Consider the following 53,011-nt stretch of genomic DNA (forward strand, 5'->3'; position numbering starts at 1 on the left):
CTCCCTCAGCCTTGCCGGGCGCTGACCACGCCGCGCCCCGGCTGCACGATAGCGCCAGGCTGTAGCCGGGGTAAATCGCGGCGAAGGCGAAGTCAACAGAAACTACACGCATGTTCATTTATTTTAATGCGCGCGAAGCCTTATGTGTAACGCATTTCGATGAAAATTTTACCGTCAGGCGAGGGCGGGGCGTCGAAAATCAACGCGCAAGCGGCTTGACTCAAAATTCCTGTGGCGCAATAGAATATATACGCATGTTCACTTACACATGCGCATTCGTAAAGGAGGAGACGAAATGCCAACGCGTAAGCTTATCGGGATTCTCGCCGTATCGGCCGCAGCCTCGGCGCTGGCGGCAGGCGCCGCGCCCGCCACGGAAATCACCGTCGCCACGGTCAACAATGGCGACATGATCATCATGCAGAAGCTATCGCCGGAGTGGGAGAAGGCGACCGGCAACAAGGTCAACTGGGTCACGCTCGAAGAGAACGTGCTGCGCGAGCGCGTCACCACCGACATCGCCACCAAGGGCGGCCAGTTCGACGTGCTCACCATCGGCGGCTACGAGACGCCGATCTGGGGCAAGGCCGGCTGGCTGACGTCGCTCAACGATCTCGGCGACGACTATGACTATGACGACCTGATCGCGCCGGTTCGCAACGGCCTGACCGTCGACGGCAAGCTCTATGCGGTGCCGTTCTATGCCGAAAGCTCGTTCACGCTCTACCGCAAGGACCTGTTCGACGCCGCCGGCCTGAAGATGCCGGAGCAGCCGACCTACGATCAGATCACGGAATTTGCCGACAAGCTCACCGACAAGTCGAAGGAGCAGTACGGGCTCTGCCTACGCGGCAAGCCGGGCTGGGGCGAGAACATGGCCTTCGTCGGCACGCTGGTGAACACCTTCGGCGGCCAGTGGTTCGACATGGACTGGAAGCCGCAGATCAATTCCGACGCGTGGAAGAAGGCGATCGGCTGGTATGTCGACACCATGAAGAAGGATGGACCTCCCGGCATCAGCTCCAACGGCTTCAACGAGAACCAGACGCTGTTCGCCTCCGGTCATTGCGCCATGTGGATCGACGCCACGTCCGCGGCGGGCCGCGTCTATGACCCGAAGCAGAGCAAGGTCGCCGACAAGGTCGCCTTCGCCAAGGCGCCGGTCGCGGTCACCCCCAACGGTTCGGCCTGGGGCTGGGCCTGGAGCCTCGCCATCCCGGCCTCGACCAAGAAGGCGGACGCGGCGAAGTCCTTTGTCAAATGGGCGACCTCGAAGGCCTATGTCCAGCGCGTCGGCGAGACCGAAGGCTGGGTGGCGGCGCCGCCGGGAACGCGCAAGTCCACCTATGCCAGCGCCGATTACCAGAAGGCGGCGCCCTTCGCCGCGACGGTGCTTTCGGCGATCGAATCCGCCGATCCGACCAAGCAGACCAAGGATCCGGTGCCCTATACCGGCATCCAGTTCGTCGCCATCCCTGAATTCCAGGGCATTGGCACGCAGGTCGGCCAGGCGGTTGCCGCCGCGGTCACAGGCGAGCAGTCGGTCGATGACGCGCTGAATGGCGTACAGGCCGAGGTGGAGCGCACGATGACGGAAGCGGGCTACATCAAATAGCGCCCTAAACTAGCCAGGGGCGCAAAGCGTGCCGCCCCTGGCGATCCGGCCCGCCCAGACCTCCCGTTGCAAGCGGGCCCGGAGGATGCACGGATCCCGCAAGAGCAAAGCGGGTCCGTGCGTTCCGCGCCGGCTGACAGGCAACTTTCTGGGCCGCCCGGATATCGTTTTCGAAATTTTGGAAAGTTGGACATGAAGCTGAACAACAAGACTGCCCTCATCACCGGCGGCGCGCGCGGCATCGGCCTTGGCTTTGCGCAAGCCTACGCCCGCGAGGGTGCCAGGGTGGTGATCGCCGATATCGATATCGGACGTGCGACCGCTGCCGCCGCCGCGATCGGTCCGGCGGCCAGCGCGAAGAAGCTCGACGTAACCGATCTCGCCGCGATCGAGAGCGTTGCCGCCGAGGTCGACCGCGAGTTCGGCGGCATCGACATCCTCGTCAACAACGCCGCCATCTTTGACATGGCGCCGATCACCGACATTACCGAGGCGAGCTACGAGAAGGTCTTCGGCATCAACCTCAAGGGGCCGCTGTTCATGATGAAGGCCGTCGCCAATCTGATGATAGCGCGCGGCCGTGGCGGCAAGATCATCAACATGGCGAGCCAGGCCGGTCGCCGCGGCGAGGCGCTGGTGACGCTCTACTGCGCCTCCAAGGCGGCGATCATCTCGGCCACGCAGTCGGCGGCACTGGCGCTGGTCAAGCACGGCATCAACGTCAACGCGATCGCGCCCGGTGTCGTCGACGGCGAGCATTGGGACGTCGTCGACGCCCACTTCGCCCGCTGGGAGGGCCTGAAGCCGGGCGAGAAGAAAGCGGCAGTGGCGAAGTCCGTGCCGATCGGGCGCTTCGCGCGGCCGGAGGACATTGCCGGGCTCGCCGTCTTCCTCGCCTCGTCCGACAGTGATTACATCCTCGCCCAGACCTACAATGTGGACGGCGGCAACTGGATGAGCTGAGGCGTTGCCATCTGGGAGAATGACATGAAAGCCATCCGATTTGCCGCCGCAGGCGTCGCCGGCATGGCGGAGCTGGACATGCCGGAGATCGCGCCGGGACATGCTCTGGTCAGGGTCCGCGCCGCCGGGCTTTGCCACACCGACATCGAGGTCCTGCACGGCCGCTACGGCGAAGGCGCGTTCCCGCTGGTTCCCGGCCATGAATATGCCGGAACCGTCGAGGCGGTCGCCGCCGACGTCACCTCCGTGAAGCCTGGCGACCGCGTCGCCGTCGATCCCAACATTCCCTGTGGCCACTGCGCTGCCTGCCGGAAGGGACTCACCAATCTGTGCACCTCGCTGAAAGCCTACGGCGTGACCGCCAACGGCGGCTTCGCCGAATTCAGCCTCGTCGCCGTCGGTCACCTGCATGACATCGGCGATCTCGGCTTCGCCACCGCCGCGCTCGCCGAGCCGCTCGCCTGCGTACTGAACGGTCTCGGCGCCGCCGCCATCGAGCCAGGCGCGCGCGTGCCCGGCACTGCGCTGGTCTTCGGCGCCGGCCCGATCGGCCTGCTGCTGGCTCTGTCGCTGAAGGCGAGGGGGGTGGTGAGCGTCGCGGTCGCCGACATCAGCGAGCCTCGGCTTGCCTTCGCCGAGGCGCTCGGGCTGGAACCGCTGGTGTCCGGATCGCAGGCGCTGGCGGCAAGAGCGAAAGGCTTCGACTTCGTCGCCGACGCCACCGGCGTCGCCGGCGTCGTCGAAGGCATGATCGGCTTCACCGCCGATGGCGGCACGGCGCTCGTCTTCGGCGTCTGCGCGCCCGATGCCAGGATCTCGGTCGCGCCGTTCGAGATCTTCCGCCGCCAGATCAGGCTGGCCGGCTCGCATTCGCTGAACCGCAACATCCCGCAGGCGCTCGACATCCTCAAGCGCGACGACGGAACCATGGCGCGGCTGGTCAGCCACCGATTGCCGCTTGCCGAGCTTTTGCCCTTCTTCGCCAAGAGCGGCGGCGATCCGGCGACGATGAAAGTGCAGTTTTCGGCGGACATGTGAGTGAAAACGCGCGGCCACTCCCATCGACTCGTAAACTGGCCTGGCGCGGTCGAAGCGTTGCAGCTTTGCGCGAGATGGTGACTCACGTAGAGAGTGACGGGAAGGGTCGAACAGGGGGCCTGTGAATGGCAAAGACGATCAGGACGATGGAGGATTTCTCGGACTTCGTCGGCTTGTCTCGCACGACCGTCTCCAAATATTTCAACGATCCCAACTCGGTCAGGAAGAACACGCGCAGCGCCATCGAGGCGGCGCTGAAGAAATCCGATTTCCGGCCGAGCATGTTCGCGGTCAACCTCAATCGCCGCCGCAGCAACATCCTCGGCGTCATCATCCCGAATTCGACCGACCCGTTCTACATGGCGCTGACGCGCCGCATCGAGCTGATCGCCAACGAGGCCGGCTTCCTGGCCTTCGTGCTGTCCTCCGACGGGCGCGCCGAGATGGAAGACCAGGCGATCCAGACGTTCCGCTCGATGAACATCGCCGGCGCCATCATCGCGCCGCTCGGCGTGCAGTCGCACCACCGCATCCTGGCCGAGCTCGGCGCCTCGATCCCGCTGATCTATGTCGACTCGCCGCTCGACCAGACCTCCTCCTTCGTCGGCACCGACAACCGGCAGAGTTTCAGGCTGATCGTCGACTACCTCTGCCGGTCCGGCGAGCCGCCCTGCTACTTCGCCATGCCGCTGGTCAACAACAACGCCTCCGCCAGGCAGGAGGCCTATGTCGAGGCCATGCACCAGTTCAAGATGACGCCGCGCATCGTGCCGGTCGCGGACGCCCGCTCGTGGGATTTCGAGAAGTTCGGCTATGACGAGGCGACGCGCATCCTGAAGGCCGGCGGTTTCCCGACCAAAACGGTGCTGTGCGCCAACGACCGCGTCGCCTTCGGCGTACTCGGCGCCGCCTTTCAGCTCGGCCTCAAGGTGGGACATGGCGCTGATTGCGACCTGCGGGTCGCCGGGCACGACGACCACCCGCTGTCGCGCTACGCCTGCCCGCCGATCACGACGGTGGCGCAGAACTACAACGAGATTGGCCGTCTCGCCATCGAACTGCTGCTCGAGCGGCTGGACGAAAAATCCTCGGCCAAGCGCGGCGACGCCCGCATCCTGCTCAACGCCGAGCTGATGCTGCGCAGTTCGGCGTGAAGGTGGGCTACCGATCCACCATCGACATCGTTCGCTCGTTGTAGCGCGGTCCGGAAATCCTGTCGGGAGTCAGCGCCATATCGAGCAGCAGCATCTCGGTGGCGTCGAGCCCGATGTCGGCGGCGGCGACATTCTCCTCCAGGTATGTCCGGCGCTTGGTGCCGGGGATCGGCACGAGGTCGATGCCGAACTCCGGGCCCTTGGCGAGCAGCCAGGCAATCGCGATTTGGCCAGGCTTCACGCCCCTGGCGGCGGCCACGTCGCGCACCGCGCTGGCGGCCGCGACATTGGCGTCGAAATTCTCGCCCTGGTAGCGCGGGTCGCCGCGCCGGAAATCGCCCTCCGGATAGTCTTCGGCGCGCTTGACGTCGCCGGCGAGGAAGCCGCGTCCGAGCGGCGCGAACGGCACCAGGCCGATACCGAGGTCCTTCAGCAGCGGAATGATCTCGGGCTCGAGATTGCGCTCCCACAGCGAATATTCGCTCTGCAGCGCCGAAACCGGATGCGCCGCATTGGCGCGGCGGATGTTGGCGATGCCAGCCTCCGACAGGCCGAAGAAGCGCACCTTGCCCTCGGCCACCAGCTCGCCGACCGTGCCCGCAACATCCTCCATCGGCACGCCGGGGTCGACGCGGTGCTGGTAGAGGAGGTCGATATGGTCGGTGTCGAGCCGCTTCAGCGACGCCTCCACCACCTCGCGAATGTGCTCGGGCCGGCTGTCGCGACCGGTGCCGTCCTGCTTGCCGTCCACGATGCGAAACCCGAACTTGGTGGCGATGATGACCTTATCGCGCCGGCCCTTCAGCGCGCGGCCGAGCAGCTCCTCGTTGATGAACGGCCCGTAGACCTCGGCCGTGTCGAGGAAGGTGCAGCCGAGCTCGATCGCCCTGTGCAGCGTCGCGATCGATTCCGCCTCGTCGGCCGGTCCGTAGGACTGGCTCATGCCCATGCAGCCGAGGCCGACCGCCGAGACGACGAGCCCCTGGTTGCCGAGTTTCTGCTTGCCCAGGCTCATCGTCTTGCTCCGGTCGAATTTGCAACCTGGCTAAACTATAGGGTCCGAAGGCGAGGCGTCCAGCGGCAGGGCCTCAGGCCCGTGGCAGCAGCCGGCGCATGATCAGCGAGGCGTGACCGCCGACGCCGTGGGCCGCCGGCCTGCGCTCGACCGCCTCGAAGCCGTGCTTTTGGTAGAAGGCAATCGCCCGGTCGTTACCCTCGATCACTTCCAGCGCGATGCTGGGAATTCCCGCATGGGCGGCCAGCACGGCGTGCAGCAGATCGGTCGCCAGACCGGTGCCGAACTCGTTCGGTTCGATGTGCAGCCGGTCGAGCATGACGTCGCCGCCATCGTCCATCGCCGCCATCGCATAACCGGCGATCGAGCCGTTGGGCCGCTCGGCGACGAAGGACATCTTGTCGTTATCCTCGAGTTCTACCGCCAACTTCTGCGGCGCGTGCTTGTCGTCGGAGAGCCGCGCCGTGGTGTCGGGGCCCATGATCGGCGAATAGGTCCGCCGCCAGGACTGGCCGAGCAGCCGCGACACCTCGGCGAGGTCGTTTTTCGTCATCGCCCGGATGTGGGTCATGTTCCTCTCCTCGTTCAGCCCAAGAAGATATAGCGGCGGGCCGGCCAGAGCCAGTCTCCCCCCTTGAGGGGGAGATGTCGCCGAAGGCGACAGAGGGGGTCGCCGCGCGTGAAGCGCCGACGCCTCTGTGCGACGAAGACAGGGGGGAGATCTATGTTAGACGACCCCCTCTGGCCTGCCGGCCATCTCCCCCTCGAGGGGGGAGATCAGCGCCTCATCGCACCCGCCAAATTGACTCCCCCGCCGCTCTCCGCCATCCTTATAGCCAGCCGCCGCTCCTAGGCTGCATAGATGTGTGAGCCCATGGCCAGTTCCGTCGCCAGAGAAAACTCCCGCCGCGCCGCGGTGAAGAAGGCGCTCGACCGCCACAAGGTCTATGTCACCGCGCAAAGCTTCTCCGGTGGCACATACAGCGCGCGCGTGCTGGTCGACGGCGAGGCCTATTGGGTCGATGAGTTCCGGCTGAGCCAGCTCAGGCAAGGGCTGACCCCGGCTGAGCTCGAGCTCACGCCGGCCGCCGACGATTGAGTTTTCACGGATGATCATGGCAAGGCTGGCGGGACAGCACCCCCCTCTGGCCTGCCGGCCATCTCCCCCTCAAGGGGGGAGATCGGATGTCGCCGCCGCTTTCGCCAATCGCCGACGTTGGAAGGGGAGCACCGGCGCTCGAACTGCCAATCTCCCCCCAAGTGGGGGAGATGGCCGGCAGGCCAGAGGGGGGCGCGAAGGAACGCGGCTTTTGTCTTTGGCGGCTTCTACCTAACTCATGCCCTCCAACCTCAAACCCTACCGCGCCAAGCGCGAATTCAGCCGCACGCCGGAGCCGGTGGGCGGGGCTGTCTTCGATGCGGGCAACCGCTTCGTCGTCCACAAGCACCATGCCACCGCCGACCATTACGATCTGCGCCTCGAGGTCGGCGGCGTGCTGAAGAGCTGGGCGGTGCCGCGCGGGCCCTCGCTCAACCCGGCCGACAAGCGCCTCGCCGTCGAGACCGAGGACCATCCGCTCGAATACATCGACTTCGAGGGCGTCATCCCCGAGGGCGAATATGGCGGCGGGCCGATGATCATCTGGGACACCGGCACCTGGGCGCCGATGGAGGATGTCGAGAAGTCGCTTCGCACCGGCGCCTTCAAGTTCCGCCTGGCCGGCGAGAAGCTGAACGGCGGCTGGATGCTGACCAGGCTGAAGCCAAAACCCGGCGAGGACGAAGCGAAGAAGAACTGGCTCTTGTTCAAGGAGCGCGACCTCGCCTCCGATACCAAGCTTGACATCCTCGAAGCGCGGCCGGAAAGCGTGAAGTCCGGCCGCCGCATCGAGGAACTGACGGCGCCGCCGAGGAAGGCCGAGCGTTTGCCGCCGAAAGCCGGCTCGCTGAAGCCCGGCGCGCTGCCCGGCGCCGTCAAGGCCGCACCGCCTTCCCGCATCGAGCCGCAGCTCGCCACCCAGGTGCCGAAGCCGCCTGGCGGCGAGGGGCCGGCGGAAAACACCAGCGACCTCTGGCTGCACGAAATCAAGTTCGACGGTTACCGCACCATGGCCCATGTCGTGGATGGCGAGGTCAGGCTGATCACCCGCGGCGGCATCGACTGGACGAAGCGCTATGGCGACCTGCCGCAAGCCTTCGCCAGGCTGCCGGTCAGGCAGGCAATCATCGACGGCGAGATCATGGTTCTCGATGAGAAGGGCATTTCCCGTTTCGCGCTGCTGCAGGACGCGCTCTCGGCCGGCGCCGGCAGCAAATTGCATTTCTACGCCTTCGACCTCCTCCACCTCGACGGCTGGGACCTGCGCAAGGCGCCGCTGCGGAAGCGTAAGGCGCTGCTTGTCGAACTGCTCGCCGGCCAGGCCGCCAACGCCGCCATCCAGTTCAGCGACCATGTCGAGGGCGACGGGCAGGGTCTCTACGAACAGGCCTCGGATCTTGGGCTGGAAGGCGTCGTCTCCAAGCGCGCCGACGCCATCTACCAGAGTGGCCGCACCAAGAGCTGGACCAAGGTGAAGGCGCAAAAGACGGATGATTTCGTCATCGCCGGCTATACCGTGTCCGACCGGGCGGAAGGTCTGGCGGCGCTGGGCATGGCCGAGTTCGAAAACGGCGAATTGCACTATCGCGGCAAGGTCGGCACCGGCTTCGACCGCGACATGGCGACCGACCTGCTGGCCCGGCTGGAGCGGCTGACCGCCGGCGCCACGCCGCCCGAGGGCGCGCCGCGCGAGATCATGCGCGAGATGCATTGGGTGAAGCCGCTGCTGTCGGCCCGCATCCGCTATTCCAACCGCACCGCCGACAATGCGATCCGCCACGGCGTCTTTCGCGGATTGCGCGATGTCGGCGGGCTGACGACGCCGGCGCCGGTCAAGCGCAAGCGGCTGATCGCCGAATCCGACCTCGCCACCATCTGGGTCACCAATCCGGAGCGCCGGCTGTTCGGCAAGACCGGGCCGACCAAGCTCGACATTGCCGTCTACTACGCGCTGGTCGGCGATTTCATGCTGCCGCACATCATCGGCCGCCCGGTGTCGCTGGTGCGCTGCCCGACCGGAAAGCCGCAGGACTGCTTCTTCCAGCGTCATGCCTTCACCGGCATGCCGCCCTCGGTCGTGACCTTCGGGGCCACCAACTCCGAAGGCGAGACCAAGTCCTATCTCTCGGTCGAAGGGGCAAAGGGCTATCTGGCGCTGGCCCAGTTCGGCGTGGTGGAGTTCCACACCTGGGGCACGCATCGCACCAGCCTCGACAGGCCTGACCAGATCGTTTTCGACCTCGATCCGGGCGAGGGGATCACCTGGCGCGAGGTGGTCGAGGCCGCCGTCCACATCAAGGGCGGCCTGGAGGCGCTGGGGCTGGTGCCGTTCGCGAAAACCTCCGGCGGCAAGGGCATCCACATCACAGTGCCGGTGACCAGAAAGCAGAACTGGAAGAAGCTGCACCAGGCCTCGAGCGCCATCTCGACCTATCTGGCGGCAAGCGCGCCCGACACCTTCACCACCACCATGGGCAAGGACAACCGCAAGCGCCGCATCTTCATCGACTTCCACCGCAACGCCCGCGGCCACACTTCCGCTGCGCCTTATTCGCTGCGCGCCCGCACCAACCTGCCGGCCTCGACCCCGGTAAGCTGGGCGGATCTCGAGACGATCGATGCGCCGGAGGATTTGAACTACGCCTCGCTGCCGGGGCTCTTGGAGACGTCGGGCGATCCCTGGGCGGAGATCGACGAGGCGGCAAGGGACTTGCCGGTGATGGACAAGGCGGGATAGACGACGAGCGTCGCGTTCCTTCGCGCCCCCTCTCAGTTCCATCTCCATCGACGCTTCCTACAATTTGAATTATCCTCCCCGCCCAGCCCCGAAAACACTTCGCTAGGGATTTGCCGTTATCGTGAGGGGTCGGTGTAGGATTTCCACGGCGCCAACCGTCCTTGAGCGGGAGCGCTGCAGCGAGCATGGTCCCAAAAAGTGGGAACCGGTTTTTGGACAAGACCATGCTCCAAGATAAAGTCAGTGCATGGCCGCGTAGGAGTTCATCATGGCGCCCAGGGCAAGTTGGAAAGGTTACCTCAAGCTCAGCCTCGTCAGCTGTCCGGTCCGGCTCTATCCGGCCACCAGCGCGAGCGAACGCATTGCGTTCAACCAACTGCATAAGAAGACCCACAACCGCATCAACATGAAGCCGGTCGATCCCGAGCTCGGGCTGGTCGAGCGCTCGGATCTGGTCAAGGGTTACGAATACGAGGACAAGCAATACATCATCATCGATGATGCCGACCTCGATGCGGTCAGGATCGAGTCCAACCACACGATGAACATCGAGGCCTTCGTCGACGAAGGCGAGGTCGACGTCATCTATCAGGACTCGCCCTATTACCTGGCCCCCGACGGCGCCATGGCCGAGGAGACCTTTGCCGTGCTTCGCGAAGCGATGCGCCAATCCGGCAAGCTGGCGATCGCGCGCCTGGTGCTGTCCAGCCGCGAGCGCGTGGTTACGATCGGCGCGCGCGAGAACGGCATGTTCGTCTGCACCTTGAGGAATCCAAACGAAGTGCGCGGCACGGCTGAATATTTCGGCAACATCCCGGCCGGCAAGCCGGACCCCGAAATGCTGCAACTGGCCGAGGCACTGATCAAGCAGAAGGAAACCACCTTCGATCCCAAGAACTACGAGGATCGCTATGAGGTGGCGCTGATGGCGATGATCCGCGAGAAGCTGAAGGGCCACAAGCCTATCATCGCGGCCGCGCCCGAGCGCGGCAACGTCATCAACCTGATGGATGCGCTGAAGGCGAGCCTGTCGCAGTCCGCCAAGCCGCCGGCCAAGTCGAAGAGCAAGGCCGAGGAGGCGCCGGCAAAACCCGCTGCCAAGAAGGCCGCCGCCGGCGGTGCGCCTGAAAACCCGCTGAAGGCGAACCTGTTGAAGGCCGTCGGCAAGAGCAAGAAGTGACGGCAGGGCTGGTCATCGTTCCCGGCGCCGTCTTCGGCGCCGTCGGCGCGCTGGCCGCCTTTCCGCTCCGGCTCGCCGCGCGTGAGGTCGAGCGCCGCCATGCCGAGCTGAGGCGCGGCGTCACGCGGCGCACGACGCATGTCGTCTTTGGCCGCACGCTGCTGGCAAAAGCCGCCACCAGCAGGACAGGCGATGCCGAGATCGTGCGCCGAACGAATGCGGAGCGCGAAGCCGGCCGCGCGCTGATCAGCGAGAACGGGTTCCTGCGCCTGCTCGGCCTGATGAAGGCGCCGGAAGCCTCGTCGCTGTCCAGGCAGTCGCTCATCGACCAGTCGCGGCTTGCCGGCGACGATCTCGACATGCTGTCGCTGTTCGACGCCTTCGAGCACGACGGCGAGCCCTATTCCTTCCGCGATCTGATCCTGGCCCGCAAATATGCCGGGCTGATCGCCAGCGGCGCCACCTGGGGCGCCATCGCGCGCTCCGTCCACCGCTCCGGCCCGGTCGCCTCGCTCACCGCCAAGTCGCTCAATGTCGGGTCGCAGCATGGTCGTCCCGATGCGATCTATCTCGACGAGGGTATGAGCGAACTCGACGGCCAGCTGCTGTTCGATCTGGGCAGTCCTGAAGACGATACGCTGGAGGAACTCTTCGCCGAGGCGGAGACCGCGGAGGAGGAGGAGCGCCATGATGACGCGGCCACACTCTATCAGCGCTGCCTGGCGATCGACCCCAGCGATGCCATCGCCGCCTTCAACCGCGCCAACTGCCTGCGCGGCGCCAGCCGCGTGGCGGAAGCCGCGCACGACTATGCGCGGGCGATCAAGCTAGATCCCGGCTTCGTCGAGGCCTGGTTTAACCTCGCCGGCCTGATGAGCGACGAGGGCAAGGTGGCCTCGGCCCGCCGCCATCTTCAGAAGGCGATCACGCTCGACAAGGCTTATGCCGACCCGGTGTTCAATTTGGCGCGGTTGGAGTTCGACGCGAGGAATTTTCCCGAAGCCCGCCGGCTTTGGGCGCGCTATCTGGAATTGGATACCGACTCCGAATGGGCGAGGCTGGCGCGGAAGGGCATACAGTTCGTGGATCTGCACATGGCGCGGACAGCGGGGTGAGATGTTTGCACTTGAGCACCCCCCTCTGGCCTGCCGGCCATCTCCCCCGCAAGGGGGGAGATTAGGCGCTCGGCCGCTTTCGCCAATCCCCGACGCTGCAAGAAGGGGCCAGGCGCCCGAGCTGCTGATCTCCCCCCTTGCGGGGGAGATGCCCGGCAGGGCAGAGGGGGGTGGGACGGAGTACGACCTTTCCAGAAGGGCCGCCCCATGACCCACTTCCTCTTCGACGGCTTCGACACCGCTTCCGTCACCATCCTGCTCGCCCACGGCGCCGGCGCCGCGATGGATTCGCCCTCGATGACCGCCACCGCCAAGGCTCTGGCCACAGCCGGTTTTCAGGTCGCGCGCTTCGAGTTCCACTACATGGCCGCCCGCCGCTACGGCCATCGCAAGCCGCCGCCGCGCGCCGAGACGGTGAATCCTGAATACATCAAGGCGATCGCCGACCTGCGCGCCAAGGGTGTTACGGGCAAGCTTATCATCGGCGGCAAGTCGATGGGCGGGCGCGTCGCCTCCATGGTCGCCGACGAGATGTTTGCGAAAGGCGAGATCGCCGGGCTGGTCTGCCTCGGCTATCCGTTCCATCCGCCGGCCAAGCCCGGGCAGCTGAGGACAAAACATCTCCTCGGCCTCAAGACCCCGACGCTGATCTTCCAGGGCACGCGCGACGAGTTCGGCACAAAGGACGAGGTGGCGACCTACGGTCTCTCCGACGCAATCGAGATGATCTGGCTGGAGGATGGCGACCACGATCTGAAGCCGCGCAAGGCGATCTCGGGTTTTTCGACCGCGGATCATTTGAGGACGAGGGCGGAGAGGGTGAAGGCTTGGGCAGAGGGGCTTTAGGGCGGTCGCTTCGACCCTGACTGGACATTCTTTGGTGTCTGCGCTGCCCCTCATCTGGCTGCCGCCATCTTCTCCCCGTGAACGGGGAGAAGGGCGCTGTCGCCTCCGGTTTCGCCAATCGCCAGCGTTGCAGGAAACGCGCCGGCGTCACGGCCAGCCACCCTCTCCCCGTTCACGGGGAGAAGGTGCCGGCAGGCGGATGAGGGGCAGCGCCAACGCTGAAGGGCTAGCTCCAATGCTCCTCGTAAGGCGGCCACTTGCCGCGCATGCCGGCTTCTTGTTCTGATGACCCAAATGAAACTCGCCACCTTCAACATCAACAACATCAACAGCCGGCTGGAAAACCTGCTGGCATGGCTCGCCAAAGCAAAGCCCGATGTAGTCTGCCTGCAGGAACTCAAGGCGCGCGACATACAGTTTCCGCAGACCAGGCTCGCCAAGGCCGGCTACGGCGCAGTGTGGAAGGGCGAGCCGACCTGGAACGGCGTCGCCATTCTGGCAAAGGGCGCAGAACCCGTGCTGACGCGCGACGCGCTGCCCGGCGACGAGGACGATCGCCAGGCGCGCTACATCGAGGCGGCGGTCGACGGCGTCGTTGTTGGCTGCCTCTACGCGCCGAACGGCAACCCGCAACCGGGGCCGAAATTCGACTACAAGCTCGCCTGGCACGAGCGCTTCGCCGCGCATGCGGGTCAGTTGCTCGATACCGGTCTGCCGGTCGCGCTCGCCGGCGACTACAACATCGTGCCAGAGCCGCGCGACATCTACCCGACCCGCTCCTATGACGACAACGCGCTGGTGCAGCCTCAAAGCCGCGCCGCTTTCGCCGCGCTGATCGAGCAGGGCTGGACCGACGGGCTGCGCAAGGCCTTCCCGAAGCAGACGCTCTACACATTCTGGGATTACCGCCGCAACCGCTGGCCCCGCGACGCCGGCTTGCGGCTCGACCACATCCTGCTGTCGAAGAAGCTCGCCCGCAAGCTGAAGGCGGCCGGCATAGACCGGGATGTGCGCGGGCAGGACGACGCCAGCGATCATGCGCCGGTGTGGGTGGAGGTGGAGAACTGACCTCGCGGCCGCCGCGATCCTTCGCGCCCCCCTGTGCAGCCACCACATCGCAAGCTAGGGTGCCGCAATCATCCCCGCCGAGGCTCCTACTTGCCCAGCCTGACCGTCGTCATCTCCTGTATCCTTCTCGCTGCCGCAGCGTTGCTTGCCTTTCTCGTCTGGCAGGCGCGTGAGCGCCGGCGGATGCGGCGCCGGGCCGATCCCAGTCGTGACTACGCGGTGCGCTCGACCTGGCAAGCCACCGGCGGCAAGCTCAACTTCTCCTCTTATGTCTACATGGATGTCGATGGCGACGGGGTCTATGGCCTCGCCGACCGGCCGATGGCCGGCATCATGGTGCGGCTTTACGACGAGCGCGGCGGCTTCATCGCCGCGGCGCGAACAAACCCCGCCGGCTTCGCCAATTTCCCGATGTCGTCCAGGCGCCGCCGGGCCAGGATCCGCACGCCTGGCACCTACCGCTTCTCGGTCTCGGTGCCGCCCGGCTGGCGTGCCAGCAGCGCCAACGAGAACCAGTCGATACGCCTGCGGGAGGCGCCCGGCTCCGTGGCTGGCCTCGTCGGAGAGGACTTGCCGAAACCGGTCGGCCTTGCGCCCGGGCGGTTCCTGAACGGCAGGGTCCCGGCCGCCATAGAGGCGACGCTATCGGTGATGGCCAAAGGCCAGGTCCTTGGAAGCCGAACGCTTGTTCCCGGCGCAGGCTTCCGCTTCGCGCTTGCCGGCGAGGCTGATGCGATTGTGGTGACGGGCGGCGGTCTCGACCGGCAGCTAGCGCTGTCAGCCTATCCGACCGATCTTGGCCTGCTCACGCCCACCGCCATCGCGCCTGGTGCGGCACTCAGCACCATCGGCTTCGACGACATCACCACGCGCGGCCTGCGCAAGGTTCCCATGGGCCATGCCGGGCTTTCCTGGCGCAATATCAACGCCATGGCGAGCGACAACACCAAGAACAGCGAGGGCTACGTCAACGGCAATGTCTCGGGCGATTACATCGCCTATACGAGCAGCGGCCATCAGGCGGAATTCGGCCGGCAACAGCCCTTCGGCCTGCATTCGATGATGCTGACCGCAGCCTGGCTGGCGTCGGAGGGGGAGACGGCGCTGGTCGAAAGCTGGCTGGGCGACGCGTTGATCGCCAGCGACGAGATCACGCTGTCGGCGCTGACACCGTGCCACTACGCGCCGATGCTCAAGGCCGTAACGCGTGTTCGTCTGTCGACGAAACACCATTGGCAGCTTGTGGTGGATGACCTGGTGCTGGTTCTCTAGGGAGCAATTCCAGGAAAAGTGCGTAGCGGTTTTCCGTCCGGGATTGCGTCAAACAATCTTTAGAGGCCGGCGAGGGATCAGATCAGGTTGTTCGAACCCGCGCCATTGGCGGTGATCGCCGAAAGCCTGTCCTTCTTGACGAGCACGGGCTTCACATAGGTTTTCTTCATGCTCTAATCCTCGAAATGTGCTTGGGCGGATAGTGTCAGCGTATGATTTGGCGCACTCATGCCGGGATCAGCCTGCCGGCCCTATCGGGCCGGAGCCGCCATTGCCCGCCGTCACCGCCGACAGCCTGTCCTTCTTGACCAGCATCGGCTTCTCATAGGTCTTCTTCATGCCCACACTCTCCAATATCCGGAGCCACCTCTCGAAAGGCCGACAGTGCTCGCCTTCCGGCGAACACTATCGCAAGCGTGTGTTCTGGCTGCTTGGATCAGCCCGGAAGCACGACGGAGCCGCCGTTGCCCGCCGTCACTGCCGAAAGCCGGTCCTTCTTGACCAGCATCGGCTTCTCATAGGTCTTCTTCATTTCATGGCCTCCGACATTCCAACTGCATAATGTCAAATTGGGCCACGCCACGATGCTCGAGGCGCTAGCCGGCTGAAATCATTGGGGGATGGGGGTGGAACCGCCGTTGCCCGCCGTCACCGCCGAAAGCCTGTCCTTTTTGAGCAGGACCGGCTTCTCATAGGTTTTCTTCATGTCAACTCTCCACAATATCCCGAGTGGATAATGTCAGTCTTTGGCCCTCTGTCAACCTTACGGGCCGGAGTTGCTGTCTATTATTGGGGAATTTGACAGTTCTGCTGTCGTTGGCGACGTTGTGTTGCAGGAAAGTCGCTCCGCGCATCCAGATAGTCGCTTCGTTGGCGCGAAGGTCTCCCTCAGCGCTCATGCATTGCTTTCCCGCAAGCAGAGGCGCGGGTCGACGAATCGGGATTTATTCCTTCTCGTGTGATTTCCGACACTTAGCCTGCGCGGAAAGCTGGGCTAGGATGTCGACATGGTCTTCTCCATGCGCTGGAGAGGGTGGCCGGGGGGCATCATATGAACAGATCGACGGACAGGTTGCTCTCGCTTCCCTTGCTGGCGGCGGCCATCGCCTGCGTCATGCATGCCTGGCCGTTTCTGGCCACCGGAGCCGAGAGCCTCGCGCATCCGCTGGCCGATTCCGCCTCGATGCGGCTCACCGGCTTCCTGGTGGCGGCGCTCGCTCTGGTGGTCGGCGCGTTGCTGTTCCTCGCCGGCCTTCTGCCGGGACGGCCGGCGCATCAGGCCGGAGCACCACTGTTCGGCCGTGCGGCGGAGGTGCAGGAACTCGGCCGGCCGCATCTCAGGCGCTTCTTCCAGGTCCTGCCGGCGGTCACTGTGCTGGCGCTGCTCGCCGACCAGCCTTGGCGGGGCGGCGAGGCGGCGAACGAACCGAAGGGCGGACAGGATGTCGTCAGCGCGCCGCCGGCCCTCGCAACGCCGCCGGCGGAACTGGTTCTAGCGCCGGCGCCACCGGACCTGGCGGCAAAGACGCCGCCTGCGGCTGAGCCAGCGCCGGCAAGTCCGGCCGTGCCGGCTTCGCCGCCTGCCGCGCCTGCCGAGGCGCCGAAGACCGTGCTGGCGCCTCCCGCCGCGCCACCCGAGGCTCCTTCGCCACCGCAACTGGCACCGCCACCCGCGACGGCCTCACCGCCCGAGACCGTCGCTCCGCTGCCGCCCGCGCCGCCGCCGCTGCCGACCCAGGCTGAGGGCCACCGCGACGCCGTCGTCTGGCTGGCGGTCTCGCAAGACGGGCGCGAGGTGATGAGCGCCAGCACCGACCGCATGATCAAGCTCTGGGACATCGACGGCAAGCGACTGATCCGCAATCTGGGTGAGCACAAGGACATGGCGCGCACGGCGCTGTTCATGCCTGACGGCAAGACGGCGCTGACCGCCGGCGACGACGGCGAGATCGTGCTGCGGAACCTCGCCGACGGCGCCGTGCTGCACGTCTTTTCCGCCGGCCAGAACGGCGGCGTCAGGAACCTGGCGATCAGCCCCGACGGCAAGCTGGCCGTCAGCGGCCACGACACTGGCGCCGTCATCGTCTGGGATCTCGAAAAGGGCGCCGTGCTGCACGTGCTGCCCGGCCATGACTGGTCGGTGAGCTCGGTCGCCGTCTCGCCCGACGGCACGAAAGCCCTGTCGGGCAGCATCGATGGCGAGCTGAAACTCTGGGACATCGTTTCGGGCACGCAGCTGCGCAGCTGGCACGGGCACGAGCAGGGCGCCTATGGCGCCGTCTTCACCGCTGACGGGCACCATGCGATCACCGGCAGCGGCGACTACACGATCAAGCTCTGGGACCTCGACAGCTTCAGGGAAGTGCGCCGCTTCGAAGGCCATTCCGGCACCGTCTATGAGATCGCACTGTCCGCCGACGGCAAGCGGCTGGCATCGGTCTCGCTCGACGGCACGGCGCGGATCTGGGACATGGACACCGGCAATCAGATCGCCGAGTTCGACCCCGGCACCGGCCCGATCTATGCGGTCTCCTTCGCCGCCGACGGCACACTGCTGACCGGCGGCTACGACCGCACCATCCGCGACTGGCCGGCAGCCGGCGGGGAGGGGGTGGTGCTGTTTGCGGGGGCGCCGCAGGAGTGAGGGGGTGCTTGAGCCGGAGATTGGCGAAAGCCCGCGGGACGGCCGATCTCCCCCCTCGTGGGGGAGATGCCCGGCAGGGCAGAGGGGGGCGTCAAGGAATGCCGGCCTTTGGGTTAAGCCTGATATCTGAAGGTCGCGAGCACTAATTATCCGGTAGGCTGGCGGGACAGCGCCCCCCTCTGGCCTGCCGGCCATTTCCCCCTCTCGGGGGGAGATCAGCAGCTCCGCCGTCGTGCCCCTCGTTTGGGCCGTGACACACGCAGCGCCTGATGCGAAGACTTCTCTCAGCTTGCTGCATCCACGGGACAATCATGCTCCACCTCGTCGAAGCCTCGATCGCCGACCTGCGCCGCGCGCTGGAGGAAGGGACCGTCACCAGTGTCGAACTGGTCGGCGCCTACTTGCGGCGCATCGCGCATTACGATCGCCATGGCATCGCGCTCAACGCCGTGCCGGTGCTCAATCCCGACATGTTCGCGGAGGCGGAGGCTTCCGACCGGCGGCGGCGTGAGGGCAAGACACTCGGGCCGCTCGACGGCATCCCCTACACTGCCAAGGACAGCTACAAGGTAGCGGGTCTGACGGTCGCCGCCGGCTCGCCTGCCTTCGAGCATCTCGTCGCCAATGAGGACGCCTTCACCATAGCGCGCCTGCGCGCCGGTGGCGCCGTGCTGGTCGGGCTCACCAACATGCCGCCGATGGCCAATGGCGGCATGCAGCGCGGCGTCTATGGCCGCGCTGAAAGCCCCTACAACAAGAACTATCTCACCGCCGCATTCGGCTCAGGCTCCTCTAACGGCTCCGGCACCGCCACGGCTGCCAGCTTCGCCGCCTTCGGGCTCGGCGAGGAAACCTGGTCGTCCGGCCGCGCGCCGGCCTCCAACAACGCGCTGGTCGCCTACACGCCGTCGCGCGGCGTCATCTCCGTCAGGGGCAACTGGCCGCTGGTGCCGACCATGGACGTGGTGGTGCCGCACACGCGCTCCGTCGCCGACATGCTGGAACTGCTCGACGTGATCGTCGCCGACGATGCCGAGGCGAGGGGAGATTTCTGGCGGGTGCAGCCCTGGGTGCCGATTCCGAAAGCCTCGGCGCTGAGGCCGGCGAGCTACGCCGGGCTTCCCCTGGCGGGAGCGCTCAAGGGCAAGCGGCTCGGCGTGCCCAAAATGTATATCGGCCGCGACGCGCAAGCGGCGAAGCCGATCGAGACGCGCGCCTCGGTGCTCGACCTCTGGCGGCAGGCGGCGGCGGATCTCGAAGCACTCGGCGCCGAGGTGGTCGAGGTCGACTTCCCCGTCGTCTCCAACTACGAGCGCGACCGCCCCGGCGCGAAGACTATGGTCGAGCACGGGCTGGTCCCGCAGGATTTCGCCGAGCGCGAGATCTGGGACCTATGCATCTGGTCCTGGGACGATTTCCTGCGCGCCAACGCCGATCCGGCGATTCCCGATCTCGCTTCGGTCGATGGCGCAAAAATCTTCCCGCAGCCGCCGGGCGCGCTGCCCGACCGCTACGGCGACGACGGCTTCGACCTCGCCGACTATGTCGAGCGGGCGAAGCAGGGCGTGACGCCGTTCGAGCGCATCCCGACAATGCAGGCCGGCCTCGAGGGGCTGGAGCAAACGCGTCGCCTCGATTTCGAGGACTGGCTGGACGCCAACAGCCTCGACGCCGTGGTGCTGCCTGCCGCCGCCGATGTCGGCCCGGCCGATGCCGACGTCAACGAAGCCTCCGCCGCGCTGGCCTGGCGCAACGGCACCTGGGTCGCCAACGGCAATCTGGTGTGGCGGCATCTCGGCATCCCGACGGTTACCGTGCCGATGGGCACGATGGCCGATATCGGCATGCCGGTCGGGCTGACCTTCGCCGGCAAGGCCTATAAGGATGTGGCGCTGCTCTCGATGGCCGGCGACTACGAGCGCGCCACGAGGCGCCGCACCACCCCGCCGCGTACGCCGGCGTTGGCGGAGGATGTGTTTGCGGGTGGCGGGGTCATTCCAGCACGGCCCGGCGACACGCCACTCGCCATCACGCTCACCGCCGAGACCATTCCTGCCGGCGACAGCGACGAGATCGTCGTCACGCTGGATGCCGGCGCTGCCGATGGGGCAAACGTCAAGGTTCACGTCAACGGCGAGCCGATGGCGATGCGGCGGGACGGCAATCGCTACACCGGCCGCGTGTCCGTGCCCGCCGCCACGCATCAGGGCTTCCACAGCGTCTGGCGCGGCGCTTATGGGTCGATCGTCACGGCCGTGGTGCGGCTGCCGGATGGGCGCAGCGCTGGCTCCTATTCTGTGGCGGGCGGGATCGGGTGAGGGGTTGAAGCTGCCAATCTCCCCCCTTGTGGGGGAGATGGCCGGCAGGCCAGAGGGGGGCGCTGTCCCGCCGACTTCTCAGCTAATCTTACCGCGCACGATTAGGCTTCTGAGGAACAAGCGCTCGAAGGCTGCGATCTTTCGCGCCCCCCTCTGCCCTGCCGGGCATCTCCCCCACAAGGGGGGAGATCATTTGTCATCGCCGCTTTCGCCAATCTCCGCCTTCGGGTGAAGCATCCATCCTTGACCCACCCTCCACCCACGCTATCTTCCCGCCCATGCCAGAATCCAGCCTTGCTCCGCTCATTGTCATCGATCTCCAGACCGGTATGTTCGACGGCCGCGTCGAGCCGCCGATCCATGACGCGGAGGGCATTGTCGCCCGTGCCCGCGCGGTGATCGACTGGGCGCGAGAATCCGGCCGCAAGGTCGCCTTCATCCGCCATGACGGCCCGCAAGGCGATCCGCTGGCGCCGGGCGCGAGCGGCTGGCCGGTATGGCCGGGGCTCGGCCAGGCCGATGACGAGCCGACCTTCGGCAAGCGTGTCGGCGATGCCTTCTCCAACGAGGCGCTTGGTGAGTGGGTGGCCGGCCAGGGCGCCGGCGCTGTCATCCTGCTCGGCGCCCAGAGCGACTTCTGCGTCGCGGCGACCCTGAAGGGCGCTATGGCGCGAGGTCTCGGCGTCACCGTGGTGTCCGACGCGCACTCGACGCTGGATACGCCTGCCGAGAGCGCCGCAGCGATCATCGCCCGCCACAACGCGGCTTTCGAAGAGGCCGGCGCGAAGCTGGCGACGGCGGCGACGCTGAGCGGACGCTGAACCCTCTCCCGGAAGGGAGAAGGCAGGCGCCCTTCAACCAACCCGGGGAGACCCCACCATGCCAAGCCTCAACCTGCCCGCCCAAGGCGGATGCCGCTGCGGCCGCGTTCGGCTGCGGATCACCGCGCCGCCGCTGTTGACCATGGCCTGCCATTGCACCGGCTGCCAGCGCATGTCGGCCAGCGCCTATTCGCTGAGTGCGGCGATCCCGAGCGAAGCCTTCGCGGTCACCGAAGGCGAGCCGGTCATCGGCGGACTGCACGGCGCATCGCGCCATTATTTCTGCCCGCATTGCATGAGTTGGATGTTCACCCGGCCGGAGGGGCTCGATTGGTTCGTCAACCTGCGCCCGACCATGCTCGACGATCCAGGCTGGTTCACGCCCTTTGTCGAGACCTGGACCAGCGAGAGACTGCCCTTTGCGGCGACGCCCGCCGTGCACAGCTACGCGGCGTTGCCGGCCATGGAGGAATACGGCGCGCTGATGGCTGAGTTTGCCCAAGCCCTTGCGAAGGGGGCTTTTGCAGCGGGTGGCTCCGCCGGCTGAGCGCATTGTTGGCGCCTTAACCGGCGGAGCGGGGGGCTGCCACCACTCAATCTCGTCGATGCTGCCCTTGGCATTTTTCGAACAGCAGCATTTTCGAATTGGATAATATTGCGGAACGTCCAGCGGACATTCCGTGAACCAATCGAAACCAAAACCCTCCACGACCGCGCCATGCCAATGGCGCGGGGCCGTTTTGAAGAGAGCCGGCCGTGGTCGACGGGGCCGCGGGGGCGCATGTTGGGGTGCTTTCGGGCCCGCGTCGACCAGGGCGGCTCGTACCGCCGCGAAAACACCATCGCATATCGGCAACGAAGCGGAACTTCCGCGATAGCGGAATATGCCGGCGGGATTGTGCGGATTCGGGCCTGGAAGTTGCCACCCTGGCGCGAAAATGGCGATCGCCGGTTGCGTCATCGGCAAGAAACAGTTTCTCGGCCGGCTCGCATTGACCTTGGCCGGCCGAGCGGCGACGACTGGCGCAGCAACCAGACCGGACGGCGCCCTTGACCGAACAGACGATTTTCCGCAAAGCCAGGCTGGCCGATGGCTCGCTGGTCGACCTCCATGTTATGGACGGGCGCTTCAACGCCATCACGCCCGCCTCAGCGGCCGGCCTGTCGGCGGGCACGGATCTCGGCGGCCAGCTCGTGCTGCCGGGCTTCGTCGAGGGGCATATCCATCTCGACACCTCCTTCTACGGCGATGCCTGGCGACCGCACATTCCCTGCACCAACGGCTTCGACGTGCGCGAGCGCGTTGCCTTCCAGGCGCGCAACCTCAGCGCGGCCGCACCGATGGCAGAGCGCGCGAAAAACCAGCTCGAGCTGTGCATCGGCCACGGCAGCCTCGCCATGCGCAGTCACGTCATGGTCGACGGTTCGGTCGGCTTGAAGCATCTCGAAGTGATCCTCGCCATATGCGAGAAATATCGCGAGCTGATCGACATCCAGCTCGTCGCCTTCCCGCAGAGCGGCATTCTGTCGTCGCCCGGCACGCCGGAGTTCTTGGACGAAGCTCTAAGGCTCGGCTGCGACCTCGTCGGCGGGCTCGACCCGGCGAGCTTCGACCGCGATGTGAAGGCCCATCTCGACGTGGTGTTCGGCCTCGCCGGAAAGCATGGCGTCGGCGTCGACATCCATCTGCACGATGGCGGCACGCTCGGCCTGTTCCAGATCGAGGAGATCGCGGCGCGGACCACGGCATTGGGCATGGGCGGCAACGTCGCCGTCAGCCACGCCTACGCGCTGGGCGACATCCCGGCCGACGCGCTGGCCAGGGCCGGCGACATGCTCGCCGCCTCAGGCGTCGCCATCATGACCAACGCGCCCGGCAACCACGCCTTCCCGCCGGTGGCGGCACTGCGCAAGGCCGGTGTCACCGTCTTCAGCGGCTCCGACAACATCCGCGATTCCTGGTGGCCCTATGGCGATGGCGACATGCTGAACCGCGCCAGCATGATCGGCTACCGCTCCGGCTTCTACGAGGATTGGGAGCTGGAAGCCGCCTATGACGTGGTGAGTTATGCCGGCGCGAAGGCGCTTGGGCTCGAAGGCTACGGCATCGAAGTCGGCGCCAGAGCAGATTTCGTGGTGCTCAAAGCCGAACATGTGCCGGAGGCGGTGGTGGCGGTGCCAGGGGAGCGTACGGTGTACCGGGCGGGCAGGGTGGTGGCGAAAGATGGGGCGGTGTTGTAGGCCGCGCGTGCTCCAAATCAATTTGTATGCAAATGTTTCGCGCTGGCCTGTTTTGTGAAGTCTTTCACCGTTCTCGTGCAATCGATCGGATACACACGCGGCGCAAAACCGGTGCGGCGTGAGAGGGCAGCATCGCTCTTTGCGCCGCAGCGATACGGAGGATATCGATGTTCAAGACCCTTCGCAGGCTTGGAGCTGCTCTCAAGCGAGCCTCCAGGCACAAAGAAACAATGCGTGAATTGAACGAATTGCCGCCTGAGACCCAGAAGGATATCGGCTGGACGGAATCGGTTCAGCCCCACGAAATACGGCTGCCGTTCTAGGAGGCCGGCGCGCGGCGATCGACATGCCGCCGCGCGTCCAGCCGAACGGCGACGGCCGAGCGCCCGGCGGCCCGGCCATCGCAGATTGGCGACGCGCCCTAGTTTATTTCCGCGACGACCGTCCCCGACACCGGGTCGGTCACGCCGAGATCGCCGCCGAGGTCTTCAAGCATATCGCGAAACGTGTCGAGGACGCCGATCATCGACGGGCGCGCCGCCGCGAGGCTGTCCATGTCGTCCCATTCGCCGACCATGCAGAACGTGCGCTCGCCGGTCTTGATCAGGGCGCCCTTGCGAAAACCCTTGGCCGTCAGCGAGATGTTCTCATGTGCGTCGACGAAGGCCTTTTCTTTGCCAGGCTTGGTGCGAAAGCGGACGACGTTGTAGGCGGTCATGGCTTGCTCCGATCGGTTGCGGTCAGCCGGCTGGCTTGTAGGCGCCGGCAGCCTTGTTGGCGGCCGCGAGCACGGCCTTCATGTCGAGTTCTTCGAGGATGACAAAGTCGCTCAACGAGCCGCTCGCCCGCACGGCAAGGGCGATGCCCATCCCGGCAGCCTGGTCCGGCACCTCACCATTGACGACGACGTCATAGGCGCCGCGCGTGAACATCAAGCCAGTCATCTTGCCGCCGACGCTTTCAAAAAGCGCCTTGACTGCAGCTTGCCGGTCCGAGCCCTGCATCAGTCCTTTGGCGGCGTGGGATGCATAATTTGCCAACACGGTGACCTTCATGGGTATCTCCTCCAACTATCATTGTCCCGGGTTGCTGGATTGTTTGAGCAGCACCCGAGTTGCTTGTCCTTTCACTGACATTTGACGTGGCCTCGACCGCCCGGCAGCCATGCCGACGGCAGCTTGCAACCGGAGCGTCGCTTCGGCCTTCAGCAATATGCGCCTATTCTAATATGACGACAATCCCGCCCAAGGCGCGGTTGCATCGACGGGCATGAAGCGCAACAACTTTCCATGCATCGTCGCTGAGATGCTTTTTTCTTCTTGGGCCACGCGGAACGCCCTTATGCCTATTCCAACCGGCGAGGGAGCCTGATAATAGGTCAGCTACATTGACCTAAATGCGCATGATCGCGGAAACCGGGAATCCGGATTTGCACAAGATCATGCCCGAGCAAGAATGACTATCCACTGGGAGGTGGGCCTTGACCCTGATGAACCTGTTGGCGTCGCGCGCTTCGCGCATGAAGGCGTCGGAAATCCGCGAGCTGCTGAAACTGCTCGACCAGCCAGACATCATCTCCTTTGCCGGCGGCATTCCGGATCCGGCGCTGTTTCCGGCCGACGCCATTAGCGATGCCTATGCCTCGGTGCTCGGCGGCCCGGAGGCTGGCGCGGCGCTGCAGTACCAGGTGAGCGAGGGCTACCTGCCGCTCAGGAAATGGCTGGCGGGCCAGATGGGCAAGCTCGGCGTCGCCTGCGATGAGCACAACATCTTCATCACCTCCGGCTCGCAGCAGGCGCTGGATTATCTCGGCAAGCTGTTTCTTTCGCCGGGCGACACCGCACTCGTCACCTGGCCGACCTATCTCGGCGCGCTGCAGGCCTTCAACGCCTATGAGCCGCGCTACGACCGGTTGACCCCAGATGGCGGCAACATGACGCCCGCCGCCTACCACGCAGCGGCAGCCGCCGCCGGCGGCAAGGTGAAGTTTGCCTACCTGGTGCCGGACTTCGCCAACCCGACCGGCGAGACGCTCAGCCTGAAACAGCGCGAAGCGGTGCTCGACCTCGCCGGCGAACTCGACATCGCCGTCATCGAGGACGCCGCCTACCGCGCGCTGCGCTATGACGGCGAAGGCGTGCCGCCGATCCTGGCGCTGGACTGCCAGCGCTCGGGCGGCATCGACAATGCCCGCACGCTCTATTGCGGTTCGTTCTCGAAGATCCTCTCGCCGGGCATGCGCGTCGGCTGGGTCTGCGCGCCGCGCCGCGTGGTGGAGCGCCTGGTGCTGATGAAGCAGGCCTCCGACCTGCACAGCCCCTCGATCAACCAGGTGGCCATGCATCGCGCCGCCGAGGCGATCTTCGACCAGCAGGTCGACAAGCTGATCGGCGCCTATCGCGCACGCCGCGACGGCCTGCTCGGCGCGCTGGAGGCCCACATGCCCGAGGGCGTTACGTGGAGCCGGCCGGATGGCGGCATGTTCGTCTGGGTCACCTTGCCCGAGGGCAGCGACGCCACGGCGCTGCTTGCCCGCGCCGTCAAGGAAGCGCGCGTCGCCTTCGTGCCGGGCAATGCGTTCCATGCCGACGGCACCGGCCGCAACACGCTCAGGCTGAGCTTCACGCTCGCCGACAGCCGCGCCGTGGGCGAGGGCATTCCGCGGCTGGCGAAGCTGCTGGGGTAGCGGGGCAGCGACACCGGAACCTGCAGGGGCGTCCTGGCGTTTCATTCGCAGCGGGCTCTGAACCCAAGGAGAGCAGGGATGACTGTGATCCTCGTTGGTGCGCTGTCGCCGGCGTTGTCTACATGGCGGGCGCGGCGCTCGGGCGCGGGCGGCTCAGCGAGCCGACGCCGCTCGGCACAGCCACCGACCGGTCGGCGTCAAGATTGGCCGCGCCGACACTCGAGCCGCGGCGGCGCGGACTCGGTTTCCTCGGTCTGTCGCGGAACTGGCCGGGCCTGCTGATGGCGGGCGTCGGCGCCATGCTGCTGCTGTCGGCGATGCTTTAAGGCGTCTCAGCGTTTCAGGGAAACGCTGAGACTGAACACACTTCCTGGAATTGCTGGGCCAAACTCCAATCCCCGGAGATTGGCTCCTCATGCCTCAGCTTGCCTTGGCCAGAAGCTTGTCCTGCGTCTTCGTCTCGAAGTCGCTGGCGTCGTGGCGCTCGTGCAACTGGAAGGCCGGGTCGCCGGAGAGGCGGTTGACCATGCGGCCACGCTTCACCGCCGGCCTCGCGTCGATGGCGTCGGCCCAGCGCTGCACATGCTCATACTCATGCACCGACAGGAACTGGTGGGCATCGTTGTAGCTGCGGCCCTTGGCCAGGCCGCCATACCACGGCCACACCGCCATGTCGGCGATCGTATAGTCCGGCCCGGCGAGGTATTCGCTCTCCGCCAGCCTGCGGTCGAGCACGTCCATCTGCCGCTTGGTCTCCATGGCGAAGCGGTCGATCGCATATTCGATCTTCTCGGGCGCATAGGCGTAGAAATGGCCGAAGCCGCCGCCGAGATAGGGGGCAGACCCCATCTGCCAGAACAGCCAGGAGAAGGTTTCGGCCCGCGCCGCCGGATCCTTCGGCAGGAATTCGCCGAACTTTTCCGCCAGATAGGTCAGGATCGCGCCGGATTCGAAGACGCGGATCGGCTTCTCGCCGCTACGGTCCATCAGCGCCGGGATCTTGGAATTGGGATTGACGTCGACGAAGCCTGAGCCGAACTGGTCGCCTTCGTTGATGCGGATCAGCCAGGCATCGTATTCGGCACCCTTGTGGCCGCGCGCCAGAAGCTCCTCAAGCATAATCGTCACCTTCTGGCCGTTGGGCGTGGCCAGCGAATAGAGCTGCAACGGATGTTTGCCGACAGGCAGTTCCTTCTCATGCGTCGGGCCGGCGATCGGCCGGTTGATGCTGGCGAAGGTGCCGCCATTGGGCTTGCTCCAGGTCCAGACTTTCGGCGGTGTGTATTGGTTCATCTTGAGGCCTTATCGGTTTGGCGGGGCGCGGGTTGATCGGTCGGTTCGAGCTAAACTTAGGTGCGACCGAGCGCGCGTCAAATAGGGAAGTCCAAAATTTGTTGAACTATTGTCGAGGCGCAGCCATTTCCGTTCTCACCCGCAAGGCGAAGGGGAGAGCAACAACCCTTGCGCCTCCCCCCATCCGCCATACCTATAGAGGAAACGATCTTGCCAGGATGAACCGATGACCATCGACCAGATTTCACGCTCCGTCGTGGCCGTCCGCGCCACGGTTCCCGACGACGCCTTCACCGCCAACACGCTAGGCACGCGCCGCGAGGGCAGTGGCGTCGTCATCCGCGACGACGGGCTGGTGCTGACCATCGGCTATCTCATTACCGAAGCCGAGGAAGTCTGGCTGACCGACCAGGACGGCCGCGTCGTGCCCGCGCATGCGCTGGCCTACGACCAGGAATCGGGTTTCGGCCTGGTCCAGGCGCTGTCGCCGCTCGGCCTGCCGGCGGTGGCGTTGGGCGACGCCCACAAAGCCAAGGTCGGCGACGCCGTGACGCTCGTCGACGGTATCGGCCAGAGCGTGCGCTCTCATATCGTCACCAAGCAGGAATTCGCCGGCTACTGGGAATATCTGCTCGACGAGGCGATCTTCATCGCGCCCGCCCATCCCTCATGGGGCGGCGCGGCGCTGTTCGGCAAGGACGGCAACCTGCTGGGGGTCGGCTCGCTGCGCCTGCAGATGAGCCGCGCCGGCGAAGTCGCCGACATCAACATGATTGTGCCGATCAACCTTCTGCCGCCGATCCTCGACGACCTGCTGACGCGCGGCCAGGTGGTCAAGCCGCCGCGCCCGTGGCTCGGCGCCTTCTCGGCCGAGTCGAACGGCGTCGTGGTGGTGATGAGCGTCACCGAAGGCGGCCCCGCCGCCAAGGCCGGCCTGCGCCAGGGCGACATCATCTCCGACGTCAGGGACGGCGAGGTCGACGGCCTTGCCGATTTCTACCGCAAGCTCTGGCAAAACCCTGCCGGCTCCGAAATCCCGCTGCGCGTGGTGCGCGACGGTCGCGAGACCTGGCTCCGCGTGAAATCCGCCGACCGCAACAGCTTTCTCAGGAAGCCGCATCTGCAGTGAGGTTGAAGCTGCCGATCTCCCCCCTTGTGGGGGGAGATGCCCGGCAGGGCAGAGGGGGGCGCGAAGGATCGCAGCCTTTGATCTATTCTCTACCGAGAATCATGAACGAAGCCGAGATGTAACTCGCTGATAGGCTGGCGGGACAGCGCCCCCCTCTGGCCTGCCGGGCATCTCCCCCACAAGGGGGAGATCGGCAGTTTCGGCGCTGCGCAACGAGGACCCGTCTGATGCCGCCTGTAAAAGTCGATCCCGGCAAGGTGCATGAATTCGCCGATGCCGAGCGCTTCCGTGCCTGGCTCGCCCGTCACCACGCCAGCGAGACCGAGGTCTGGATCAAGATCCACAAGGTCGGTTCCGGCCTGCCCTCGATCACGCCGAAAGAGGCCATCGACGTCGTGCTGTGCTTCGGCTGGATCGACGCGGTGCGCAAGAGCCTGGACGACAAGAGCTACCTGCAGCGCTACACGCCGCGCGGCAACAAGAGCACCTGGAGCAGGATCAACGTCGACAATGTCGCCCGCCTGGTCGAGGCGGGTCGCATGACCGAACATGGGCTGAGGCAAGTCGAGGCGGCCAAGTCCGACGGCCGCTGGGCGCGCGCCTATTCGGCCAAGGAAATGACCATCCCGCCCGATCTGCAGGCCGCCATCGACGCCGAGCCGAAGGCGAAGGCGATGCTGGCCGGGCTCAACGCCCAGAACCGCTTCGCGCTCACCTTCCGCACCCACAACATGAAGACCGAGGCCGGCCGCAGGAAGAAAATCGCCGACCTCGTCGAGATGCTGAAGCGCGGCGAGACGATCCATCCGCAGGGCAAGAAATAGCTCGGCCGGCGCAGCCGGGCATCAACGGAAAACGCCGCCTCGGGTGGGAGGCGGCGTTTCCGGGGTGGGATGGTCCAGGGGGATCGGGACCATCCGGCCATGAAAAAGCAATCCCGGTGGGAGGAGATCGGGACTTAGGCCGCCTTCTTGGCGACGTGCTTCTTCACATGGTGCTTCTTCACGTGATGCTTCTTGACGTGATGCTTGCGGTGCTTCTTCAGGTGATGCTTGCGGGCGTGATGCTTGTGATGCTTCTTGTGCTTCTTGTGATGGGTGGCCTTGGCGACGGGCTTCGCCGTCTCGGTGGTCGCGGCCGGAGCAGCAGTGGTCGTGGTGGTGGTCGTCGTCGCGGCAGGGGTGGTGGTGCCCGCGTTGGCGGCGCTGGTGCCGAGCGCCGGCACCGCGAAAGCGAGCGCGACGGCCAGGCCGAGAACGGAGAGAAGGGTCTTTTTCATAATCGGCATTTCCTTTTCGAAGATCGATATGTCGCTGGCCGCACCCGGCTGCTCCGGGAATGGTTATGCCACCCGGTTTTTTCGCGAGTTTTTCCCAACTGTTGAATCTTGTTTCTGGACTGTTTCCGCCGGGCGGGGCCACCGCTGGCGCCAGATGTTTGCGGCAGTCCAGGCGGCACTGGCGCAACGAACGAAATCTTTTCTCTAATCAACTGGGCGCGGCAGTTGGAATGTCGCATTCTGGTTGTGAGGACGTTGAGGGAACAACATGACCGGTACGACAGCACACTCCGGCAAGGTCGCCCTCGTCACCGGCGGCAATCGCCATATCGCGTTGGAAACCGGCCGCCGGCTCGCGGCGCTCGGCTTCACTGTGCTCGTCGGCGTGCGCGACCTCGCCAAGAGCGGGGCGGTGGCGAAGAAGCTCGCGGGCAATGTCGAGGCGATCGCGCTGGACCTTGCCGCGCTTGATGGACCGGCCCTTGCCGCGGCCGAAGTGGAGCGCCGTTTCGGTCGGCTCGACGTGCTCGTCAACAACGGCGCCATCCACTACGACCTGTCCGCTCGGGCCTTGCTGCCCCACCGGACGTTGGGCCGCAAGGCCTTCGAGACCTATGTCGTCGGCGCCTGGCGGGTGGCGTTCGCATTCGGGCCGCTGCTCAGCGCCTCCGGTCATGGCCGGCTGGTCATCGTCTCTCCCGAGGCCGGTTCCTCGGCCTCGACGGACGTCGGCGCGCCGGCCTATTCGACCGGCAGGGCGACGCTCAATGCGCTCACCCGGATCCTGGCGGACGAACTGCGCGGCGCCGGCGTCCTGGTTAACGCGATCAGCTCTGACTGGGTGGCCGACAAGGGCAAGCCCGACGGCCGCCCGGTCGCGCCAGGGGCGGCCGGCATCGTGTGGGCCGCGACATTGCCGGACGACGGCCCGACCGGCGGCCTGTTCCGCGACGGCAAAAGGCTGCCGTGGTGAGTGGGAATGCTCACCCCACCGGCACCTCGAGCCCGACCTTCACCCGGTCCATCGCCACAAACGTGCGAAACCGCTTCACGTTGTTGTTTGCGAAGAACAGCCGCCTGGTCAGCGCCTCGTAGTCGGCCATGGTCGCCACGGTGACGACGAGGATGAAGTCGGCCTCGCCGGTCACGTAGTAGCACTGCTGCACCTCGGGCACTTCGGCGAAGCCGCGCTTGGCGGCGTCGATCAGTTCGGCGCGCTCGCTCTCCACCTCGACCTCGACGAAGATCGTGATCGGATGACCGACCTTGCCCGGATCGACCAGCGCGACATTGGCGCGGATGACGCCGGTTTCTTCCAGGCGCTTTATGCGCCGCTGCACCGCCGGCGCCGACAGGTTGACGGCCTCGCCGATCACCCGCTGCGGCGTCGTGTTGTCCTTCTGCAGGACGGCGAGGATGGCGCGGTCGAAAGCGTCGAGATCGGGTGAGGCGGACATGGCGAGGGTTCCAAACGAAACAAACTTGCATTTCAGGCAGCAAAACAGAGCGCCTTTCTCGCCCTCCTTGCAATAAATTTCCGCCATCAAGACGGAGGAAGCCGGCCCATGTTCCTGCTTAACCACCACCCGGATCATCGCCAGCCGCTGACTGAGCAAGACGCCGCGACGCTCGGCACGGCCGGGGCCGTCGAAGCGGAACGCTTCCTCGCCGCGCGTGACAACCATGCCGAGACGCCGCTGCACGCCCTGCCGGCGCTCGCCGGCGAACTGGGCATCGGCGCCCTGCACGTGAAGGACGAGGGGCAACGCCTCGGCCTCGGCAGCTTCAAGGCGCTGGGCGGCGCCTATGCCGTGATGCAGCTGGTGCTGGAGGAGGCTGGCAGGCGGCTTGGTCGCACCGTCGATGTCGCCGAGCTGCATAGCGCTGACGTCAAGGCGATTGCCGCCGGCATGACCTTCGCCTGCGCGACCGACGGCAATCACGGTCGCTCGGTGGCGCAGGGCGCCGGCCTAGTCTGCGCGCGCTCGGTCATCTTCGTCCATTCTGGTGTCAGCAACGAACGCGTGGCGGCCATTGCCCGCTTCGGCGCTGAGATCGTGCGCATCGCCGGCGACTACGACCAGTCGGTCAGGGAAGCCGCCCGCGTCGCCGCCGAGCGCGATTGGACGGTCGTCTCCGACACATCCTGGCCGGGCTACGAGCGCATACCGGGACTGGTGATGCAGGGCTATACCGTGATCGTGCGCGAGGCGCTGAAGCGCTTGGCTCAGCCGCCCACACACGTCTTCTTGCAGGCCGGCGTCGGCGGCTTCGCCGCGGCGGTGGCCGGCCATTTCGCCATCGTGCTTGGCGAGGATCGCCCGCGGGCAATCGTGGTCGAGCCCGCGCGGGCGGCCTGCCTCTATGAAACCGCAAAGGCAGGACATCCCATCGCGATAGCGCACAGCAAGCCCACGGTAATGGCGATGCTCGAATGCTATGAGCCGTCGCTCGTCGCCTGGCGGGTGCTGTCGCGGATCGGCGATGCTTTCATGACCGTGGACGAGGCCGAGGCGGTTTCGGTGATGAACCGCCTGGCGCGGCCTTCAGGCGATGATCCGGCGATCGTCTCCGGCGAGAGCGGCGGGGCAGGGCTCGCCGGGCTGATCCGCGCTGCCGGCGATAAGAAGCTGCGGGCCGCCCTCGGGCTCGATGCCGGTTCGCGCGTGCTCATCGTCAATTCCGAAGGCGCGACCGATCCCGGCCGCTATGCCGACCTAGTCGGGATGGCGCCGGAGGAGGTTGGCAGGGCGAGGCAGCCGGCATGAGCAATCTGACGATAAACGCCAACCGTCTTCTGCGCCGTATCGACGAACTCGGCAGCATCGGCCGCGATGCGCAGGGCCGGCTCGTCCGCGTCGCCGCTTCCGATATGGACAGGCTCGGCCGCGACCGCCTCGTCGGCTGGCTGCATGAGGCAGGGCTCGAAGTCGCCGTCGACCGCATCGGCAACATTTTCGGCATCTGGCAGGACGATGCCAATGCCGGCCAGCTGCCGGTCATGCTCGGCTCGCACATCGACACCGTGATCGACGCCGGCATCTATGACGGCTGCTATGGCGTGCTCTCGGCGCTCGAGGCGATCGAGAGCCTGAAGGAGGCAGGTTTCGCGCCGGCGCGCCCGCTCGTCGTCGCCGCCTTCACCAACGAGGAGGGCGTGCGCTATTCGCCTGACATGATGGGATCGCTGGTCTTTGCCGGCGGCATCGGGGTGGACGAAGCGCTCGCGGCAGTCGGTACCGACGGCTCGGTGCTGGGCAAGGAGCTGGAGCGCATCGGCTATGCCGGCCGTCATCAGCCGGGATTCCTCAAGCCGCAGGCCTATGTCGAGCTGCATGTCGAGCAGGGGCCGGTGTTGGAGCGCGAAGGCATCGCCATCGGCGCGGTCGAGAACCTGCAGGGCATTTCCTGGCAGCGCATCATGATCGAAGGCCAGGCCAACCACGCCGGCACCACGCCGATGTCGATGCGCCGCGATGCCGGCGTCGCCGCCGCGCGGGTGATCGGCTTCCTGGCGGCCCGCGCCGGCGCCTCGCCGACGCCGACGGTCGCCACCGTCGGCACCATCGCCTTCGAGCCCAACGCCATCAACGTCATTCCGTCGCGGGCGACCTTCACCGTCGATCTCCGCGATCCCGACGAAACGCACCTTCGCGAGGAAGAGGCGGCGCTCGCCGCCCTTCTCGACGACCTTGCGGCAGGCGCCGGCGTCACCGTCCAGGCCGAAAGCCTGGCGCGTTTCGAGCCGGTGACCTTCGATGCCGGCATCGTCTCGCTGATCGAGGAGATTGCCGGAGCCGCCGGCCTTTCCTGCCGGCGCATCACCTCGGGGGCCGGGCACGACGCACAGATGATTGCGCGCATCGCGCCGTCGGCGATGATCTTCGTGCCGAGCCGGGGCGGCATCAGCCACAACCCGGCAGAGTTCACCGCCGCCGGCGAACTGGTTGCCGGCGCCAACATTCTGCTCGGCGTCGCCGCGCGATTGGCGGCCGATTGAGCGGCAGAAAACGCGGATCGCCGGCTTCGGCGGCACAGTGTTGCCAAGCCATGACACCACCAAAAATAGTCAGGCCGAAGGCGTCGAGTCTCGCAGGGGTTCGCATCCGGCGACATAGGGCCGAAACAAACTTCAATCATTCAGCGAGTTTAGACAGCGAATTTTCGCGCGCGCCAATAAGTTCAGTGCCTCGAAGAAAGAATGCCATGCTGCTGCTCAATCAACGACCCGAACACAACCAGCCGTTGGTTGCGGCCGATGCCGAGTCCCTCGGCGTGGCGGGAAGCGAGCGGGCCGAGCACTATCTCAAGGCGCGGCACAACCATGCCGAAACGCCGCTGCACGCCTTGCCGGCACTGGCTGATGAGCTCGGCATCGCGGCACTGCACGTCAAGGACGAGGGCCAGCGTCTCGGCCTCGGCTCCTTCAAGGCGCTGGGTGGCGCCTATGCCGTCATCCGGCTGGTGCTGGAGGAGGCAGTCAAATGGCTCGGTCGCACCGTCGATATCGGCGAGATCAACGACGCCAAGGTGCGCGAGATCGCGTCCGGCATGATCTTTGTCTGCGCCACCGACGGCAATCATGGCCGCTCGGTCGCGCAGGGCGCCGGCCTGGTCGGCGCGCGCTCTGTGATCTTCGTCCATGCTGGCGTAAGCCGTGAGCGTGTCGCTGCCATCGCCCGCTTCGGCGCCGAGATCGTCCAGGTCGAGGGCGGCTACGATCATGCGGTGCGCGAAGTCGCCCGCGTCGGCGCCGAGCGCGGCTGGAAGATCGTCTCCAACACGTCCTGGCCGGGCTATGAACGGGTCCCCGGCCTGGTCATGCAGGGCTATACGGTGATCGTGCGCGAGACGCTGCGGCACATGGCCGAGCCGCCCACGCATGTCTTCCTGCAGGCCGGCGTCGGCGGCTTCGCCGCGGCGATCGCCGGCCATATGGCGATCATGCTTGGCGGGCGGCGGCCCAAGGCCGTTGTGGTCGAGCCGGGGCGCTCGGCTTGCGTCTACGCCTCGGCTGAAGCCGGACGTCCGGCAACGATCGCGCATCAGCAGTCGACGGTGATGGCGATGCTCGAATGCGCTGAGCCGTCCCTGGTCGCCTGGCGCGTGCTGGCGCGCGTCGGCGATGCCTTCATGACGGTGGAGGAAGAGGATGCGGTCGCCGTGATGAGGCGGCTGGCGCGACCCTTGGGCAACGATCCGGCAATCATCTCCGGCGAGAGCGGCGGTGCGGGGCTCGCCGGACTGATCCGCGCGGCAGGCGACAGGCATATGCGGGCGGCACTCGGCCTCGACAGCTACTCGCGCGTGCTCGTCGTCAACTCGGAAGGAGCGACCGACGCCGGCCGCTATGCCGAACTGGTCGGCGTGAGGCCGGACGACGTGCTGATGCAGCTTGCCTGAAGCTTCGCCGTAGCAGGCTTGGCGACTTCGCCGTAGCAGGCTCGGCGACTTCGCCGTAGCAGGCTCGGCGACTTCGCCGTAGCTTTCCGTCCGGATGCGTAGAGAACAGACTTAGGGACGAAGATGGCCAAGCTCGACGAACTGGCACTGCACCGCGAGATGACGGCGTGGCGGCATGATCTCCACACCCATCCCGAATTCGGTTTCGAGGAGAAGCGCACCGCCGCTTTCGTCGCCGAAAAACTGCGCGAATTCGGGCTGGAGGTCGCAGAGGGTATTGGCGGCACCGGCGTCGTCGGCACGCTGATCAGGGGCAGCGGCAACCGCGCGATCGCGCTGCGCGCCGACATGGACGCGCTTCGCATCGCCGAGCAGGGCACGATGGACTACCGCTCGCAGACGCCCGGCACCATGCATGCCTGCGGCCATGACGGCCACACCTCGATGCTGCTCGGCGCGGCCAAGCTGCTCGCCAATGAAGGCGGCTTCGACGGCACGGTGCGCTTCATCTTCCAGCCGGCCGAGGAGTGGGGCAGGGGTGCGCTCGCCATGCTGGACGATGGGCTCCTCGAGCGCTTCCCCTTCGAGGAGATCTTCGGCCTGCACAACATGCCTGGCCTGCCCATCGGCCATTTCGAGACCCGCGTCGGGCCGATCATGTCGGCCGAGGACAATTTCGAGATCGTGCTGAAGGGTGTCGGCGGCCATGCCGCGCGTCCGCATGCCGGCCAGGAGACGCTGGTCGCCGCCTGCGCGCTGGTCGTCAATCTGCAGACCATCGTCTCGCGCCGCTTGAGCCCTGCCGACATCGGCGTCGTCTCGGTCACCGAGCTGATCACCGACGGCACCCGCAACGCGCTGCCCGGCCTTGCCCGCATCCTCGGCGACGCCAGGAGCTTTCGCCCCGAGGTGAGCGCGGCGATCGAAAGTGAGATGCGCCGCATCGCCGAGGGCACGGCGCAGGCCTATAACGTTGCCGCCGACGTCACTTACACGCGCGAGTTCGTGCCGCTGGTTAACGACGCCGGCCTGGTCGACGAGGCTTTTGTCGCGGCCCGAAACGTGCTGGCCCACGACGCCGTCGGCGTCGCGGCGGAGCCGATGACCGGCTCGGAGGATTTCGCCCGCTTCCTCGCCCACGTGCCCGGCTGCTTCGTCTTCCTCGGCAATGGCGCCAGCGCGCCGCTGCACAATCCGTCCTACGACTTCAACGACGAAGGCCTGCTGCACGGCGCGCGATTCCATGCGGCAGTGGTGCGGCGGCGGCTGGCGGCGGGGTCATAGGGGCTCCTACACCCCATCCGCCTTCTCGATCTCCTCGAGATAAAACATCTTGCTCGGCTGCAGATGGTCGACGCAGAGCTGCGCCAGCACCCAGTTGTCCCGGCGCTTCATCGCCTCGATCATGAACCAGTGGTGCTGGCGCGAGACTTCGAGCTTGTCCGGGTCGGCGAGCGAGTTCGCCCGCACCGGCAGGCTGAGCCGCATGTAATGGTCGATCGACGACACCAGATAGTCGTTGCCGCAGGCAGAGAACATGGTGAGGTGGAAACGGTCGTTGGCCTCGTGGATGCCGCGCAAATAGTGGGCGTCGACATGGGCGCTGTAGATCCGGTGGATATCCATCAGCTCGTCGATCAGCGCATCGCTTGCCGGCAGCGGGATCATCAGCGCCGCCTGCCGCTGCAAGAGCTCGCGCACTTCGTAGATCTGGCGCACCTCTTCCTGTGATAGCCGCCTCACCATCGCGCCCTTGTTGCGCTCGCGGGTGACGACGCCGAGCTTCTCCAGCTGATAGAGCGCCTGGCGGATGGTGTGGCGCGACACCGGGAAGCGGCCAAGCAGCACGTCCTCGACCAAACGCGTGCCGGGCGCCAGGCGGCCGAAGATGATGTCCTCCTCCAGCGCCCGCACGACGTCGGCTTCCTTGCCGCCATAGTCTGCCACGTGGAGCATTTCCTTGTCCTTGCCGCGTCCTCTGCGGTCACTCTAGCCGCAGACAGAGCCTTTCCGCAACTGGAGCGAATGGTCACGATAATCGATAATACTACACGCATAACAAGTCACAGCTGCCATATCTTGGGTATTCTCGCCGGAGTATAGTTCATAATTATTGACAATATGAGCGGTTCGCCTATGGTTCCGGTCAGCGGCGACCCACCCGGGCGTCCGCAGTCAGCGTGAGATTCAGCCCAAAGGTGCCGATTGCCGTATCGCGGCCTCAGGAAGGGAGTGACCAGCTACGGCGACGCAGCCTTCTCGCTGTTCCTGCGCAAGGCCTTCATCAAGGCGGCCGGCTATTCGGACGACGCGCTGGAGCGGCCGATCGTCGGCATCGTCGACACCGCCAGCGACTACAATCCCTGCCACGGCAACGCGCCGCAGCTGATCGAGGCGGTCAAGCGCGGCGTCATGCTTTCGGGCGCGCTGCCGATGGTGTTCCCGACCATCTCCATCCACGAATCCTTCGCCCATCCGACCTCCATGGTGTTGCGCAACCTGATGGCGATGGACACCGAGGAGATGATCCGAGCGCAGCCGATGGACGCGGTTGTCGTCATCGGCGGCTGCGACAAGACATTGCCGGCGCAGATCATGGGCGCGATCAGCGCCGACCTGCCGACGGTCGTGGTGCCGGTCGGCTCGATGGTCGTCGGCCACCACAAGGGCGAGACGCTGGGCGCCTGCACCGACTGCCGGCGCCTGTGGTCGAGCCACCGCGCCGGCGATGTCGACGCCGCCGAGATCGACCTCGTCAATGGCAGGCTGGCGCCCTCGGTCGGCACCTGCATGGTCATGGGCACCGCCAGCACCATGGCGATCGTCGCCGAGGTGATGGGCTTCTCGCTGCCTTTCGCCGCCTCCATTCCGGCGCCCCATGCCGAGCGCGTCCGCTCGGCGGAAGCGAGCGGACGCGCCGCCGCCACGCTTGCCGTCTCCGGCGCACCGCTGCCCGGCGCCATCGTCACGCCGGCATCGATACGCAACGCCATGGTCGTCATGCAGGCGATCGGCGGCTCGACCAACGGCATCATCCATCTCGCCGCGATCGCCGGCCGGGCCGGGCATCCGGTCGATCTCGCCGAGTTCGACCGGATCGGCCGCGAGGTGCCGGTGCTGGTCGACCTGAAGCCGTCTGGCGAACACTACATGGAGCATTTCCACCAGGCCGGCGGCGCGCCCAGGCTGCTGGCCGAGCTCGTCGACGTCCTCGACCTGACGACGCCCGTGGTCGAGGGCGGCACGCTTGGCGGCCGCGTCATGAAGCCCGAGGACATGCATGCGCAGGACGTCATCCGGCCGCTCGGCCGGCCGGTGACGGGGCAGGGCGCCATGGCCGTGCTGTCGGGAAATCTCTGTCCGCGCGGCGCGGTCATCAAGCATTCCGCTGCCTCGCCTGCGCTGATGCGGCACAGCGGGCGCGCCGTCGTCTTCGAATCCGTCGCCGACCTTGCCGAGCGCATCGACGATCCGGCGCTCGACGTCACCGCGGACGACGTGCTTGTGCTGCGCAATGCCGGACCGCGCGGCGCGCCCGGCATGCCCGAGGCCGGCTACATCCCGATCCCGAAGAAGCTGGCCGCGCTCGGCGTCAAGGACATGGTGCGCCTCTCGGATGCCAGGATGAGCGGCACCGCTTTCGGCACGGTGGTGCTGCATATCTCGCCGGAGGCGGCCGCCGGCGGTCCGCTCGCTTTGGTGCAGAATGGCGACATGATCCGCCTCGATGTGCCGGCGCGGCGCATCGACATGCTGGTCGACGACGCCGAACTGGCGCGCCGGGCGGCGATTGCCCGCCCGGCGGTGGAGCGGCCGGCGCGAGGCTATGCCCGGCTCTACCACGACCACGTGCTGCAGGCCGACCAGGGCTGCGACTTCGATTTCCTGACCGCGTCCGGCGTCGCCGGGGAGGGCCCCGAATGAGCGCCGCGCATCTCCCGGCGGGGACGGAGCCCCGGCAGTGCCTGCCGCCGCTTGCGCCGGCCATGTCTTCGCCTCGGCCTGTCCGCTCGACCCGGCGCGGGCTACACGCCGGCGATGGTCACGGTCGCCGACTACCGCCGGGTCATGGAGGCGTATGGCATCGATCGCGCCGTGCTGGTGCAGCCGAGCGTCTACGGTTTTGACAACAGCGCGCTGCTGTCGGCGCTCGCGGACAACCTCGGCACGCTGCGCATCGTCGATGAGGCCTATCGCTGGCGGCGCCCGGCCTGATCCAGGCGGTAACGGTTTCTTCTCTGGTTTTGTGCACACTGCCCTCCAACAGGGCGGATAAAAACCGGGCATGGCGGACGACAAGACACGCAAGGGGGAGTTCTGGGCGCTCGCGCTGGAACGCGCCCATCTCGGCGTCTGGGACTGGAACGTCGCCAGCGGCGATTGCTACTACTCGCCGACCTGGTTGAAGATGCTCGGCTACGCCGAGGGCGAGCTTGCCGCCACGGCGGATCTCTGGCTGACGCTCACCCATCCCGACGACCGCGAGCGGGCACTGGCCAGCGGCGAGCGCCACATCGCCGGCCTCACGGAATCCATCGAGACGGAGCTGCGCCTCAGGCACAAGGATGGCCACTGGGTCTGGGTGCTCGACCGCGGCGGCATCGTCGAGCGCGACGCCGAGGGCCGGGCGCTGCGGCTGATGGGCGTGCAGACCGATATCACCCGGCGAAAACAGGCCGAGGCGGCACTCGATGAGGTCAATGTGCGCTTCCGCCTGGCGCTCGCCGCCAGCGGCACCGGCATCTGGCACTATGACATCGCCACCAACAAGAGCTTCTGGGATGCCCGCAGCCGGGAGATCTTCGGCCTGGTCAGCGATACCGACGAGGTGTCGGCCGGCCTCTGGCACACCTATCTGCATCCCGATGACAAGGAGGCCACCGAGCGGGCGCACCTGCCGCCGCCCGGATCGGAGGCGGTAACCGCTTCGCAATACCGCATCATCAGGCGCGACGGCGAGATCCGCCACCTTGAATCGCTGGTCCGCTTCATCGCCTGCGCCGGCGGCGCCGGCCAGATCCTTGGCACCGTGCGCGACATCACCGAGGACAAGAAGCGCTCGCAGGAACTCACCTACGCCGCCAACCACGACGCCCTGACCGGCCTGCTCAACCGCGCCGCCTTCGACCGGCTGCTGGCTGACCACATCGCCACGCAGCGCCGGCTGCCGCTCGCCGTCTTCTATGTCGACCTCGACTACTTCAAGGCGCTGAACGACTTCGCCGGCCATGCCGCCGGCGACCTCGCGCTGAAGAGCATCGCCGCCGGCATCCTCGCCAGCCTGCCGTCATCGGCGCACGCTGCACGCCTTGGCGGCGACGAGTTCGCGCTGCTGGTGCCGAACTGCGGCCAGGCCGAGGCCGAGCGGCTGGCCGGCGCGGTGCTTGCCGCCGTGCGCGACGCCGAGCTCGGCGCCACGACGCGAAGGCTCGCGGCCAGCATCGGCATCGCCTTCGTCGCCCATCGCGACACCACGGTAGCCGATGCACTGGCCTGCGCCGACGACGCCTGCTACGCGGCCAAGGCCGCCGGCCGCAACCGCTTCGCGGTGTTCTCGGCCGAGACGGCTTCCGGCTCCGGCGGCCTCAACGCGGCGCGGCTTGCCGCCGACCTCGTCGATGCCATGGAGGACGGCAGGCTGAAACTGTTCGGCCAGCAGATCCATCGGCTCGGCCAGCCCTGGCGCTACAGCCGCCAGGTCGAGGTGCTGGCCAGGCTTTCCGCCCGCAACGGCAAGATGATCCCGCCCGGCGAGTTCATTTCGGTGGCGGAGCGCTTCGGCATCGCTTCCAGGCTCGACCGCTGGATCGTCAGGGCAGCGCTGGAAATGCACGGTCCGGCGATGCGCTCGGGCGCCATTTCGCTCGGCTTCAACCTTTCGGCGCAGACGCTGAGCGACCCGCAGCTCTGGGAGTTCGTCGATGCCGTCATCGCCGAGACCGGCGCGCCGCCGGCCGGCATCGGCTTCGAGATCACCGAGACCGCCGCCGTCACCAATTTCGACGCCGCCGAGGCCTTCGTGCGCAAGGCGCGCGAGCGGCATTGCCGGGTCAGCCTCGACGATTTCGGCGCCGGCATGAGCTCGTTCGAATATCTCAGGCGCTTTCCGGTCGACGCCATCAAGATCGACGGCTCCTTCGTCGAGCACATCGCCGAGAGCCGCTTCGACCGCGAGATCGTCTCGGCGATTTCCGGCATCGCCAGGAGCCTCGGCTGCAGCGTCGTGGCCGAGAAGGTCGAACAGCGGGTGGCGATGGACATCCTTCGCGACATGGGCGTCGCCTACGGCCAGGGCTTTCTGCTGCACCGGCCGGAGGCGCTGGAGGCGATCGTCGCCAGGGCGGTCGGCGAGGCGGCCCTGCCGGCTCGGTTGACCCGGTCGGCCTAAGAAATTCTTAATCGGGGTCAGGCTAATGCTCTGCCGGACCGATTGTTCCGCTCAAGGCATGATGTCTTGGCTCGATGTGCGGTGCCCCGTTGCATGACGAGCGGGCGTGCCCGAGAGACCGGCAATGTCCTCACTTCCCGCGCTGAACAACGCCGCCCTGCTGATCCTGCAGCAGCAACGCCCGCAATCGGCGGCGGCTGAAGACAGTCTCGCCGCCGGCATCAATGGCGTTTCCAGTCCCGACGGTTCCGGCTCAGGCTCGCCTCTGATGCAGGCGCAGGCCAGGATCTCCGGATCCATGTTCAGCGTGAACAGCCTCAACATCACGGCAATGAAGGTCCGGCTGATGGAGCGCGTCGGCAAGGAATTCGGCATCGACCAGGGCGACTACCAGTCCCTGTTTTCCTACGGCACGGCCGTCAAGAACGCGGTCGAGGCGTTGAAACAGAAATCCGCTGCCGAGATCATCGCGATCGAAAAGAAGTTGGGGTTGGACCAGCTCGGCGTTTCGCTCGACACGCTCGTCAATGCGATCATCGATCCGCAAGGCAGCGATGGCGACAGGCTGGACGCGGCGCTGAGCAAGCAGGCGGGCGATCACGCCAAGGGCGAGGGGAAAGCCGCCGGCCCGATCCAGCCGGACGAGATCGGTCTCTACGGCCGCTGAACGGTTGCGCGTAAGGACGGCAGGCCCGGTGCCGGCTTCCTCATCGGGTCACGAAAATAAGCGACTGCTAAAATTGAAGCTACGCATTTAAGGGCGCCGTAATCCGGCCGGACAAATGATCCGCCATCGACAATGGCGGCCGCGTGCCGGGTGGGAGACGATGATGAAGCCTTTTCCTTTGCTGCTGGCCGCCTCGGTCGGCCTGTTCGGCATTCTCGCGGCGCAGCAATCCCTCGCGGGCGAGTTCTCGGACCATGGCGGCCCGGTGACGGCGACGCTGCCCAACGAAGTCGACGAAGGCACCACCGCCAGCCATGAAGGCGACAAGGGCGATCATAAGGGCGATCACCAGGGCGAGGGCGCCGGCGCCGGCTCGCATGAGGGCGACCAGGGCGACGGCGACCACGATGGTGATCACGAGAGCGGCGATCATGAAGGCGATGGCCATGATGGCGGCGATGGTGGCGGTGACGGCGGCAGCGGCGGTGACGGCGGTGACGGTGGCGGCGGCGACGGCGGCGGCGATGGCGGCAGCCATGAAGGCGGCGGCGACGCCTGAGTCACGGCGCTGAAACTGCCAATCTCCCCCTCGTGGGGAGATGCCCGGCAGGGCAGAGGGTGCTGTCCCGCCAGCCTAGGTGACTACCCCATCAACCACCGCAACACCCCGGACGACGCCACGCCGATCACCACGGTCGGCAGCATCGACAGCCGGGTCGCCGCGAGCAGCGTGATGGCGAGCGCTGCCAGGTCGGCGGGGTTCTTCGAGACGAAATCCGGCGCAATGACCGAGATCAGCACGCAGCCGGGCGCGGCTTCCATCACCGCCGTGGCGCGGCGGCCGAGCGTGCGGTTGCGCAGCACGACATAGCCGCCGATCCTGGTCAGATAGGTGACGCTGGCCATCAGCACGATGGCGATGAGGTTGGCCGGATCGATCATGCCTGGTCTCCCGAAAACATATAGGCCGCGACCAGGCCGGAAAGCGCGCCGGCCGCCACATACCAGGCGCCGGGAACGATGAGATAGGTGAGCGCCGCCACCACCAGGCTGACCAGCCACGGCCGCGCTGCGGCAAAGCCCTTCCACATGCCGCGCATCAGCACCAGGAACACCGCCGGGAAGGCCATGGCGAAACCGTAATCCTCGACATTGCCGAGCACCGGGCCGAGTGCTGCGCCGGCGGTGGTGAAGGCCACCCAGGCGAGGTAGAAGGGCAGGGCGGTGCCGGCATAGTAGGGCAGGCTGAAGGCCGGGTTCAGGCCCGCGGCCGCCCGCTGCCTTGCATCCGCCAGGCCCAGCGCCCAGCTCTCGTCGCACATCAGGAACAGCGCCGGAAACACCTTGCGCAGGGGCAGCTCGCGCAGGAACGGCGCGAGTGCCGCCCCCATCAGGAAATGGCGGCTGTTGACCAGCAAGGTGATGGCAGCGATCAGAAGGATATGCGGCGGCGAGGTCCAGAGCTGGATCGCCGCGAACTCAGAGCCGCCGGCGAAGTTCATGCCGGTCATCAGCGGAACCTCGGCGACGCTCAGGCCCTTCTGCGCGGCCTGCGCGCCGAGCACCAGCGCATAGGGAACGATGCCGAGCAGCACCGGCGTCGAGGCGGCCACGCCGCGCCGGAATTCGGACCGCTGGCGGTAAGGCGCCTCGTCCAGGGTCAGGCTTGCTTGCGAGATGCTCATGGGGACTCCTTGCGCGAACGAAGCCGGGCGCGCCTCGCGTCCGCCTGCGTCCGAACCATCCGATGTCGATGACTATATGCCGGTAAGCATAGGCCAAACGTCGAGCAATTTGGTTGCGAAGATTCGCCTTTTCTGCCAGGAATTGGCATTGGATATCGCAATCAGGCAGAAAGATGGAATTCTGAGCCATGAAGCTGGATGAGATCGACAAACGCATCCTGCGCGCCCTGCAGCGCGACGGGCGCATGGCCAACAACGATCTGGCGCGGGAAGTCGGCCTGTCGCCCTCGCCTTGCCTGAGACGGGTCAAGCTGCTGGAGGAGGCCGGCGTCATCGACCGCTATGTCGCCGTGCTCAATCCGGCCAAGGTCGGCCGCGGCCACACCTTCTTCACCCGCATCTGGCTGAAGCAGCAGGACGAGGACACGATCGAGCATTTCGCCGCCGAAGCTGCCAAGCTGCCCGAGGTGATGGAGTGCTACCTGATGCTCGGCGACTGCGACGCCATGGTGCGTGTTGTGGCCGCCGGCATCGACGAATACCGCCGCTTCCAGTCGGAGCATCTCAGCCGCATCAAGGGCGTGCAGAACGTCAAGACCGAGGTGCCCAGCCAGACAATCAAGCAGACCTCGGAGATGCCGCTTTAGGGCGGAACTGCCAATCTCCCCCCTGGGGGAGATGCCCAGGGGGGCGCTGTCCCGCCGGCCTTTAGCTTCGGCGTCCGCCGCTAATGATGCGTGTGGCTGTCGTTGCGCTTGCGGGTCGCCGCCGCCTTCTTGGCCGAGGCCGACCGGCTGGCCGCCGGCCTCTCGCCGGAGGCCTTGCCGCCCATCCTGCCGCCCTTGTGCGCGGCCGGGTTGCCGGTGTGCTTGCCGCGTCCCGAGCCGCCTTCCTTCTTGCCGCCGCCATCGTCCTTGTTGACGGTCGCCCAGGCGCGCCGCTCGGCCTCCTTCTCGGACACACCGCGGTGCTCGTACCCCTCGGCGATATGGTCGGCCTTGCGTTCCTGCTTGTCGGTGTATTTCGACTTGTCTCCGCGTGGCATTTTTCTGCTCCATTAGATGCCGATCAAGGGGAACGGCTGGCGTCGAGCCTCGTTCCGATCATCCTCGTCCCGGCACGTCTCTTTGGTGGAATGGTCTTGGCGCCGCGAAGCCGGTTGAGGACGCACAGGCCGGTTTCGTATTTCGCGGTCGAAACACCGGCCTGGCGCGCCTGCCAGAGATTGTCGTTCAGGTCGGCCCGCTTGACCGGCAGCGCAAGCCGGTTCGACGCGGCCCTGCACAGGAACCCTTGCTCGGTCTCGTCCAGCCTTCTCGTCAGCGCATCGACGGCGGCGACGACGGGCGAGCCGAAGCCCGCCGTCCTTAACCGGCCGAGGGTCCAGCCTTCGCCTTTCTCGACGACGTCATGCAGATAAGCGACGATCTTCTGGTCGAGCGTCTCGACCTGTTCGGCGACGCGCCGGCTGTGCTCGATATAGGGTTCGCCGGTCTTGTCGGTCTGCGACCGATGCGCCTCCTGCGCGATCCTGGCCGCGCGGTACAGCATGCTCATTCTCTTGTTTCCTTGCCTGGTCCTCGGTCAGCCCTCAGCCTTCATCGTGCGCGATATCTCCAGCAGCCGCTGCCGGTCGTGGCCGTGCTCGCGGATGAGTTCCCGGGCCTGTTTCGGCGAAAGGTCGGTGTTTTCCGCCAGGAACCGCACCAGCGGATCGTCGCCGCCCTTGGTGGGCAGCCCCGTCGCCTCGGGAGCATGGCCCGCACCGGGCCGCCGCGGAACGGCGCCAGCGGCGCCAGTATCCTTGTCGCGAGCATCCTTGTTCTTGTTCATTGCGTGCTCCTTCCTGTTGGGAGGAGAACCCTTCGCGAAGCATCAGGTTCCCCCGCAGGAACTTTGCCCGCGCCGTCGCATTGCAACGAAGCCCGGCAGGTCGCACCAGCCGGGCTGCGGCACCCCGTAGAAAGCCGCGCAGGCGGCGGGAGAGGCGATGCCAGAGAATACGAAGAACCAGATCCTCCGTCCGATCCCGGCAAATGCGATCCACATCTGCGTGGACATGCAGCAAATGTTCATGCCGCCGGGCCCGTGGGCCGTCGACTGGCTCCCCGAAACTTTGCCGAAGGTGATCCAGCTTGTCGAAAGGCAGCCAGCGAGAACGGTCTTCACGCGGTTCATTCCGGCCCGCAGGCCGGGCGACGGCACCGGCCAGTGGCGCGACTACTATTTGCGCTGGGCCGACATGACGCTCGAACGCGCAGGCGCCGACATCATCGAACTTGCACCGGAACTGCGGCGGTTCGTTCCGCCCGCGCGCCAGTTCGACAAATTCGTCTATTCGCCCTGGTTTGGCGGCCGGCTGCAGCGGGCCCTGGCGGACGACGCCGTCGACACGGTGATCGTGAGTGGCGGCGAAGCCGACATGTGCGTGCTGGCAACGCTGCTAGGCGCGATCGACTTCGGCTACAGGACGGTCCTGGCTCAGGATGCGATCTGCAGCACCTCGAACGAGGCCTACGACGCCATCGTCAGCCTCTTCAGCAAGAGATATTCACATCATGTCGAGGTCGCTCCGGTCGAAGTCATCCTGGAGCTTTGGCGCTAGGCTGAACCGCCATATCGCTTCGCCTTGACCCAATTCCGGAACGGCTATTCGTTCTTCTGCGCCTCCCGGGCGGCAGCCTCCTTCTTCTGCCGCAGCACCTCGTCGGTGCCGACAATCTCCTTGGCGCCGCCGGAAATGGCGGTGGAGACCACGGCCGGCGGATCGCTGGCCGGAAAACTGTCCTCCAGGCCCGCCTCCAACTGCTCCTCGAGCGTGTCCGGACTTTCCGAACGGCCCTGGGTGCGGCGGCCGGCGATCTCCTCGAGATCGCTCTTGGAGTCTGGGTGGTCGCGGACGTTCTTCATCGTCGACACCACCAGTTCGATCGCGAACTCCTTCATCGCCTCGACCTGCGGCGCGGCGACGTCGGAGTCTTCGACAAGGCGGATGAGCGACTTCTCCACCTCCGCCAGTTCCTTCGTTCCCTGGCAGCGGGCCAGCCGCAGCGCCAGCGAATTGAGAAGGGCAGGGGCGAAGGTCGAATAGGCATTCATGCGGGTTTCATCGACATGTTCGGGATGAAGGGTGTGCAGCGACATCGGTTCCTCCGGCAAAAAACTGTCCTCGGGCCTCGGGCAGCCGAGCCATTTTTGGCCGCCAACCCGCGAGAGACGTCCTAATGGAACTGAGGGAGGCGGAACTGGTTCCATTGAGGCATTGCGCTCGGCCATCGCGGCTGCCCAGACCCGGCCGCCGGAAGAGAAGTTGGACTGAAGTCCGATCGAACTGCGCAGAGGGCCGGTGTCCGGTCCGCTCCATCATTTGTTATAGTGCCGTGGCCCCCAACCGGCCTATCCTCCACCATCGGCGGTAATTGACACGGGCATCGCCGACAGCAAGCGAACAGAGCGCTTCCGCCCCAGCACGAGGCAGGAAGCGATGTTCGATCCTACCAAAACCAGCGGCGTGGCTTACCCGGAGGACATGGCCCTCCTGCAGAGGGTCTATGACCGCATCTGCCAGGACCTCGCCATTCTGCCCGGCACCCGCGAAGCGCATACCTTGGCCGCACAGATAATGGATATCTTCGCCAGCGGCGTATCGGACGAGGAGTCGCTTTTCCAACTTCTCAAGCGCGAATTCTGACCCGTCGGTCGTTTCCCTGAAATTCCGCGGCAAGGCTGGGCCCGAGCCGAGCGACTTGAGCTGGCGCATTCCGCGGCGTAACCGCTCCGCCTTATCCACCCTCTTTACAGCCATTAAGCGATATAGGATTATTATCCTATATGAGGCGATGCTCGGGGGATCGCAATGGTCAGGCGCAACAAGCCCAGGCAGCTATCCGGTCCGGATTTGGAGCGGTTCCTACAGGCAGCGGAGGCGCTGCATAAGAGCATCGTCGGTCCGCTGATATCGCCGCAATGCGATCACTACCGCTCGCTCCAGCTTCTGCATGAGGCGTTGTTGAGGACGGTGCGGGAGGTCACCGGCAAGGAGGTGGCGTTCATCCGGTGGAACGGCACAGGACCAGCCCGGCGCCTTTAGCGACAACTAACGTAGCTAGGAACGCCTGCCGGACGTTCCGTGAACGAAGGGCTGTCAGTCTAGCTCCAATGGGCTATCTTCGCGGCATGAGCATCAAGGACGACATCGCCAGGGTCGAGCAGCACATCCGCGAGATTGAACAGCGGTTGGAGCATCAGCTCGAGGTCATCGCCCAGGCCGAGCAGAGCGGCCTGCCGACAGAGAGGGCGCGCGCCTTCCTGGTGGTTCTGAAGCAAACGCTGGGCTTGAGCCGTGACCATCTGGCCAGGCTTCTGTCGGATGAGATGGAAGAGGGCAACTCCGGAACGGGAGGCGTCCGGTGAAGTCGCCTCCGAGAGCTTTCACTCGGCCATGGCCTCGCGGCGTTTCGAAAACAACCGGCGCAACGCGACTTCGTCGCAGATGCCGTTCTCGAACGCCTGGATGACTTCGTAGGCAAGCTGCTCCCTCTGTTCCCGGTCTTTGAGGGCCAGACGTCGCTCCGCGCATAATTGGTCAAAAACCCTCTGGAGAATCTCCAGATCGACGGGCGTGAATATGCTGCTGTATTTTTTGAAAGCCATGACGCTTTCTCCCTCACCCGGGCGAAAGCGTGATCTGCTCTTTCAAGCATCCGCTCGCCTCGGTTGGGTGCGGACGACGAGAGAATTGTATTCCTGCAATGTGACGTTAGCGAGTCGATTCGGCGTAGGACCGAATAGCCCGGCTTTGCTCCTCCACGGAGTGACAGGAGTTAGGGAAACCGGGCTATCCAGCAACCCCGCTGCCATCTGAAGGATGGGTGGCAACGGGATTTTTGGGACGTGACTAAACGCATGCCCCGCCGCACGGTTCCCCGACATTGGATCTGTCAAAATTGCGCTGGAAAATGGATCGATCCATGGGCCGTTTACACGAGCAGAAAGCCGGCAATGAGCACTGTGAGAACCAGTGAAGCGGGCACGGCGAGCAGCCACCGGGCCTCAAGAACGCTGTTGTCTCTGTCGTCCATCGTTCCTCTCCCAAATAGATATCCCTCCGTTGCGCAACGGTGCCTGCCTGCATTCGTTCCCGGGCTTGGGCCACGGTCTATGGCTTGGTCCGACTGAGGTCTCAGCTCCGGCGGCAAAGGGCCCAGGCGCGGCAACCAACATCCCGGCAACCCATTGGTAGGGCACCGTCGACAGCTAGCCCCTAATCGGCGGTCATCACGGGTGCCCGCCATGTGTCCCTTTCAGCATGGTGGGCGCTTGCAGCAAGGAACGAAACTTGGTTGGCGTCCCCGGTAATGGCGACTGAGGTCCGATGGCCGCACGCAGAGGTCCGAACACGGGAAACAACGGCCCGCCAGTCCATTGGTAGAAGTCGCAGGAGATCATCCCCTCCATCTGCGGCAACCCTGAACTGCCCGCCGCTAACTCCTTGGCGGCGGGCTTTTTGGATTTGACTCTGAAATCCTGCGGAGAGGCCAGCCACCCGAACCCCGAATGGCGGGTTCAGTTTGGCCGCCATGTTTCCATTGCTCGGCCGTTGCTTATTCCATCGCGCTGCAGGCTCGAACAGAACCTCCTAGTCGCTCCGATCGCCAGGTCTAAGCCTTGAGCTATTTCGCCTGGAGGTGGGGAACGCTGCTGCTTTGCAAAACCCAATCCAACAGGCGCTGGTCGACATCCTTTTTGCCGGTAAGCTCGCGGATCAAAAGCGCGGCGTGGGCCGCCCATCTGTCTTCAGGAATTCCGTCTTCGATGACCGATCTTACGAAGGCACACCGAAGGACCTCGCAGTCGAAAGACGACACTGCTCGCCGGTTCATGATGCAAATCCCTCCGACTTCAATGCTCCGCAAAACGGGGCCTGATGTCATTCGTTCCGATGGGGGACTGCAGTCGCAAGCCCGCTGCGACTGAAGTCGCAGCGACAAAGGCAAAGGACTGGATGCGGCAACCAGCAAACCGCTGATCCATTGATTTCGGGGGCCGCCGACAAATCCACTCCGTTCGGTCATCCTGGGTGCCTGCCATGCTTACCTTTCGAATATGGTGGGCGCCTTGGCTTTGCCAGCAACATGCGGTGTCTGACAGCGAGACGAATATGACCCTTGTCCAGAGCAGGCCGGACCTACCTGACGTCGCAGGTCGGCTCGCAAACGACACACCCACCCCGGCGGGCCAACGGTAAGCGATCCATATTAGCATCCGCTTGCTAACCAGGTCGCCACGCCCGTTGGCGATGAGCCTGGTTCGCGAGGTCCTATTCGGGCGAGGTCCATGCACCAAGCTCATAGAGGTTGCAGAGCACTCTTGACGACAAAAGTCCTCAAACCCATATCGCCGCTGGGCCAGGGACACTGCCGTAGGTCCCGGCCCTCCTGACACTCAATTGTTCGTTCGATTTGGAGGATCTTATGAACGACCGGATGTTCGACAGCCCTGTTTTCGTCAAGAGCGGAAACAGCCTGATCCAGGAAATCGCATGCATCGAGGACGCCCTGGAATTTCTCTACGAATGGCCGAAAAATAGGCGCGGCCCGATTTACGACACTGCGCTGCGAGCCTGCCAAAAGGCATTCGACAGCGATTACCCGCGAAACGCCGCAAGGGAGGCCTTCTGCGGTTTCGCAAAATCAGCCAAGGTTCTTGAAGAACTGAGCGCACCGCCGCCATGGATGGCCAGCGTCGGCGGCCGCGGTGGGCTAGCCGCTTGAAGTCTCGCGATGGAGGTCGCGATGCTCTCAAAGCCATTCGAAAAGCCGATCCGAGTTTGGGTTGGAATGGGGTTTCCCCGTCAGCTCAACACCGTGGTTGACGCATACCAGTTTGCCACCGATTGGTGCGGCAACAGTCCCGAGCAGAAAGCTGCCATCCGCGCGTGCAAGGCGGCACTGGTCGGAGACATCGACGCGGAGACGGCCAGGGGAATCTTTGCCGCCTTTGCCCGGAAGAAGGACATCCTTATCGAGGACGGAAATATGCCGCCGCCTTATTGGAAGGCGCGGCCTTCGCACGTCTAGGCTGGTGAGGCGGCGGTCAACGTCGCCTCACCATACTTCAGAGCCTGTTCTCCGCCTCTAGGGTGTCCCTACCTCGCGGAAGTCCTGCAAAGACGCGTGGCGCAGATCGTCCTCGCCCCGCAGATGCTTCACACGGCCAATCAGCCCTGGCCTTACCCACTGCGTCGCCGGCCGCTTCATGCCGTTCGGCGCCGTGCCTGCGTGCTCCAGGGCGCGCTGCCACAAGCGTTCCCGCATTTCCCTATTCAGGGTGATAAAGGCGCTGCCGACATAGCGCCCGGTGCCGCGCTCCGCCAGGAGGGCGAAGGCAGGCTTGCCCGCCTCGCGCTCGACGCCGAGCAGATCGTATTCGTCGATCGCGTAACACTTGGCCTTGAGCCAGGCCGTAGAATTGCCGGATCGATATTTGCTCTCCTTGCGCTTCGAAACCATGCCCTCAAGGCCGGCTTGATCGATGAGATGGAAGATGGACTTGGCATCGCCCGGCAACGATTGACTGAACTGGATGCGCCCGCCAGGCGGGATCATCTCGGCAAGGATCTCGCGCCGGTCCTCCAGCGGGATGTCGCGGAGGTCGCGGCCATTGAGGTGGAGAAGATCGAAGGCGACGAAATAGAGGTCCTGTTGCCGACTTGTGATGGCCTTGCGCAGCGCCTTGAAGTCGGACAGTCCAGCCTCATTCGTGACGATCACTTCGCCGTCGATGATCGCTTCCTCGACGTCGAGCTCGCTCGCGGCCTTGGCAAGGTCGCGATATTTTGCTGTCCAGTCGAGACCGCGGCGGCTGAAAATGCGCACGCCGTCCACGTCCCGAACAATTTGGGAGCGGTAGCCGTCGAATTTCACTTCATGAATCCAGCCGTCGCCTTCCGGTGGCTTGTCGACGAGCGTCGGCATCAGCGGCTCGATGAATGACAACCGGTCCCTGCCGGCGGGCTTAGGCATCGGGACTCCCCGCGCGATACTCGAATTTGATTCAATATCGCACGGCCGGTTGTGTTCCGTTAGCAATTGCTTAAATAAAATTGTCGGCCGACGTCACAGACCCTCCGGCCTTGCCATGCCGAGCCCCATGGTCAGGGCTTCTTCCAGGCTGGTCGTATAAAGTGCCGTCTCTTCGAGCCCGCCGAAGTAGTTGATTCTGTGCACTTCGCCCTTCTTGCTCATGACAATCCCGGCCTCGCGAAGCCGTTCCTGGACTGATTTGTATGTGACGCCCACGCCTACCTCCCAAGCTGCTTGGCACCGTCCCGAAATCAGTAGGCGCCCTCAGAACGCAGTTGAGCCTGCTTGGCCTCGGCGCACCGATTTCTGAATTCCTGCACCTCGGCTTCCGTGAGGTGCTCGATGCCGATGAAGTCGTTCTTTCCCTGTCCGGACCGTATGAGTTCGTCGAGCTTCGCCTGAATGGCCGCACCATCGCGGTTCTGGGTGTTCTGGATCAGAAACACCATCAGAAAGGTGACGATGGTGGTCCCGGTGTTGATGACGAGTTGCCAGGTCTCCGAAAAGTCGAACACCGGTCCGGACAAGGCCCAGGCGACCACGCAGGCCAGGCATGAGGCGAAAGCCCAAGGGCGACCCGCGGCATGGGCGACCGCCTCCGCGACACGGTTGAATATTCGTTCCAACCTTAAATCCTCCGCCTGCTGCGCCATGCTCGATGGCGTCGTGCCAAAGCTTGAGCCCGTCGGCAGCAGGTTGCGGCCGATACGCCCGGTTGTTCATGGAATCCTGGTGATCGCGCGCGGCCCCGGTGCCGACCGGGACCGCAATTGCGGACGCCCAGATCGCGTGCGCGGCGGCTCAGGCGGCCGCTTGCAACGCCCGCTGGTTCGCGCCACTTTCGCCCAAAGCGCTGAGCGCCTCGTCGGTGGCGGACTCCTGCGCCAGCGTTTCGCGCAGCAACGGCACTGCGTCCTTGAGGCCCAGTTGCTCCGCCCAGGCGACCAGCGTGCCGTAGCGGGCTATTTCATAATGCTCGACGGCCTGGGCGGCCGCCACCAGGCCCGCGTCGAGCGCCGGCTCGTCCTGGTACTCCTCGAGGATTTCCGAGCCTTCTTCGAGGATGCCGTCGATCGCCGGACAGGTCTTGCCCCTTGCAGCCTTGCCCATCAGCTCGAACACCTGTTCCAGGCGATCGACCTGTCCCTCCGTTTCCATGCGATGCTTCTCGAAGGCTGCGCTCAGTTCCTTCGACTGGGCGGCCTTCGCCAGCTTGGGCAACGTCTTCAGGATCTTCTTTTCTGCGTAGTAGATGTCCTTCAGGCCGTCCA

Annotated in this window: 60 protein-coding genes and 1 pseudogene (1 of these 61 cut by a window edge); 38 read left to right on the forward strand and 23 right to left on the reverse strand. The window is 65.6% G+C overall.

From position 1 onward, the window contains the following. The first annotated feature begins 295 nt into the window (after positions 1–295). The 4 genes from PU724_RS20265 to PU724_RS20280 all read left to right on the forward strand — a co-directional run bounded on the left by PU724_RS20265 (position 296) and on the right by PU724_RS20280 (position 4,770). Positions 296–1,615, forward strand: coding sequence for an ABC transporter substrate-binding protein (locus tag PU724_RS20265; RefSeq protein ID WP_187331170.1), 1,320 nt, complete (start codon positions 296–298; stop codon positions 1,613–1,615). Between the two features lie 192 nt (positions 1,616–1,807). After that, positions 1,808–2,578: an L-iditol 2-dehydrogenase gene (locus tag PU724_RS20270; protein WP_127393609.1), complete on the forward strand. Its 771-nt coding sequence runs from the start codon at positions 1,808–1,810 to the stop codon at positions 2,576–2,578. 24 nt (positions 2,579–2,602) lie between these two features. After that, positions 2,603–3,616, forward strand: a complete 1,014-nt coding sequence (locus PU724_RS20275; protein ID WP_354423552.1) for a zinc-dependent alcohol dehydrogenase family protein — start codon at positions 2,603–2,605, stop codon at positions 3,614–3,616. A 146-nt stretch (positions 3,617–3,762) separates the two neighbouring features. Next, positions 3,763–4,770, forward strand: a complete 1,008-nt coding sequence (locus PU724_RS20280; RefSeq protein ID WP_189556470.1) for a LacI family DNA-binding transcriptional regulator — start codon at positions 3,763–3,765, stop codon at positions 4,768–4,770. 7 nt (positions 4,771–4,777) lie between these two features. On the opposite strand, the gene PU724_RS20285 is transcribed toward PU724_RS20280, so the two are convergent. Together PU724_RS20285 and PU724_RS20290 are read right to left on the reverse strand one after the other, a co-directional pair. Continuing rightward, complete coding sequence (locus PU724_RS20285) at positions 4,778–5,785, reverse strand: aldo/keto reductase (protein WP_292174025.1); 1,008 nt, start codon at positions 5,783–5,785, stop codon at positions 4,778–4,780. Positions 5,786–5,858: 73 nt separating this feature from the next. Next, positions 5,859–6,356 carry a GNAT family N-acetyltransferase gene (locus tag PU724_RS20290; RefSeq protein ID WP_354423550.1) on the reverse strand — a complete coding sequence of 166 codons (498 nt, stop codon included), beginning with the start codon at positions 6,354–6,356 and terminating at the stop codon, positions 5,859–5,861. A gap of 303 nt (positions 6,357–6,659) precedes the next feature. On the opposite strand from PU724_RS20290, the gene PU724_RS20295 reads away from it, so the two are divergent. The 7 genes from PU724_RS20295 (at position 6,660) to PU724_RS20325 (ending at position 15,102) form a co-directional block, all read left to right on the forward strand. Next, complete coding sequence (locus PU724_RS20295; RefSeq protein ID WP_127286561.1) at positions 6,660–6,884, forward strand: hypothetical protein; 225 nt, start codon at positions 6,660–6,662, stop codon at positions 6,882–6,884. A gap of 238 nt (positions 6,885–7,122) precedes the next feature. Continuing rightward, positions 7,123–9,621: a DNA ligase D gene (gene ligD / locus PU724_RS20300; RefSeq protein ID WP_354423548.1), complete on the forward strand. Its 2,499-nt coding sequence runs from the start codon at positions 7,123–7,125 to the stop codon at positions 9,619–9,621. Positions 9,622–9,889: 268 nt separating this feature from the next. Beyond that, entirely contained in the window at positions 9,890–10,801 is a 912-nt protein-coding gene (gene ku, locus PU724_RS20305) for a non-homologous end joining protein Ku (protein WP_127394150.1), read from the forward strand. Continuing rightward, positions 10,798–11,916 (forward strand): tetratricopeptide repeat protein, encoded by a 1,119-nt coding sequence (locus PU724_RS20310; RefSeq protein WP_354423546.1) that lies wholly within the window; start codon positions 10,798–10,800, stop codon positions 11,914–11,916. Before ku ends, PU724_RS20310 begins: the two co-directional genes overlap by 4 nt. A 207-nt stretch (positions 11,917–12,123) precedes the next feature. Next, a complete protein-coding gene (locus tag PU724_RS20315) occupies positions 12,124–12,762 on the forward strand; it encodes an alpha/beta hydrolase family protein (protein WP_354423545.1) in 639 nt (212 codons plus the stop codon). A gap of 294 nt (positions 12,763–13,056) precedes the next feature. Beyond that, on the forward strand, positions 13,057–13,830 hold the full coding sequence (locus PU724_RS20320; RefSeq protein WP_354423543.1) for an exodeoxyribonuclease III: 774 nt from the start codon (positions 13,057–13,059) through the stop codon (positions 13,828–13,830). A gap of 90 nt (positions 13,831–13,920) precedes the next feature. After that, a complete protein-coding gene (locus PU724_RS20325; RefSeq protein WP_354423541.1) occupies positions 13,921–15,102 on the forward strand; it encodes a hypothetical protein in 1,182 nt (393 codons plus the stop codon). Positions 15,103–15,179: 77 nt separating this feature from the next. Here PU724_RS20325 and PU724_RS20330 read toward each other — a convergent pair whose 3' ends face one another. The 4 genes from PU724_RS20330 to PU724_RS20345 all read right to left on the reverse strand — a co-directional run bounded on the left by PU724_RS20330 (position 15,180) and on the right by PU724_RS20345 (position 15,808). Next, complete coding sequence (locus PU724_RS20330; protein ID WP_127286950.1) at positions 15,180–15,272, reverse strand: putative RiPP precursor; 93 nt, start codon at positions 15,270–15,272, stop codon at positions 15,180–15,182. Positions 15,273–15,339: 67 nt separating this feature from the next. Further along, the gene (locus PU724_RS20335; protein WP_354423539.1) at positions 15,340–15,441 is read right to left on the reverse strand and encodes a putative RiPP precursor; all 102 of its coding nucleotides are present in this window, start codon (positions 15,439–15,441) and stop codon (positions 15,340–15,342) included. Positions 15,442–15,538: 97 nt separating this feature from the next. Then, positions 15,539–15,634, reverse strand: coding sequence for a putative RiPP precursor (locus PU724_RS20340; protein ID WP_292173628.1), 96 nt, complete (start codon positions 15,632–15,634; stop codon positions 15,539–15,541). A 78-nt stretch (positions 15,635–15,712) separates the two neighbouring features. Then, positions 15,713–15,808, reverse strand: a complete 96-nt coding sequence (locus PU724_RS20345) for a putative RiPP precursor (protein ID WP_187331514.1) — start codon at positions 15,806–15,808, stop codon at positions 15,713–15,715. Positions 15,809–16,153: 345 nt separating this feature from the next. Here PU724_RS20345 and PU724_RS20350 point away from each other — a divergent pair, with 345 nt between their 5' ends. The 6 genes from PU724_RS20350 (at position 16,154) to PU724_RS20375 (ending at position 23,449) form a co-directional block, all read left to right on the forward strand. Beyond that, positions 16,154–17,746 carry a WD40 repeat domain-containing protein gene (locus PU724_RS20350; RefSeq protein WP_354423536.1) on the forward strand — a complete coding sequence of 531 codons (1,593 nt, stop codon included), beginning with the start codon at positions 16,154–16,156 and terminating at the stop codon, positions 17,744–17,746. Positions 17,747–18,057: 311 nt separating this feature from the next. After that, positions 18,058–20,064: an amidase gene (locus tag PU724_RS20355; protein WP_354423534.1), complete on the forward strand. Its 2,007-nt coding sequence runs from the start codon at positions 18,058–18,060 to the stop codon at positions 20,062–20,064. Between the two features lie 278 nt (positions 20,065–20,342). Beyond that, positions 20,343–20,885: an isochorismatase family protein gene (locus tag PU724_RS20360; protein ID WP_292106226.1), complete on the forward strand. Its 543-nt coding sequence runs from the start codon at positions 20,343–20,345 to the stop codon at positions 20,883–20,885. 58 nt (positions 20,886–20,943) lie between these two features. Next, positions 20,944–21,432: a GFA family protein gene (locus PU724_RS20365; RefSeq protein WP_354423532.1), complete on the forward strand. Its 489-nt coding sequence runs from the start codon at positions 20,944–20,946 to the stop codon at positions 21,430–21,432. Positions 21,433–21,935: 503 nt separating this feature from the next. Further along, complete coding sequence (locus PU724_RS20370; protein WP_320254322.1) at positions 21,936–23,126, forward strand: amidohydrolase family protein; 1,191 nt, start codon at positions 21,936–21,938, stop codon at positions 23,124–23,126. Positions 23,127–23,293: 167 nt separating this feature from the next. Next, positions 23,294–23,449 carry a DUF1127 domain-containing protein gene (locus PU724_RS20375; protein WP_354423530.1) on the forward strand — a complete coding sequence of 52 codons (156 nt, stop codon included), beginning with the start codon at positions 23,294–23,296 and terminating at the stop codon, positions 23,447–23,449. A 98-nt stretch (positions 23,450–23,547) separates the two neighbouring features. Here PU724_RS20375 and PU724_RS20380 read toward each other — a convergent pair whose 3' ends face one another. Next, entirely contained in the window at positions 23,548–23,844 is a 297-nt protein-coding gene (locus PU724_RS20380; protein WP_354423528.1) for a putative quinol monooxygenase, read from the reverse strand. Between the two features lie 22 nt (positions 23,845–23,866). Continuing rightward, the gene (locus PU724_RS20385) at positions 23,867–24,181 is read right to left on the reverse strand and encodes a GYD domain-containing protein (RefSeq protein ID WP_127286276.1); all 315 of its coding nucleotides are present in this window, start codon (positions 24,179–24,181) and stop codon (positions 23,867–23,869) included. 434 nt (positions 24,182–24,615) lie between these two features. On the opposite strand from PU724_RS20385, the gene PU724_RS20390 reads away from it, so the two are divergent. Beyond that, complete coding sequence (locus PU724_RS20390; protein ID WP_189379645.1) at positions 24,616–25,812, forward strand: aminotransferase-like domain-containing protein; 1,197 nt, start codon at positions 24,616–24,618, stop codon at positions 25,810–25,812. A gap of 122 nt (positions 25,813–25,934) precedes the next feature. Further along, entirely contained in the window at positions 25,935–26,138 is a 204-nt protein-coding gene (locus PU724_RS20395) for a hypothetical protein (RefSeq protein ID WP_354423526.1), read from the forward strand. A gap of 94 nt (positions 26,139–26,232) precedes the next feature. Here PU724_RS20395 and yghU read toward each other — a convergent pair whose 3' ends face one another. After that, the gene (gene yghU, locus PU724_RS20400) at positions 26,233–27,105 is read right to left on the reverse strand and encodes a glutathione-dependent disulfide-bond oxidoreductase (protein ID WP_354423524.1); all 873 of its coding nucleotides are present in this window, start codon (positions 27,103–27,105) and stop codon (positions 26,233–26,235) included. A gap of 226 nt (positions 27,106–27,331) precedes the next feature. Between yghU and PU724_RS20405 the strand changes: the two genes are divergently transcribed. Together PU724_RS20405 and PU724_RS20410 are read left to right on the forward strand one after the other, a co-directional pair. Next, positions 27,332–28,234: a S1C family serine protease gene (locus tag PU724_RS20405; protein ID WP_127286280.1), complete on the forward strand. Its 903-nt coding sequence runs from the start codon at positions 27,332–27,334 to the stop codon at positions 28,232–28,234. 227 nt (positions 28,235–28,461) lie between these two features. Further along, entirely contained in the window at positions 28,462–29,058 is a 597-nt protein-coding gene (locus tag PU724_RS20410; protein WP_354423522.1) for a YdeI/OmpD-associated family protein, read from the forward strand. 134 nt (positions 29,059–29,192) lie between these two features. On the opposite strand, the gene PU724_RS20415 is transcribed toward PU724_RS20410, so the two are convergent. Beyond that, positions 29,193–29,513 carry a hypothetical protein gene (locus PU724_RS20415; protein ID WP_354423520.1) on the reverse strand — a complete coding sequence of 107 codons (321 nt, stop codon included), beginning with the start codon at positions 29,511–29,513 and terminating at the stop codon, positions 29,193–29,195. 268 nt (positions 29,514–29,781) lie between these two features. Between PU724_RS20415 and PU724_RS20420 the strand changes: the two genes are divergently transcribed. Beyond that, entirely contained in the window at positions 29,782–30,486 is a 705-nt protein-coding gene (locus tag PU724_RS20420) for an SDR family NAD(P)-dependent oxidoreductase (RefSeq protein ID WP_354423518.1), read from the forward strand. Between the two features lie 10 nt (positions 30,487–30,496). On the opposite strand, the gene PU724_RS20425 is transcribed toward PU724_RS20420, so the two are convergent. Further along, positions 30,497–30,970 (reverse strand): Lrp/AsnC family transcriptional regulator, encoded by a 474-nt coding sequence (locus tag PU724_RS20425; RefSeq protein ID WP_354423516.1) that lies wholly within the window; start codon positions 30,968–30,970, stop codon positions 30,497–30,499. 108 nt (positions 30,971–31,078) lie between these two features. Between PU724_RS20425 and PU724_RS20430 the strand changes: the two genes are divergently transcribed. The 4 genes from PU724_RS20430 (at position 31,079) to PU724_RS20445 (ending at position 36,200) form a co-directional block, all read left to right on the forward strand. Continuing rightward, a complete protein-coding gene (locus tag PU724_RS20430; RefSeq protein ID WP_354423515.1) occupies positions 31,079–32,281 on the forward strand; it encodes a diaminopropionate ammonia-lyase in 1,203 nt (400 codons plus the stop codon). Continuing rightward, positions 32,278–33,513 (forward strand): Zn-dependent hydrolase, encoded by a 1,236-nt coding sequence (locus tag PU724_RS20435; RefSeq protein ID WP_354423514.1) that lies wholly within the window; start codon positions 32,278–32,280, stop codon positions 33,511–33,513. Before PU724_RS20430 ends, PU724_RS20435 begins: the two co-directional genes overlap by 4 nt. A gap of 206 nt (positions 33,514–33,719) precedes the next feature. After that, entirely contained in the window at positions 33,720–34,916 is a 1,197-nt protein-coding gene (locus tag PU724_RS20440; protein WP_354423512.1) for a diaminopropionate ammonia-lyase, read from the forward strand. Between the two features lie 123 nt (positions 34,917–35,039). Then, on the forward strand, positions 35,040–36,200 hold the full coding sequence (locus PU724_RS20445) for a M20 aminoacylase family protein (protein WP_354423510.1): 1,161 nt from the start codon (positions 35,040–35,042) through the stop codon (positions 36,198–36,200). A 6-nt stretch (positions 36,201–36,206) separates the two neighbouring features. Here PU724_RS20445 and PU724_RS20450 read toward each other — a convergent pair whose 3' ends face one another. Then, positions 36,207–36,872: a GntR family transcriptional regulator gene (locus tag PU724_RS20450; RefSeq protein ID WP_354423508.1), complete on the reverse strand. Its 666-nt coding sequence runs from the start codon at positions 36,870–36,872 to the stop codon at positions 36,207–36,209. Positions 36,873–37,148: 276 nt separating this feature from the next. Between PU724_RS20450 and PU724_RS20455 the strand changes: the two genes are divergently transcribed. The 5 genes from PU724_RS20455 to PU724_RS20475 all read left to right on the forward strand — a co-directional run bounded on the left by PU724_RS20455 (position 37,149) and on the right by PU724_RS20475 (position 42,530). After that, on the forward strand, positions 37,149–38,840 hold the full coding sequence (locus tag PU724_RS20455) for a dihydroxy-acid dehydratase (RefSeq protein ID WP_354423506.1): 1,692 nt from the start codon (positions 37,149–37,151) through the stop codon (positions 38,838–38,840). Positions 38,841–38,954: 114 nt separating this feature from the next. Further along, a complete protein-coding gene (locus tag PU724_RS20460; protein WP_354423504.1) occupies positions 38,955–39,131 on the forward strand; it encodes a hypothetical protein in 177 nt (58 codons plus the stop codon). Positions 39,132–39,201: 70 nt separating this feature from the next. Next, complete coding sequence (locus PU724_RS20465; protein WP_127284579.1) at positions 39,202–41,304, forward strand: EAL domain-containing protein; 2,103 nt, start codon at positions 39,202–39,204, stop codon at positions 41,302–41,304. Positions 41,305–41,428: 124 nt separating this feature from the next. Continuing rightward, on the forward strand, positions 41,429–41,971 hold the full coding sequence (locus PU724_RS20470; RefSeq protein ID WP_354423501.1) for a hypothetical protein: 543 nt from the start codon (positions 41,429–41,431) through the stop codon (positions 41,969–41,971). A gap of 163 nt (positions 41,972–42,134) precedes the next feature. Then, complete coding sequence (locus PU724_RS20475; RefSeq protein ID WP_292170766.1) at positions 42,135–42,530, forward strand: hypothetical protein; 396 nt, start codon at positions 42,135–42,137, stop codon at positions 42,528–42,530. Positions 42,531–42,613: 83 nt separating this feature from the next. Here the strand turns inward: PU724_RS20475 and PU724_RS20480 are convergent, their stop codons facing one another. Next, positions 42,614–42,913 carry an AzlD family protein gene (locus PU724_RS20480; RefSeq protein ID WP_127311682.1) on the reverse strand — a complete coding sequence of 100 codons (300 nt, stop codon included), beginning with the start codon at positions 42,911–42,913 and terminating at the stop codon, positions 42,614–42,616. Beyond that, a complete protein-coding gene (locus tag PU724_RS20485) occupies positions 42,910–43,656 on the reverse strand; it encodes an AzlC family ABC transporter permease (protein ID WP_127393303.1) in 747 nt (248 codons plus the stop codon). The genes PU724_RS20480 and PU724_RS20485 overlap by 4 nt, the downstream gene beginning before the upstream one ends. Before the next feature lie 188 nt (positions 43,657–43,844). On the opposite strand from PU724_RS20485, the gene PU724_RS20490 reads away from it, so the two are divergent. Beyond that, positions 43,845–44,303: an Lrp/AsnC family transcriptional regulator gene (locus tag PU724_RS20490; RefSeq protein ID WP_127284584.1), complete on the forward strand. Its 459-nt coding sequence runs from the start codon at positions 43,845–43,847 to the stop codon at positions 44,301–44,303. A gap of 80 nt (positions 44,304–44,383) precedes the next feature. On the opposite strand, the gene PU724_RS20495 is transcribed toward PU724_RS20490, so the two are convergent. From PU724_RS20495 to PU724_RS20505, 3 genes and pseudogenes are all read right to left on the reverse strand, one after another. Then, complete coding sequence (locus PU724_RS20495; protein ID WP_127284585.1) at positions 44,384–44,701, reverse strand: plasmid stabilization protein; 318 nt, start codon at positions 44,699–44,701, stop codon at positions 44,384–44,386. Positions 44,702–44,805: 104 nt separating this feature from the next. Further along, positions 44,806–45,213 (reverse strand): annotated as a pseudogene (locus tag PU724_RS20500) (HD domain-containing protein); the annotation flags it as partial. 27 nt (positions 45,214–45,240) lie between these two features. Then, positions 45,241–45,489 (reverse strand): hypothetical protein, encoded by a 249-nt coding sequence (locus PU724_RS20505; protein WP_354423498.1) that lies wholly within the window; start codon positions 45,487–45,489, stop codon positions 45,241–45,243. A gap of 157 nt (positions 45,490–45,646) precedes the next feature. Between PU724_RS20505 and PU724_RS20510 the strand changes: the two genes are divergently transcribed. Next, positions 45,647–46,261, forward strand: a complete 615-nt coding sequence (locus tag PU724_RS20510; protein WP_354423496.1) for a cysteine hydrolase family protein — start codon at positions 45,647–45,649, stop codon at positions 46,259–46,261. Positions 46,262–46,305: 44 nt separating this feature from the next. Here the strand turns inward: PU724_RS20510 and PU724_RS20515 are convergent, their stop codons facing one another. Then, positions 46,306–46,800, reverse strand: a complete 495-nt coding sequence (locus tag PU724_RS20515; protein ID WP_127284588.1) for a hypothetical protein — start codon at positions 46,798–46,800, stop codon at positions 46,306–46,308. 340 nt (positions 46,801–47,140) lie between these two features. Between PU724_RS20515 and PU724_RS20520 the strand changes: the two genes are divergently transcribed. The 3 genes from PU724_RS20520 to PU724_RS20530 all read left to right on the forward strand — a co-directional run bounded on the left by PU724_RS20520 (position 47,141) and on the right by PU724_RS20530 (position 48,069). Beyond that, entirely contained in the window at positions 47,141–47,347 is a 207-nt protein-coding gene (locus tag PU724_RS20520; RefSeq protein WP_127284589.1) for a hypothetical protein, read from the forward strand. Positions 47,348–47,512: 165 nt separating this feature from the next. Continuing rightward, entirely contained in the window at positions 47,513–47,746 is a 234-nt protein-coding gene (locus PU724_RS20525; RefSeq protein ID WP_127284590.1) for a hypothetical protein, read from the forward strand. 86 nt (positions 47,747–47,832) lie between these two features. Continuing rightward, a complete protein-coding gene (locus PU724_RS20530) occupies positions 47,833–48,069 on the forward strand; it encodes a hypothetical protein (protein ID WP_127393308.1) in 237 nt (78 codons plus the stop codon). Between the two features lie 18 nt (positions 48,070–48,087). Here the strand turns inward: PU724_RS20530 and PU724_RS20535 are convergent, their stop codons facing one another. After that, positions 48,088–48,309, reverse strand: coding sequence for a hypothetical protein (locus PU724_RS20535; protein ID WP_189340404.1), 222 nt, complete (start codon positions 48,307–48,309; stop codon positions 48,088–48,090). Between the two features lie 1,820 nt (positions 48,310–50,129). Here PU724_RS20535 and PU724_RS20540 point away from each other — a divergent pair. Together PU724_RS20540 and PU724_RS20545 are read left to right on the forward strand one after the other, a co-directional pair. Beyond that, positions 50,130–50,429, forward strand: coding sequence for a DUF982 domain-containing protein (locus PU724_RS20540; protein WP_127284591.1), 300 nt, complete (start codon positions 50,130–50,132; stop codon positions 50,427–50,429). Positions 50,430–50,450: 21 nt separating this feature from the next. Beyond that, the gene (locus PU724_RS20545; protein WP_292170754.1) at positions 50,451–50,735 is read left to right on the forward strand and encodes a DUF982 domain-containing protein; all 285 of its coding nucleotides are present in this window, start codon (positions 50,451–50,453) and stop codon (positions 50,733–50,735) included. A gap of 57 nt (positions 50,736–50,792) precedes the next feature. On the opposite strand, the gene PU724_RS20550 is transcribed toward PU724_RS20545, so the two are convergent. From PU724_RS20550 to PU724_RS20565, 4 genes are all read right to left on the reverse strand, one after another. Next, positions 50,793–51,632, reverse strand: a complete 840-nt coding sequence (locus PU724_RS20550; RefSeq protein ID WP_354423492.1) for an ATP-dependent DNA ligase — start codon at positions 51,630–51,632, stop codon at positions 50,793–50,795. A 141-nt stretch (positions 51,633–51,773) separates the two neighbouring features. After that, a complete protein-coding gene (locus PU724_RS20555) occupies positions 51,774–51,956 on the reverse strand; it encodes a hypothetical protein (RefSeq protein WP_354423491.1) in 183 nt (60 codons plus the stop codon). A gap of 35 nt (positions 51,957–51,991) precedes the next feature. Then, positions 51,992–52,393 carry a low affinity iron permease family protein gene (locus tag PU724_RS20560; protein WP_354423490.1) on the reverse strand — a complete coding sequence of 134 codons (402 nt, stop codon included), beginning with the start codon at positions 52,391–52,393 and terminating at the stop codon, positions 51,992–51,994. Positions 52,394–52,541: 148 nt separating this feature from the next. Next, on the reverse strand, positions 52,542–53,011 hold the 3' portion of the coding sequence (locus tag PU724_RS20565) for a YciE/YciF ferroxidase family protein (protein ID WP_127285780.1). It continues 52 nt past the right edge of the window; only the last 470 of its 522 coding nucleotides appear in the window; its start codon lies off the right edge, out of view; it ends in the stop codon at positions 52,542–52,544.

This window comes from Mesorhizobium abyssinicae (genome assembly GCF_049887195.1).
GTDB classification, from domain to species: domain Bacteria; phylum Pseudomonadota; class Alphaproteobacteria; order Rhizobiales; family Rhizobiaceae; genus Mesorhizobium; species Mesorhizobium abyssinicae.

What these genes read in the sequence shown, in the direction of transcription:
- PU724_RS20460 (WP_354423504.1), top strand. Translation starts at nt 38,955, where the DNA reads ATGGTCACGGTCGCCGACTACCGCCGGGTCATGGAGGCGTATGGCATC.
- PU724_RS20345 (WP_187331514.1), bottom strand. Translation starts at nt 15,808, where the DNA reads ATGAAGAAAACCTATGAGAAGCCGGTCCTGCTCAAAAAGGACAGGCTT.
- PU724_RS20480 (WP_127311682.1), bottom strand. Translation starts at nt 42,913, where the DNA reads ATGATCGATCCGGCCAACCTCATCGCCATCGTGCTGATGGCCAGCGTC.
- PU724_RS20520 (WP_127284589.1), top strand. Translation starts at nt 47,141, where the DNA reads ATGTTCGATCCTACCAAAACCAGCGGCGTGGCTTACCCGGAGGACATG.
- PU724_RS20495 (WP_127284585.1), bottom strand. Translation starts at nt 44,701, where the DNA reads ATGCCACGCGGAGACAAGTCGAAATACACCGACAAGCAGGAACGCAAG.
- PU724_RS20415 (WP_354423520.1), bottom strand. Translation starts at nt 29,513, where the DNA reads ATGAAAAAGACCCTTCTCTCCGTTCTCGGCCTGGCCGTCGCGCTCGCT.
- yghU (WP_354423524.1), bottom strand. Translation starts at nt 27,105, where the DNA reads ATGAACCAATACACACCGCCGAAAGTCTGGACCTGGAGCAAGCCCAAT.
- PU724_RS20525 (WP_127284590.1), top strand. Translation starts at nt 47,513, where the DNA reads ATGGTCAGGCGCAACAAGCCCAGGCAGCTATCCGGTCCGGATTTGGAG.
- PU724_RS20490 (WP_127284584.1), top strand. Translation starts at nt 43,845, where the DNA reads ATGAAGCTGGATGAGATCGACAAACGCATCCTGCGCGCCCTGCAGCGC.
- PU724_RS20265 (WP_187331170.1), top strand. Translation starts at nt 296, where the DNA reads ATGCCAACGCGTAAGCTTATCGGGATTCTCGCCGTATCGGCCGCAGCC.
- PU724_RS20285 (WP_292174025.1), bottom strand. Translation starts at nt 5,785, where the DNA reads ATGAGCCTGGGCAAGCAGAAACTCGGCAACCAGGGGCTCGTCGTCTCG.
- PU724_RS20350 (WP_354423536.1), top strand. Translation starts at nt 16,154, where the DNA reads ATGAACAGATCGACGGACAGGTTGCTCTCGCTTCCCTTGCTGGCGGCG.
- PU724_RS20355 (WP_354423534.1), top strand. Translation starts at nt 18,058, where the DNA reads ATGCTCCACCTCGTCGAAGCCTCGATCGCCGACCTGCGCCGCGCGCTG.
- PU724_RS20505 (WP_354423498.1), bottom strand. Translation starts at nt 45,489, where the DNA reads ATGAACAAGAACAAGGATGCTCGCGACAAGGATACTGGCGCCGCTGGC.
- PU724_RS20515 (WP_127284588.1), bottom strand. Translation starts at nt 46,800, where the DNA reads ATGTCGCTGCACACCCTTCATCCCGAACATGTCGATGAAACCCGCATG.
- ku (WP_127394150.1), top strand. Translation starts at nt 9,890, where the DNA reads ATGGCGCCCAGGGCAAGTTGGAAAGGTTACCTCAAGCTCAGCCTCGTC.
- PU724_RS20445 (WP_354423510.1), top strand. Translation starts at nt 35,040, where the DNA reads ATGGCCAAGCTCGACGAACTGGCACTGCACCGCGAGATGACGGCGTGG.
- PU724_RS20380 (WP_354423528.1), bottom strand. Translation starts at nt 23,844, where the DNA reads ATGACCGCCTACAACGTCGTCCGCTTTCGCACCAAGCCTGGCAAAGAA.
- PU724_RS20330 (WP_127286950.1), bottom strand. Translation starts at nt 15,272, where the DNA reads ATGAAGAAAACCTATGTGAAGCCCGTGCTCGTCAAGAAGGACAGGCTT.
- PU724_RS20360 (WP_292106226.1), top strand. Translation starts at nt 20,343, where the DNA reads ATGCCAGAATCCAGCCTTGCTCCGCTCATTGTCATCGATCTCCAGACC.
- PU724_RS20540 (WP_127284591.1), top strand. Translation starts at nt 50,130, where the DNA reads ATGAACGACCGGATGTTCGACAGCCCTGTTTTCGTCAAGAGCGGAAAC.
- PU724_RS20270 (WP_127393609.1), top strand. Translation starts at nt 1,808, where the DNA reads ATGAAGCTGAACAACAAGACTGCCCTCATCACCGGCGGCGCGCGCGGC.
- PU724_RS20395 (WP_354423526.1), top strand. Translation starts at nt 25,935, where the DNA reads ATGGCGGGCGCGGCGCTCGGGCGCGGGCGGCTCAGCGAGCCGACGCCG.
- PU724_RS20385 (WP_127286276.1), bottom strand. Translation starts at nt 24,181, where the DNA reads ATGAAGGTCACCGTGTTGGCAAATTATGCATCCCACGCCGCCAAAGGA.
- PU724_RS20315 (WP_354423545.1), top strand. Translation starts at nt 12,124, where the DNA reads ATGACCCACTTCCTCTTCGACGGCTTCGACACCGCTTCCGTCACCATC.
- PU724_RS20465 (WP_127284579.1), top strand. Translation starts at nt 39,202, where the DNA reads ATGGCGGACGACAAGACACGCAAGGGGGAGTTCTGGGCGCTCGCGCTG.
- PU724_RS20275 (WP_354423552.1), top strand. Translation starts at nt 2,603, where the DNA reads ATGAAAGCCATCCGATTTGCCGCCGCAGGCGTCGCCGGCATGGCGGAG.
- PU724_RS20430 (WP_354423515.1), top strand. Translation starts at nt 31,079, where the DNA reads ATGTTCCTGCTTAACCACCACCCGGATCATCGCCAGCCGCTGACTGAG.
- PU724_RS20290 (WP_354423550.1), bottom strand. Translation starts at nt 6,356, where the DNA reads ATGACCCACATCCGGGCGATGACGAAAAACGACCTCGCCGAGGTGTCG.
- PU724_RS20450 (WP_354423508.1), bottom strand. Translation starts at nt 36,872, where the DNA reads ATGCTCCACGTGGCAGACTATGGCGGCAAGGAAGCCGACGTCGTGCGG.
- PU724_RS20545 (WP_292170754.1), top strand. Translation starts at nt 50,451, where the DNA reads ATGCTCTCAAAGCCATTCGAAAAGCCGATCCGAGTTTGGGTTGGAATG.
- PU724_RS20420 (WP_354423518.1), top strand. Translation starts at nt 29,782, where the DNA reads ATGACCGGTACGACAGCACACTCCGGCAAGGTCGCCCTCGTCACCGGC.
- PU724_RS20425 (WP_354423516.1), bottom strand. Translation starts at nt 30,970, where the DNA reads ATGTCCGCCTCACCCGATCTCGACGCTTTCGACCGCGCCATCCTCGCC.
- PU724_RS20405 (WP_127286280.1), top strand. Translation starts at nt 27,332, where the DNA reads ATGACCATCGACCAGATTTCACGCTCCGTCGTGGCCGTCCGCGCCACG.
- PU724_RS20375 (WP_354423530.1), top strand. Translation starts at nt 23,294, where the DNA reads ATGTTCAAGACCCTTCGCAGGCTTGGAGCTGCTCTCAAGCGAGCCTCC.
- PU724_RS20530 (WP_127393308.1), top strand. Translation starts at nt 47,833, where the DNA reads ATGAGCATCAAGGACGACATCGCCAGGGTCGAGCAGCACATCCGCGAG.
- PU724_RS20390 (WP_189379645.1), top strand. Translation starts at nt 24,616, where the DNA reads ATGAACCTGTTGGCGTCGCGCGCTTCGCGCATGAAGGCGTCGGAAATC.
- PU724_RS20335 (WP_354423539.1), bottom strand. Translation starts at nt 15,441, where the DNA reads ATGAAGAAGACCTATGAGAAGCCGATGCTGGTCAAGAAGGACAGGCTG.
- PU724_RS20365 (WP_354423532.1), top strand. Translation starts at nt 20,944, where the DNA reads ATGCCAAGCCTCAACCTGCCCGCCCAAGGCGGATGCCGCTGCGGCCGC.
- PU724_RS20550 (WP_354423492.1), bottom strand. Translation starts at nt 51,632, where the DNA reads ATGCCGACGCTCGTCGACAAGCCACCGGAAGGCGACGGCTGGATTCAT.
- PU724_RS20485 (WP_127393303.1), bottom strand. Translation starts at nt 43,656, where the DNA reads ATGAGCATCTCGCAAGCAAGCCTGACCCTGGACGAGGCGCCTTACCGC.
- PU724_RS20320 (WP_354423543.1), top strand. Translation starts at nt 13,057, where the DNA reads ATGAAACTCGCCACCTTCAACATCAACAACATCAACAGCCGGCTGGAA.
- PU724_RS20340 (WP_292173628.1), bottom strand. Translation starts at nt 15,634, where the DNA reads ATGAAGAAGACCTATGAGAAGCCGATGCTGGTCAAGAAGGACCGGCTT.
- PU724_RS20435 (WP_354423514.1), top strand. Translation starts at nt 32,278, where the DNA reads ATGAGCAATCTGACGATAAACGCCAACCGTCTTCTGCGCCGTATCGAC.
- ligD (WP_354423548.1), top strand. Translation starts at nt 7,123, where the DNA reads ATGCCCTCCAACCTCAAACCCTACCGCGCCAAGCGCGAATTCAGCCGC.
- PU724_RS20535 (WP_189340404.1), bottom strand. Translation starts at nt 48,309, where the DNA reads ATGGCTTTCAAAAAATACAGCAGCATATTCACGCCCGTCGATCTGGAG.
- PU724_RS20510 (WP_354423496.1), top strand. Translation starts at nt 45,647, where the DNA reads ATGCCAGAGAATACGAAGAACCAGATCCTCCGTCCGATCCCGGCAAAT.
- PU724_RS20470 (WP_354423501.1), top strand. Translation starts at nt 41,429, where the DNA reads ATGTCCTCACTTCCCGCGCTGAACAACGCCGCCCTGCTGATCCTGCAG.
- PU724_RS20295 (WP_127286561.1), top strand. Translation starts at nt 6,660, where the DNA reads ATGGCCAGTTCCGTCGCCAGAGAAAACTCCCGCCGCGCCGCGGTGAAG.
- PU724_RS20280 (WP_189556470.1), top strand. Translation starts at nt 3,763, where the DNA reads ATGGAGGATTTCTCGGACTTCGTCGGCTTGTCTCGCACGACCGTCTCC.
- PU724_RS20560 (WP_354423490.1), bottom strand. Translation starts at nt 52,393, where the DNA reads ATGGCGCAGCAGGCGGAGGATTTAAGGTTGGAACGAATATTCAACCGT.
- PU724_RS20475 (WP_292170766.1), top strand. Translation starts at nt 42,135, where the DNA reads ATGAAGCCTTTTCCTTTGCTGCTGGCCGCCTCGGTCGGCCTGTTCGGC.
- PU724_RS20410 (WP_354423522.1), top strand. Translation starts at nt 28,462, where the DNA reads ATGCCGCCTGTAAAAGTCGATCCCGGCAAGGTGCATGAATTCGCCGAT.
- PU724_RS20440 (WP_354423512.1), top strand. Translation starts at nt 33,720, where the DNA reads ATGCTGCTGCTCAATCAACGACCCGAACACAACCAGCCGTTGGTTGCG.